The sequence below is a fragment of the Marinagarivorans algicola genome, assembly GCF_001292705.1.
Lineage (GTDB): Bacteria > Pseudomonadota > Gammaproteobacteria > Pseudomonadales > Cellvibrionaceae > Marinagarivorans > Marinagarivorans algicola.
In genome coordinates this window covers 1-43632 of sequence record NZ_LGAK01000046.1, presented here as the reverse complement: position 1 = coordinate 43632, position 43632 = coordinate 1, and the positions used below count along the sequence as shown (strand labels likewise).

Below are 43632 nucleotides of genomic sequence, written 5' to 3'. Positions count from 1 at the left end.
CCCTATTGATTTTAGGGTTGTCTATTTTCTTGATCTTCAAGCGACGATCCTCTGAAAATAATTATAAGTTGTTTTTTTGCCAATGTTTCATTGCAATGATTAAGCTTGCGACTACATAAATGGGCCACGTGTAGCCTTGTGTTAGAAACGTACCCGATACAGCAATACCTAAAATAGAGGCGAGATTAGCCTCTGATGCTGCCGTAATCACAGGTGGCGCACACCGCTGTATGGCAAAATTTGTACTATTGGTGGCATCAATGATAAGTTTGATAACCATGCCCACAAAGACAATTATACCGAGCAATCCCGATTCAGCCATGACGCCAAACCAGGTGCTGTGTACCGCATGATTAAGGCCGTCCCAGTGAGGGCTATAAAAGAAGTAGTTAGAAAAAAAATTCTTGAGCCCAACGCCTGTAATGGGATTAACAAGTGCCATCCCCCAAGCTGCCTGCCAAGCATAAATTCTACCCATTGCAGAGGCGTCTACGCCTTCTTCGGCGGCGCCACCAGAAGCGCGTCCCGATATGCCAGCCATCACAAAAAGCCCCATCACTGCAACAGCACCACCGCCAAAAAATATGAGCTTTGACTCAATACGCCGATAAGCCATTAAACCGAATACGGCTATCACACCGAGTAGCCCACCCCGACTTTGCGTTGCAATAACAGCGCTAAACAATGTGATTGTGCTAAGTGTACCTATGCATCGCGCTATTTTTCCGAGTCCTTTATTCAGCATTAAGCTGGCAGCAAAGCTGATAGGAAACATAAGTACAAGTGCTAAATCATTAGGATCACCTAAGATAGAGCCAAGTTCACGGCCAACAGTGACACGAGTGCCCTCGACTAAACCAATACCATTAGCTTTATTAAACAGTGCAACACTGGCAACGGCAACACCTGATAGTGTGAATAAATACAAACTTAATTTAAAATCGCTAGGTGTGCGTGTTAGCCAGGCAATAGCATAGGTCATGATAATGATTTTAATATAAGAGTCTTTAAAAGCTGTAATGGCAATATCTCGGCTAGTTGCAAAGAAGATACCGATAAAAACTAAAACAAAAAAAACAGTAACCCAGTCCAAACTTTTATCCCAAAATGGTTGTATTTTACCTGTGACCACAATATGCCACCCCAACGCAAATAGTGAGCCAAGAGCGAGTAATTGAGGGATTTTTAAAGGATTTAAAAAGGGAAAGGCTTCGTGTATTCGACAAAACGAAAAAATAACAAAACTCAGTACAATAACAAAAGGTAGGCGTAGTACGCCATAGATGGCGAGCGGTGCAAGCCCGGCAATAACAATAAGTATAGGATGAGGTAAAAGCCACCACGCACCTGTAAATAAACCGCATAATGCTAAGGCTACCCAAGGACTTAAATGTATCTTATGATGATTGCTAGGTAGAGGCTTGTGTCGATTCTTGAGGCTGATAATGTTTCTAATGCAACGATGTAAATATGTATTTTTTCCCATATTCTTAGTGTAGTCGAGCATGCGTTGTTGGTGTCTTTTTAAAATCTCTGTACGAAGCTAGCGAATATTAAACTGGTGTTTTAGAGGTTTTATGCGCCTAAAAGAAATAATGTTAGCCTGTAGAGCCATGCACAATAATATAATTGCGAGTACTAAAAAAATTCCGATGAGTGATATGCCAATGCTGATTATGTCATTAAGAGTGATCTGCGCAAAGCCATCATGCACAAGACTTTGGGTAACGAAATGAGTGCTACTTAGCACACATAACAGCGTTGAAGACAAGCAAAGTATTAGCCAGCGCTTGCTAATATGAAGGTATATACCTTGAAGATTCAGTACATACCTACCGCCCCAAATAATCAAAATAAGTCGTAAGCCTTGAGCAATAATAAGACCTATAATACAGCCTGCAACACCCGACAGCTTGGTGAACGATAAACACAATACCATCGCTATTACGGCGCTAGAGATATTGATTTTTAAGAGCAACCATGTATTTTTTTGGTTGAGAACACCTAGGTTGAGTACCTCGCTAGATTCTCGCAGTGCTAGCATAAAAGCAATAATAGCAACCCATTGCGCGGCAACAATATACTCATCAGGCATTAAGCTGGCAATTAATATCGGTCCGATACATGCAACAGCACAAGTAATGAGCGCGAGTAGTAAAATGGCACGCTCCAACATTTGGCCGCAGGCTACTGGCTGCTCGGCTAGCCAAGCAAAACGTTTGGGGCGCCACCACATGCCAAAAGGCTGCATGAGTAGTACTGTCGCAAGGGCAAATTTTGCTGCGACACAATAGAGTCCCAACTCGGTAAGCCCTGCCCAATGTGCAATAGCTATTTTATCGATGCCATTGAGGGCAAATAAACATAAGCCACTGCCTAGCAGTGGCAACCCATATTGATAAATGGCTTTAAGCTCTGGTAATTTAGGCTGTATACCTGTGCTTTTTAATTGAAGACATCCCAATATCAATGCTTGACTACAGGTTGCGATTAAGCTGGCTAGTAATACGCTGGTAATCGATGCATTATGATGTAAAAAGATAAATGTTAACATTGCCTGCAAAAATGTACGACCGATCACAACATAGAAAAAATGCGCAGGTTTATCTTGCATACGCAAATAAGCTAAGGGCAAGCTAATTGCACCCTCTAGGGCAACGCCGGCCCAAACCATTTGTAAATGATAGTGCTGTAAGACTCCGCCATGAAGCAACTGCTTACTGAGCGCGCTAGCAGCGGGAGCGAAGCATGTGCCCAAGAGTAATGCAGCTAAGCCAATAATTAACGACCAACCATAAAGTGATGCAACAATGGTACGCTGTTGCAAGCCATCCGTGTTTGACGCAAAACGAAATAGGCAATCTTCTAAGCCCATAGCCACAAACAAACTTGCGAGTATAGCGGCTGTGGTAAGTAGCTCTAATTGGCCTAAGGCGGCAGGGCTTAGGTAGCCAGCTATAAAAGGTAGCATGATAAGGGATAAGCCCTTCATTAAAACAATGGATAGGCCATAAAATACAATAGCTTTTTTTAAATCTGTGCGGAGTACTTGACTACGTTCTTGGTGTGACAAAATTTATTATCCTTTGGTGCGGGGATTCAATTTTGGAGGCGTATTGCCGAATGAGGCCTCCGACAGCGCCTGAACGATTGCGCGATAAGTATCTTTGGCTTTGTATTGTGAAGCGATATCTTGCGCACGCTGACCGGTTGATGTAATACAAAAAGTATGACGGCTAAGCAGCCATAGTATTCTGGCTAATGACTGAGGGTCGTTAGGTGTGTATTTAAAGCAGTTAACCCCATGGGTGAGCTGCATATCCCAATAAGCACCATCTTTAGGGATCACCGGACACAGTCGTGCAGCCATAGCCTCTAAAATACTCAAGCCAAAAGGTTCATGTTGGCTGGTCGAAACAAAAATATTGCATTGACTTCTAATTTCATCAAGGTTGTTAGGGTTCTCCCATACAGATATTTGATTATTATTTTGAGGTACTGGATGGCAGTCTAAAGCTGTATTTTTTGGCTTGATATAGCAAATTTTTGCTTGAATGTCAGTGTTTTTTAAATGACAGTTAATCGCTTTTTCAAGAATATCGATACCCTTCCATTTAAGCAATGAAGCAGCCCAAAAAACTCTTGAGGATGTACTGCTGGGCAGGCTGTTAGTATTACCCTGATCTTTGCAATCAATACGTATATCGTCGGCATTAATATTGAGTGTCGGTGTTGGCCATTGATGTTGAGGGAGTCCGTTTGTAAAAATAGCGCTTTTTTGATGAATGTTTGCGATATCTGATTCGGATTTATGTTGTATTAGATCCGTAATGTTTTGTTGACAGCTTGCTAAATAAAATATACGGCGGCTCATGCTTAAACCAAGCAAGGCTATTTTGCTACGTGATATTGGCCCTTGAATTAATTGGATAGCATATTTTCTAAATAGCTGACTTAATAATAGTGCCGAAATGTCAACGGCAGGACCAGAAATAACAGCTATTTTTTTTATTCTAAAATATCTTAAAAAAATAATAGAAAGCTGTATTCCGAGGAGTAATTGTTTACCATAAAATGGCAATCCGGATGATGCACGCTGTAATCGTTTTGGTAAATAAATAGAAATTATTTTATATGTTGATTTCCAACTGTCTGGGTCGCACGTGATAATGATAGGCCGGCTATTCGGACACTCTTCAATAATATGGCTCATAGCTACTTTAGAACCGCCTGTAAAACTCACAGGGTCATAGACAAGAAATTCAGATCTTGTATGGTCGGTTATTTTATTTTTATGTATCTCTTTCATTTTGCGCCGGCAGTTTTTTTATGCAGTGTATTGCGTGCTAATAATGTTCTATTCAATACCCATTTTTGTATTGCTTGACATACAAATAGCGATTTTTTAAGGCGAGTTAAAAAGGTATTGTTTTGATGAATATCGATTGCTTGTTCATACGCCTGAATAATGCCGTAGATATGTTTATGGCTATTAAAGGTCGTTAGCGCACGGTAGTAGCCCCGGCTGACGCGTACTTGCCAGTCTGTATGTTGCGAGAGTGATAAGAGTGCTTTTTGCAGGCTTAGGTGATTATTGGGTGTATATAGTAGCCCTGTTTTATACTGCTTTATTACGCTATTAATACCTTTAATGTTAGGGGCAATCACAGGTATTTTGGCTAAATTAGCTTCTGCCAATACCAATCCAAATACCTCATCGATGGCTGTACTGATAAGGGCGTCAGCATCACCGAGCATATAGCCAAAAGCATTGTCTTGATTACCTAAAAAAAATACATATTTGTTAATATTTAGTGCAACGCATTGCTCTTTGAGCGACTCTAACTCCTCTCCGTCACCAATAATCGCAACATAATAAGGTTTATGATGAGCTAATGATGATGAGGTGTTTAATGTGTGCAGGGTATCTAGTAAAAATCGATGACCTTTACGCTTGATCAAGGAGCCTACACTTAGCAGTAGTATGGCGTCTTGCTCAACGCCTAATGCTTTTTTGATGGATACGGGAGGTTGCTGTTGTAGTGCGAGAGCGTCAATGGCATTGGGTAAAATAATACGTGTTTGCTGAAGGTTGGTACCATCGCTGTCGAGCGCTCTAATTGCGGCATGACTCACACCCATAATAATATTACAAAAATGCAAACCCAGCGTTAGCCTATCTTTGAATGTTCCGTAGTGGGCATGTAGCTGCGTAATACACGGTGTGTTGGTCAATAGACCGGCTACTTGCATCCATTGGCAAGGCGCAGCACTATTAATATGAACAAGTGCTGGCTTGTATTGTTTAATGAGGTTAATACCCGTTTTAATTTGGGTATACCAAGCGCATAAGTCATATCGTTTTTTTTGATAGCCTAAAAGGATCTCCATCTTAGAGCAATGATACGGCACGCCATGGCTCTTTAGGGCTTCGGATAATGCTTGTGTATTGCACCAAACAATAGGGGAAAATCCTTGTTTTTTAAGTGCATGGCACAAATTTAAGAGGCAGTGCTCGCTACCTCTTAACCAGTTATCACCGTAGTGCACCAGTAATATTGTGCTACTGTCAGGAAGTGCATGTGTCGATTCTAAAAATTGATTAAACACGGTATATACCCGTTGCAGTATTCATATAGCAATCTAAAAATTTAGGTAGTGTCGAGTGAGTACTATATCGTTTGGCAATGGTGCGGTGAGCACTTTGTTGTATCTTGCGGTGCTGTGCAGCATTGAGTCTTTTCCAGTGCATAAGCATTTTAATAATGTCAGCGATAATTTCTTGTTCAGCATTATTATCTTTTGAGGTGCTAGCTTTTAGCAGCCAGCCATTATGATTATGTTGAATCAATGCAGGTATATCGCCCGCCGGTGTAGCGATAGCAGGTATGCCGTGACTCATAGCCTCTAGTGCCGCAAGAGGTAATCCCTCATATCTGGAGGGCATAAGTAATAAGCCGATGTTAGGCCAATGCTGTTCCATCGGCTGCGCGCCATGAAAAACAACATTTGCGCTTGCTTGCATCTTGTAGTGTTTGAATAGTGGTCCATCCCCATAGATATCAAACTGCGTACTGGGTAATGCTTGAGCGGCTTTAAGTAAGCGATCGGCGGCTTTCTCATGGCTGAGCCGGCCCACAAAAGCAATTTTTGTTCCTCGGCTTAAAGTTGCTTTGGGCTCAACAAAATTGTTTAGTACGTGTGTTTTTTGGGGTAAATTGCGGGCTATTTTATGGCTAACGGCAATGATTTCGTGCGCTAAAGGCGCTGTTAAGCGATCTAGCCATGCATAAATTGCCAAGCGCCCTCGGGTTGATTCGCCGGAGTGATAGCTACTGCACACACCAAAGTGCCCCAGCCTGCCGGCTAACCTACCAATAATTCCGGCCTTATAGCCATGGGTATGTAACACATCGGGTCGACGCTTACGCAGCCAGTTAATGGCTTTTAGCCAGGGTAGGTTGATATGTAAGACTGTAATCGCTTCTTGGTGTAACTTATCTTTGAGTGGGTGCTCGCCATAGTCATCTATAAAGATAACCACCGGCGTATGACCGCAATTTAAGAGCGCTTTACTTAATTCAAAAACATGGGCTTCAATACCGCCAAAACCTCTGGAGTCTAACAGTAAATCAATATGCATTTCAGCGACCTTTGGCAATAATCATGACAATTCCAAGCAGATCGTTCAGTAAACGCAAAGTCGATGCCAATAATGTAACTAACTGATAGCTAATGTTTTTATTTTTTCTACGTGCGTTTTTTTGCATTTTGCATTGCACTTTGGTGATGTGTTTTAGTCTTGTGGTATGCAGGCGATATAATGACGGAGCGATAGCGGCTATTATTTTCCCGGTGTTCGCCCTTACTGGTATCTGGGGCTGGGTAAAACACGATAAGCCAAGACTATAAAAAGGCCACTATTTAGCAGGCCGGCAGGCCTAATTTCATCGGGAGTGGGTGGATATCTGTTGGCGTTTCAAATACTCAGCTCCAATAGCGACCTCCCTAAATAGTTACATGTTAATCGATATATAAGGTGTATGAATGAGTCAATTTTCAAGATTAAGCACTAAAGAACAGGGGACTGTTGAAGTGATCTTATTAGGTTTTAGTCAGCATCAATTGCCGCGAATGTTAGATATACAAGATAAAGTGAATGGCGGTGATGTGTTAGATGAATATGATATTATTTTTTTAGAACAGACATTAGCTGAAATTCAGAGCGTTGCCCATTTTGCTGACACTCACCCCGAATTTCAAACACTGGTGGCCGAGGTGGCTGAACTTTACGAGCGTATTACGCTAAAAGCGACAACTCATACTGCTCAAAAAGGCACGTTATAGCCTATTATTCCGAAATAATTAACAGGTTAATATTTCAGCGGCTTCTATCAATTTAAGGGCTACCTCGCGATGAGTTCCGCAAAAGTCGGGCTCGGCTTTAAATTGGAGTCATTACGGTTATTGATATTGCGCGGCGTAACGGGTATTGACTTGCCTGTTGTCATGACTATAGCTACATCTAAGGCAATTGCCTCGAGTGGTAGGTAAGCGGCCACATGCTACCGAAGCTTCAGACCTTTATAAGAGGGACATCACTGACACCCAATGGATGGTTGTCGCTATTACAGCATTATTCGCGATCGACCTTATAAGCGGTTGCTTATATTTTATAGTGAGTGACGGTTTAAACAACGGTAGAGCGAAAGCATTCGCGACAGCGTGACGATTATGAATTATGAAGGGTTGATAGGCTTGATTTTTAGTTGTCGATTTGATCAAATAATGAACATGGCACGTTCTTGGCTTTATACCTAGTGATGACAAAAAAGCGGCAATTGTTTGCCACTTTTTGAAATATTGATTCATTATCTTAATTGATTCATTATCTTAACTAGCATCAGGAGATGTTTTATGGCCGTCGCACAAACCCAGGCTGCTTTAGTCATGCAAGAGCAGGCCGAGCAACTCACGTCGCATCAAGTTATTTCATTACTCATGGATGGAGCTATTGAGCGCGCCAGTGGCGTGATTATGGCTATCCATTCAGGGAATGATGAAAATCGACAAATATTAGCGGCTAAACTCAAAGCGATCATTAACGGCTTGCGCGAGAGTTTAGATTTTAAACTTGGGGGTACTGTCGCCGAGAACTTAGCGGCTTTATACGATTATATGATTGAGCGGCTTCATGCCACAGAAGGCGACCCCGCTGAACAGTTAGAGGCCGTTACTGAAACGAGGCGTTTAATTGCAGAAGTGAAAAGCGGTTGGGATAATATGGATCTGCAAGTACCCGATATGGCGCAAGGTGCGTAAGGCATTATCGGCCCAATCAACGAAAAAAGCCGAGCCTTATAGTCTCGACTTTTTTCGTTCGCTCACAATATCGCGTGACAAAACACTTTTATGCAGTGGCTGAGTTTATATGATAACTGCGTTTATATGGTACACAGCTTGATATTGATCAGCGCTGATGCAAAATCAAAATGCGACGTTATTTGTGTGTGATATTTATTCAGGATATAAAAAATTCTTAATTAATTCTTTACCGCCTTCACTCGCAAAAGATTCAGGGTGATATTGAATGCCGTAAATAGGGTATTGCTTATGGGCAATCGCCATGATTTCAATAGGCCCGCCAACTGCCAAGGCCTCATCGATATTGCCAAACTGGCCGACCAGTGCGGTAATAGTGAGCTCGTTAGGGAGGCTAGTAGGCTCTGCCATTAATGAATGGTAGCGCATAATCTCGATATGATTCGGGATGTGATTAAAAAGCCCAGATTGGTTGTGGGTGATAACACTGGTTTTGCCATGCACCGGTAAAGCATTCTTAACAATTTTACCCCCAAAGCAATGCACAATACCCTGCATGCCTAGGCATACTCCGAGTACGGGAATTGTTTTTCCTAGCGTTACTATCACCTCTGCGCAAACGCCAAAGTATGCTGGCTCATCAGGCGAGCCAGGCCCCGGTGAAATAATAATACGGTCAGGCTTTAAGGCACTGATTTCATCGACGGTTAAGGCGTTATTGCGTATCACTTGCAGCTCGAAAGATACCTTGTTTTGTGTGCGCTGTTCGGCGCTTAGGATTTCACCAACATATTGGTAGAGGTTGTAGGTAAAGGAGTCAAAGTTATCAATAATTAATACTTTCATTATTATTCTCCTTTAATAAATAATTTAAGTACATTGTTGGTGCCGGCGAATTTTCGTTGGATTTCTAGGTATTCGTCCTCGGCGTTAGAGTCATAGACATTACCGCCACATGTTTGTACGTAAGCGTATGATCCATTGGCAAAGACTGTGCGAATGGGTATGGCAAAGGTGCAGTCGCCATTAAAACCAAAGTGTCCAACGGCGCCACCATAAGGTCCCCGGCCCTCAGATTCTTGCTGATTAATAATGTGCATAGCTTCAATTTTGGGTGCGCCGGTTAACGTGCCTGCGGGGAAGTTGCTAGCCAATGCCGAAAACATATCGTGCTCATCAGCCATAATGCCTACAATCTCACTCGAAATATGCTGTACATGGCTGAAACGTTTGATATCCATAAGATTGCGCACCTTAACGGTGCCAAATTGCGCAACGCGCCCAATATCATTGCGATGTAAATCAACGAGCATGTTGTGTTCTGCAATCTCTTTGGGGTCGTTGAGTAGTCTTTTAGCGAGTTCACGATCTTCTTCGGGTGTGATGCCGCGCTTGGTGGTGCCCGCGAGCGGGTAGGTCTCCATTTCACCTTGGCGCAAGCGAAATAAAAGCTCAGGGCTGGCACCAATAATTTTTTGTTCGCCAAATTTCAAATAATACATTTGAGGTGAAGGATTTGACTCGCGTAGCGCTTGATAAATATTAATGGTGTCGCCATTGAGCTCGAAGAGTGTTTTGAAGCCAACTTCACATTGAAAAATTTTACCTTCAATAATATCACCTTTTATTTTAGCCACCGCTTCGGCATGCTGCTCACGGGTCATGGTATCACCAAGGCGCGTAATGCTGAGGTTGCCATCACCGCTGTAGGGCGTGTTAATGAGCGCTTCGATATCGCTCAGGCGGTTGTCTTGATAATAAAAGTACGACACTTCACCGGTCATTTTATCCAGAATTAAACCGTCTTCATACAGGCCAAATTTAAAAGCTTCAAAGTGCTCACTGTTTTGAATGCAAAGAGAGGGCTCAAAATAATTCATCGCGTCGTACCCTAAGAAGCCCGTTAGACCGCCAGAGTATTTACGCGAAATAATATTTTGCGGAATAAGCTCGCGTAATAAATCATAAGGATTATCGCTGATATGATTTTCGATGGTGCCGTCAGCGCTTTGAATACTCAAGGTATTTGCCTTGGCCCAAATCAGCTTAGTCGGTGCGAAGCCAATAATGGAGTAGCGTGAAATGTGACTGTCTTCGCCCAGCGATTCTAAATAAAAGCAGGTTGTATAGTGCTTTTCTATTTTTTTGAAAAGCTCAAAAAAATCATCGACACCTTGAATTTTGAGGTAGTGTGGTTTGCGAGGGATGGTATGTTTCATGAGTGATCCTTAAATTTACCGGCTTTGAGCTCGCGTGAACCACGCGTGACGGTGGCAATACCGACACCGAGCTGTTTGGCAATTTCACGCTGAGTGATACCGGCCTTTAAGAGGCGAGCGATTTCTAAGCGAGTGGCAATAGACAAAAGTTCTGAGGGGGTGAGTAAAGCCTCGAGTGCTTGGCTCATCTGCTCCGCATTAGCGGCAGCGCACAAATGCTCAACTAATTGGGCATGGCGCTGTTGCGCTTTTGTCGCTGCTGGTAGAGCCGAGTTTGACGTTGCTAGGGGCATGGCAGACCTGTAATGATGTATCTTCGTGCTAGTACATTATTGCATTGGGGTGCAAAGGTCAAGATCCAGATAATAAAAATGTCACTATCCAGAGATGGTTAAATCGGGCACTGATAAACCTAAACTGCGGTTTTTAGGATGAATCATTGTCTGGGCCACTCAAGTCATCTGCGACTTTGTTCTTCTGCAAAGTCCATCCCACGCATCCATGCTGCGACTGGGCGCAATGTAAGTGCTCCCGTCACGTAAGTACCCAGAAAAGCATTCATTAATACCCTATGAGGTGAATTTTTTCAGCTTGCCTGCCTACTGTATCGATCAATGGGGTCAGGCGTGTTGGTACGTAATGGAGTTGCGTCGCAGTTGAGGCTAAAAAGCTTCATAAGAAATACGTAGGTCAAATTACTTGGTTTATCATGACTTTAATGCGTTGATATACAGCGCGAGAGGGGCTTGAGGTTGTTCATAGCCAATAAAGAAATCAGCCCCGTTTTGTAGGTGCTTATAGGCTTCATCGGCACTGTCGCAGGCAATAATATGAGTAGTTGGGTAGTGTTGTCTTAGTAGAGGGTACAAATCCATAAAAGAGTCATCGGCATTGACAAATACAAAGCAACGCATGGGTATTTTTTCGGCGGTATTAAGGGCTGTTTTGGGTGTATTGAGGGTGTGGCAGTGAAAGCCTTGGGCCGTAATGTACTCGGCGAGCGAGTCGGTATCGGTTGAGCTAATGAGTGCAATATTATTATTATTTTGCTCGTTGGGCGTGATATCGGAAGAGTTAAATAAATGCCAAAAACAGAGTTTAAAGTCGGCCAGTGTTGCGGGCTTATTGAGCCAGTGCACATAAGGGTTGGCTGCGATTTCGGCAAACTCAGGTGAGGTGTGTGCGTTAGCAGGCCCCATAATGACTTGCGGGATTAATTTGCATTCAGACTGATTGAGCAGTGTGCGACTAAAGTCAGCACTGGCTTTAGGGTCTGCATGGGTATGAAAAACGATGGCATTAAAAGGCGTGTTATTGCTAATGGCTTTACGCAGCTCTGGTAGGGCGCGTTTTAATTGAGACTGCGTCGTCACTTGAATGCCTAATAGGCTAAGTTCTTGGCGCTTGTTATCTAATACTCGTGGATTTTCGTGGATTAATAATATGCGCTTGCCTTTAAATTCGGGGGCTTGCGAGCTGGGCTCGGTTGCTGTGGTGCGGCTGGGGTATTTGGCGCGATAGCACAGTTGCGTGCTTTGGTTGTTAGCACTGATATTGAGGTCGCCATCTTGGGCTTCAGCCAAGCCTATGGCCAAGGCGAGCTCAAGGTTCAGTTGAATGCCTGTCGCTTGCTGGGCATTAAAGAGTGTGCGTTGCCCGTTGGGTTGATGATTGACGAGTACGTGTAGCTCCCCGACTTTGCCGCGCTCTTGCACATAGTCAATATCGATAAATAAGGTGCCTTCATCAAGCTGCGTGATGGCTGATTTTATCATGCCTTGTATAATTTGGGTGAGACGTGCGGTATCGCCTTGCATTAAATGTGGGATGTTGTGCGAGAGCGATAGCTCTATGTCGATACGCTTATCGGCCGCTTCGCTTGCGAATTCGGCAATCACAAATTGTAACAGTGCACGCGCATTAAATATTTTCGCTTCAAAATCAATTTCTTTAATCAGTATTTTATAAAAGTCGCTCACGTTGGTATGCAGTTGTTTGAGGCGTGGGCGTTTTTCGCCAGCTTGAGGTACGTTACTATTAAATAGTGGCGCAATGCTCGCAACAGGATGTTCTTCTGGGCTGGGGGTGTCATCGTTTCTTGGTGCGCGCTTTGCTTTAAGCAGCTCTTCCAGTTCTTGCTTGAGTAACAGCATATAATCACGATGTAATTGAGCAGTGGCGCGAGTGTCGCGCTTTTCTTCTTCTAGAGATTCCGTTTTGCGTGCAAGCAATGCATTGGCTTCTAGGCGGTCCCAGTAGTTGTCGGCAATTTGTTCACATTGATGATGCAGCAGCCAAATAAAGAAAAATACAACAATGGCGTAAATCACCCCGGTTGTTTCGCCAGTAAATAGTAAACAAAAGGCGCCGGGTACTAGGCCGAGCGCTTGGTAAATCGTTAAAAACTGTTTGTAAGGTGCAAAGGCGTTGGCGGTCATTGAAAAGAATACAATGGTGTATAGCCATAGCAGGGGGCCCTCGTCGTGAATGCCAACAACGAGTGTTTCGATAGCAACAATCAGGCCCCACCAACCCGCCCCTAAAAGCGTTGCATAAAAGTAGCGGGTGCGCCAAAGATTGGGCGCGCGTGGATAAATGGCTTCAAAGCGGAAGAGTAAATATCCTCTGAGCAGGGTAGTGATGAGGAGGCCAATAGAGAGTGCAATGGCAATGCTGGGCTGTTGATCGGTAAAGGTGCCAACAGCCATGCATAGCATAAAAATCACAAAGTTTCCGATCAGGCCGCGGCGGCTATATTTGGCCATGCGCTCATCGGTTTCGCGAATGATTTGACGGTTTTTTTGTATTTTAAGGTGCGGCGTAAAAAAACGGAACATGTGAATGCCTTGCCAGAAGTAATGCGGGGATTCTACCCGAAAAGTGCCAGACCACAAAAGTTCAGCGACCGCAGCGAGTATGCAAATAACAATGGGCCTAAAAGGCCCATTGTTATTTGCATGTTTTAGCCCATGTAAAACCTATGGGCTAAAACCTTGATGGCTTAAAGCCTCGAGCACTAAAGCTTGCTAGTTAGCTCAGGGATTACATCAAACAGATCAGCGACGAGGCCATAATCAGCGACTTGAAAAATAGGCGCATCTTCATCTTTGTTGATGGCTACAATGATTTTAGACTCTTTCATGCCCGCCAAATGTTGAATGGCGCCCGAAATGCCAGCGGCAATATAAAGATCAGGTGCGACGATTTTGCCGGTCTGGCCCACTTGCATATCGTTGGGCACAAAGCCAGCATCTACAGCCGCGCGTGAGGCGCCAACCGCACCGTTGAGCTTGTCAGCTAGCTGGTATAAGAGCTCAAAGTTTTCGCCATTGCCTAGACCGCGCCCACCCGAAATTACGATGTTGGCTGCGGTGAGTTCTGGGCGATCAGATTTTGCTAATTCTTCACTCACAAACTCAGCCAAACCACTCGTGCTGCCAGCGTCGAGGTTGCGTGTTGAGGCGGTTCCGCCAGTGGCTGCAACGGGGTCAAACGAGGTGGTGCGCACCGTCATCACTTTGATGCTATCGCTGGACTCTACGGTTGCAATCACATTGCCAGCATAAATAGGGCGCTCAAAGGTATTGGCATCTAGAATATTTTGAATATCAGAGATGGCTTGCACATCTAAAAGTGCCGCAACGCGAGGCAATAGGTTTTTGCCCGTTGTTGTTGCAGGTGCTAAAACATGTGTGTAATCCCCAATGTTTGCTTGAATAATCGGTGCGATATCTTCGGGGAGTTGGTGTGCTAAATAGTCGCTGTCGGCGACAATCACTTCGGTTACACCGCTGGCCGCTTGTGCCTGGCTGACAACAGCGCCACAGTTGGCACCGGCAACAAACACGTCAATAGGTTGGTTGAGCTTGGCGGCTGCCGCTAGGGTGTTAAGTGTGGCAGGCTTGAGCTGTTGGTTGTCGTGCTCTGCAATAACGAGGGTTTTCATGCAATCACCTTAGCTTCGTTTTTAAGTTTTTCAATGAGAGTATCGATATCGGGCACTTTGATGCCGGCTTGGCGTTGTGCTGGCGGGGCTGTTTTAACGAGCTTAACGCGCGTAGCGCCATCAATACCTAGCTCATCAATAGTGAGGGTGTCTAGGGGTTTCTTTTTGGCCTTCATAATATGAGGCAGTTTGGCATAGCGTGGCTCATTGAGGCGTAAATCGGTTGTAATCACTGCTGGTAGTTTAAGCTTTAGCGTTTGTAAGCCGCCGTCGATTTCGCGAGTGACATGCGCTGCACCATCAACGATTTTAACTTCAGAGGCAAAAGTGCCTTGACCGACATTCCAAAGGGCGGCAAGCATTTGACCGGTTTGGTTGTTGTCGCCATCAATAGATTGTTTGCCAAGCAAGACAATTTCAGGTGACTCTTTATCGACCAGCGCTTTTAAGCACTTGGCGATGGCTAAGGGCTCTAGGTTGGTGGCCGCATCGACATGAATCGCGCGGTCGGCACCTAATGCCATGGCGGCACGCAATTGCTCGTGACACTTGGCATCACCGATCGATACAACGATCACTTCAGTGGCGACGCCTTGCTCTTTGAGGCGTACAGCCTCTTCAACAGCGATTTCGCAAAAAGGGTTGATAGACATCTTGGCGTTGGTAATATCGACATCGGTGCCATCACTTGTTGGGCGTACTTTTACGTTGTAATCGACAACGCGTTTGATCGGTACGAGTATTTTCATCCGCTGTAAACTCCTGTGTTTTAGAGAGGTTAAGTGCGCGTGTAGCGTTGCGAGCTTAACGGGTTAATGTAACCGTTGTTGTGGCGCATTATGTTTTATCAAGTATAGACATCAGAACCAAAGGCCAAAATGACAAATAACGTCAACCCCTAAGGCTCATTGCCCATCCTGCGCATTCATTGGCTGCGTGGTTGTGTCGTTGACTAGCGCACTTTCACTGGCGCGCATATACTCACGGTATCTTAATCAATGCGCAAGTTGTGCGTTGGCGTCCTTTAAACTCGCTAAATGAGGGTGTTATGTCATCTAACCCAACGAATCAAGACAATGAGCAGGTCCCTGAGCGCGAATCTATGCCCTACGATGTAGTGATCATAGGCGCAGGGCCGTCGGGCCTGAGTACTGCTTGTCGATTAAAGCAGCTCGATCCAGAGTTGAGTGTCTGTGTCCTTGAAAAAGGCTCTGAAGTCGGGGCGCATATTTTGTCCGGTGCCGTGATAGAGCCGCGCGCACTCGAAGAGCTATTTCCCAATTGGCAAGAGCTTGGCGCGCCATTATCAACGCCGGTCACCGAAGATAAAATATTGTTGCTTCAAAAAAACAGCGCCAAAGCAATACCCGCTTTTTTAGCGCCCAAAACATTGAATAACCACGGTAATTACATTGTTAGCTTGGGGAATGTTTGTCGCTTTTTGGCTGAGCAAGCTGAAGAGCTTGGTGTTGAAATTTTCCCAGGCTTTGCCGCCAGTGAAATTTTATACAATGAACAAGGCGCTGTAATGGGCGTGGCTACCGGCGATATGGGGATCGGTAAAAACGGTGAGCAAAAAAGCAGTTATGCCCAAGGCATGGAGCTGCATGCTAAATTTACCGTGTTTGCCGAGGGTTGTCGTGGCCACTTAGGTAAAGAGCTGATTAGTCGTTTTGAGCTCGATAAAGGTAAAGAGCCTCAGCATTATGGTTTAGGGATTAAAGAGCTTTGGCAAGTTGACCCGAGTAAAGCCAAGCAGGGTCTTGTGGTGCACACTGCTGGTTGGCCATTAAATGAGCACGGTGCTAATGGCGGTGGCTTTTTGTACCATCTAGAAGGCAATCAAGTCGTGGTAGGTTTGGTGACTGATCTGTCATACTCTAACCCTCACTTAAGCCCTTTCGATGAGTTTCAGCGCTACAAACATCACCCCGAAATTGCACAATACCTAGAAGGTGGTGAGCGCATAGCCTATGGCGCACGCGCGATTACTAAAGGCGGCTTACAGGCGCAGCCGACAATGCATTTTGCTGGGGGATTACTGGTCGGTGATGATGCCGGCACACTGAATTTTGCGAAAATCAAAGGCAGTCACACCGCAATGAAGTCGGGCCTTGTGGCGGCTGAAGTATTGCATAGCGCTCTCACGGCGCAAAAAGAGCATTGCGATCTTCCTGAATACGCCAGTGCTTATAAAGCGTCTTGGGCTTATGAAGAGCTGCATGCGCAACGCAACTTTGGTCCTGCGCAGCATAAATGGGGCAATATACTCGGTAGTGCTTATGCCTTTATCGATATTAATATTTTTGGCGGCAAGCTTCCTTGGACATTAAGCGACCCTATTCCAGATCACGCTACGCTGAAAAAAGCGAGTGAAGTGCCTGCAATTACTTACCCTAAGCCCGATGGTAAGTTGAGCTTTGACAAGTTATCTTCGGTGTTCTTATCGAATACCAATCATGAAGAGGATCAGCCGGGTCATTTGAAATTGGCTGATAGCAGTATTCCGATAGCGCGTAACTTGCCCGAGTTTGATGAGCCCGCTCAGCGTTATTGCCCGGCAGGGGTCTATGAAATTGTGGGTGAAGGCGCCGATAAATGTTTGCAAATTAATGCTCAAAACTGCGTGCATTGTAAAACATGTGACATCAAAGATCCGGCACAAAATATTACGTGGGTGGTCCCAGAAGGTGGCGGCGGTCCTAATTACCCTAATATGTAACAGAAAGCAGAGGTGAGCCCAGTTTTGCTGGGTGAGTCTGGCTGTACCTGTACATTGAGCATCGCGTATTACCGCGATGCTTTCTTAGGGGCGAGGTAATAATAGTTTGTCCAGTTAGACGTAGCGTCCTGTTTTCTCGGTAAGGCGCTCGAAGGGGCGCATGCCGGGCATGTAACGCTTTGAACAACGCAGGAGAGGAAGCAGAAAACAAGTATATCGGATAATGTATCTTTTCCTCGTCCCTTAACTCTTCGATTGCGTAACGGCTGTGACTGAGCCGTTACGATCAGCTTACTTAGCTTAATAGATTGCTAGCTTAATAAATCACTTGTTTACATTCTAATACTCAGCGCAAAATTTGACCCTGATACAACCTAGTTTAAGCCTTTATGTTGAAGCTCAAGCTGTGCCTGCATTGGCTGCGATACATACGGTGCCCCGTTAAGTTACGCAGCCTTATAGGCATCGTATACTTTTTGCAGCTCAGTGGCGGTGCGCAATCTTTTGACCGCTTCAAAAAATACTTTTGCTTCGGGGTAGGTGCGCTGCAAGTACATCAACCACTGCTTAAGGCGATTACCGGTGTACTTTGGCGGGCATTGTGCGACTGTTTTTTGGTGGTAGTGCCAGACTTTAGGTAAAATATGTTGCCAAGGCATAAATGTGTAGGGCTCGCCGTTCATATGTTGTTTGCCAGCAATGGCAAGGTCTGGGCGGGCCAGTAAGCCGCGCCCTAGCATAATATCGCTGCAACCTGACTCTCTTATGCACTGAGCGATATCTTCGGGTGTCCACATTTCACCATTGGCAATCACAGGAATATGAATCGCCTCGCGCACCTCGCCAATAGCGCCCCAGTAGGCAGGAGGTTTGTAGCCATCTACTTTTGAGCGACCATGAACAAACAGCTCTTGAATGCCGCCACTGGCTAAAGCTTGTGCTGTTTCGATATAACCTTCACGGGCATTGAACCCTAGGCGCATTTTTGCCGTAACAGGAATGTGGTGGGGCACGGCTTGGCGCACAGCGTAGGCAATATCGTGTAATAATTCAGGCTCTTGCAGCAAGCAGGCGCCGCCGCGGCTGCGGTTGACTGTTTTGGCTGGGCAGCCAAAATTAAGGTCTATACCAATGGCGCCTAATGCGGCTATTCGTGAGGCGTGGCTTGCCAGCATAGCCGGCTCACTGCCTAACAGCTGTACGCGTACGGGGGTGTTAATAGGATTGTCGATCTCTGGGCATAAACGGTGAAATACGGCGTCAGGTAGGTGACTATTGGACACCCGTACAAACTCGGTGACAGCCATATCAATACCGCCAAGTGCACTGTAAAGCGCGCGAATATTATGGTCGACAACGCCTTCCATAGGGGCTAAAAAAATACGCATACATACCCGTGGGGCGCTGTGAATAGAGTGCCAATTGTAACATGCAGCGCTTGTTTAATTGTAAAAATGACAAGTATTTGATTTGAAAAGTGCGTTGAGTCTGTGTCATTGTGCGCAGCGCAAGAGCCGTTTTATTGGCGATTGTCCTTATTCGGTGCGGCCTTTATTTTACAGTACGGGTTGAGCCTTAACGCCAATATTTGTCTTGATTTAGGGGTGAGGCAATAATAGTTTGTCCAATGAGACATAGGGTTCTGTTTTCTCGGCAAGGCGCTCGAAGGGGCATGTAACGCTTTGAGCAACGCAGCAGAGGAAGCAGAAAACAAGTATTATTGGATAATGTATTTTTTCCTCGTCCCTTAGTCGCTTATCGAGACATAGGATCACATTATAGGTGTCTTTAAGGGCTGCTTGCGACTAAAAGCTTCATTGATGCTGGCATTTTAGCGTTTAATTTTTGAGCGCTAGAGCAATGAAGTGTCGCGTTTGCCCGTATTTGAGGTAGAATGTGCCCGCTTTTTGCAAGGCCGCCTATTTTGATTGGGTCGCCATTGAGTGTTTTACGCAACCGTAAAACGAACAGTCATTAACAGTGTAATCGGGCTTAGGCCCATAACTGCGGAGTTGATCATGCAGCAATCAATTATGGCGCAAGGCGCTGACCTGATGCTTTTTGGCATGGGCGCGGTGTTTGTTTTTTTAACGCTTTTGGTGTTTTGTACTCGCTTTATGAGCTGGGCAGTTAATCGCTTTATTCCTGAGCCTGAGCAAGTCATTACACCGCTAGCGCCTTTGCCATCGGTGGTGAATACAGCCGACAGCATTGAACCTAAAGTTTTAGTGGCTATACACGGTGCTATTAGTCAGCATCGGGCGAAACAAGGTTTATAACAACGCTTCATTCATGACATGGCTATATACCCCCAAACAGTGCACTAACGGCTTGATAAGCGGCCGGTGACTTCTTAATACTTAAGTCACACTGCCTGTTGGCGTTACATCAATAATTTAATGCTGTTGTGCGATGCGCCTGAGCTTGTTAGGTCATTCCATTCGCCGTCGCACCCCAATTTGTAGAGATATCACTATGACCACCATTAAAAAACCACTAGGTATTACCGACGTTGTACTACGTGATGCACATCAGTCGTTATTTGCTACGCGCATGCGTTTAGACGATATGCTACCGATCGCCGAGAAACTGGATAAAGTTGGATTTTGGTCATTGGAGACTTGGGGTGGGGCGACGTTCGACAGCTGTATTCGCTATTTAGGCGAAGACCCGTGGGAGCGTATTCGCGTACTCAAAAAAGCCATGCCCAATACGCCGCAATCGATGTTGTTTCGCGGGCAGAATATTCTCGGTTATCGCCATTACGCTGACGATGTGGTGTATCAATTTGTTGAGCGTGCTGCAGCTAATGGTGTGGATGTATTTCGGGTTTTTGATGCGATGAATGATATGCGTAATATCGAAACCGCGCTCAAAGCCGTTAAGTCGACCGGCAAGCATGCACAGGGTACAATTTCTTACACCTTAAGCCCAGTACACACACTAGATACTTGGGTTGCACAAGGCAAAAAAATCGAAGATATGGGCGCAGACTCCATAGCGATTAAAGATATGGCGGGTTTATTAAAGCCTTACGAGGGTTACGAGCTGGTTAAGCGCCTAAAAGCCTCGTGTGATATTCCGGTTCATTTACATGCTCATGCGACCACAGGCCTAGCACATGCAACGATATTAAAGTGTGTCGAGGCGGGGATTGATAATGTTGATACGGCTATTTCATCAATGTCTATGACATATGGCCATAGCCCCACCGAAACACTCGTTGCTACTTTAGAAGGGACCGAGCGCGATACTGGTTTGGACCTAGCGTTATTACAAGAAATTGCACTGTATTTTCGTGAGGTTCGCAAAAAGTATGCAAAATTTGAAGGCGCACTCAAAGGCGTCGACGTACGCATTTTAACGGCACAGGTACCTGGCGGCATGCTAACTAACATGGAAGGCCAGCTCAAAGAGCAAGGCGCGGCTGACCGTTTAGATGAGGTGTTAGATGAAATCCCACGAGTGCGCGAAGACTTGGGCTTTTTACCATTGGTAACCCCAACCTCTCAGATTGTCGGCACTCAAGCGGTGATTAACGTTTTGAGCGGACAGCGCTACGCCAATATTACCAACGAAACACAAGGGGTATTACGCGGCGAATACGGGGCAACTCCTGCGGCGGTTAATAAAGAGTTACAAGCTCGAGTACTCGAGGGTGCAGAGCCCATTACTTGCCGTCCAGCTGACTTGCTTGAGCCTGAATTAGAGCGCTTAACCCAAGAGCTAAACGACGAAGCCAAAGCACGCGGTATCACATTAGCTGAAGGTGATCGGGCTGTTGATGACGTCTTAACTTATGCCTTATTTAACCAAATTGGTTTGAAGTTCCTAGAAAACCGCAACAACCCAAGCGCTTTTGAGCCAGTGCCGACAGGGACTGAAAGTGCTGTGGTGAAGACTGATAAGGGTGAAGAAATTTACACCGTAGATGTAGAGGGTCAAAGTTACACTGTAACGGTGAATAATGGCGGTGACTTAACTGGGATCGCTCCACTTGGCGGAGCCGCAGCGACAGTCAGTAGTGCAGTCGGTACCGCTAGCGGTACCCCCGTTAATGCACCGTTAGCGGGTAATATTTTTAGAGTGCTTGTTACACCAGGCCAGCAAGTCACCGAAGGTCAAACCTTGATTGTATTAGAGGCGATGAAAATGGAAACCGAAATTAGTGCACCCGCAGCCGGTGTTGTGGGGGCTGTGAATGTGAGAGATGGCGATGTTGTGACTGTTGGCGATACTCTGCTAACCATCGCTTGAGGTTTATAAAACTATGGAAAATTTATTAGGTTTGTGGTTTGAGTCTGGTGTCTATCAGATGACTCTAGGTCAGGCAGGTATGATTGCGATTTGCTTAGGCCTTTTATTTTTGGCTATTCGCAAAGGCTTTGAGCCTTTGCTGTTGGTGCCAATTGGTTTTGGCGGTGTATTAGCGAATATTCCGGGTGCAGGCTTAGCGTTTAGTGCAGCCGAAAACGCCATTTTGGCTGGTGATCCAGCCTTTTTGGCCGAGGTAGCCCGTATACTAGGTGCCGAAGCGGGAGCAACGGCTAAAGAGCTGGTGCATCTGTATGGCTCGTCGAGCTATGAAACCCATCATCATTTAACCGAAATTGCCGCCGCACAAGACTACCACGACGGTATGTTGTACAGCTTTTATACCGTGGCCATTGCCAGTGGTGTAGCACCTTTACTGATTTTTATGGGGGTGGGTGCCATGACCGACTTTGGTCCGTTATTGGCCAACCCTAAAACGTTGTTCTTAGGCGCAGCAGCACAGTTTGGTATTTTTGCAACAGTACTGGGTGCGGTGGGTTTAAGTGCGCTAGGTATTATGGATTTTTCTATTGCTGATGCGGCAGCGATTGGTATTATTGGCGGCGCTGATGGTCCCACCGCCATTTATGTGGCGAGCAAGTTGGCGCCTGATTTACTCGGTGCGATTGCAGTAGCGGCTTATTCGTATATGGCGTTGGTGCCCTTAATTCAGCCACCTATAATGAAAGCCTTGACCAATAGTGAAGAGCGCAAAATTGTCATGACGCAGTTACGCCCTGTGAGCAAGCGCGAAAAAATATTATTTCCGTTAGTACTATTGGTCTTGGTCGCGTTAATCTTACCTTCGGCTGCACCTTTGCTAGGTATGTTTTGCTTGGGTAACTTAATGCGCGAATGCGGTGTGGTTGATCGCTTAAGTGATACTGCGCAAAATGCCTTGATCAATATAGTGACTATCTTTTTAGGGTTATCGGTAGGCTCTAAGCTAGAAGCTGATAAATTTCTTGACCCTAAAACCTTGGGTATTTTGATTTTAGGAATTGTCGCTTTTGGTATTGGTACCGCGTGTGGTGTGCTAATGGCTAAGTTCATGAATAAAGTCAGCAACCATAAAATTAACCCATTGATTGGTTCGGCGGGGGTTTCGGCTGTACCTATGGCGGCACGTGTTTCAAATAAAGTAGGACTTGAGGCTAATAGTCAAAACTTTTTATTGATGCATGCTATGGGCCCTAATGTGGCGGGGGTTATTGGCTCTGCCGTTGCTGCTGGGGTGATGATATCGATAGTACAAGGCATGCTAGGCAGTTAAAAAATATAGAGCACTCAAAAACCTGCCCGTTGGCAGGTTTTTGCTATTGGTGGATGGCATTCAATTTAGCGTTTGCACAATATTAGCGCTTGCACAATAAATGTCCGGCTTGTTATGCGCCAGCAGATAAACATTACCCACTACCGCCTAAGGCGGCGGTCAGGTTAAAGTGTTATACAATACCTAGCACAAGGACTCGTTAAGCTTTCTATTCATTGATTGGAGCATTGATATGTTGAGACGTACGAAAATCGTAAGTACATTGGGCCCTGCGACAGATGAGCCTGGCGTACTCGAAAAGCTGATTTTAGCAGGGGTTAATGTTGTCCGGCTCAACTTTTCGCACGGTGGCCCCGATGATCACAAAAAACGCTGCGATATGGTCCGTGATTTAGCGGCTAAACATGGGCGTCACGTGGGCGTGCTGGGCGATTTGCAAGGCCCTAAAATACGTATTGCTCGCTTTGCTGATGGCCCTATAGAGTTAGCGCTTGGTGATGCATTTGTCTTAGATGCCGATTTAGATCGCGATGAAGGCAATCAGGCGCACGTTGGCATTGACTACAAAGCACTACCGCAAGATGTGAGTGAGAACGATTTACTCTTGCTTGATGACGGTCGTGTGGTATTAAAAGTTGATCGTGTAGTAGATAGTAAAGTCTTTTGTACCACGACCGTGGCGGGCAAATTATCTAATAACAAAGGGATTAATCGCCAAGGTGGCGGCTTAACCGCGCCAGCGCTGACTGACAAAGACCGTGAAGATATAAAAACAGCCGTCGATTTAGATGTTGATTTTTTGGCTGTGTCGTTCCCGCGCAGTGCTGAAGATATGCATTTAACGCGTGCATTAGTTGAGGAGGCCGGCGGCGATATCGCGCTAATTGCGAAAGTCGAGCGTGCCGAGGCGGTGGCTGATGATGCCGTACTTGATGGTATTATTTTGGCCAGTGATGCTGTGATGGTTGCGCGAGGTGATTTGGGGGTCGAAATTGGTGACGCTGCGTTAATTGGTGTGCAAAAGCATATTATTGAGCGCTCGCGCGCTTTAAATCGAGGTGTAATCACAGCAACGCAAATGATGGAGTCTATGATTAATAGCTCATTGCCTACTCGTGCTGAAGTATTTGATGTGGCCAATGCGGTGCTCGATGGAACAGATGCAGTGATGCTATCGGCGGAAACAGCGGCTGGGCAATTCCCGGTGGAAACCGTTGAGGCTATGGTGCGTATTATTTTGGGGGCTGAAAGCCACCCACGCGCTATCCAAGATGCTCATCGCGAAATACCTGAAACCATGGCGATTAACCAAGCTATCGCGCAAGCAGCAATGTTTACCGCGAATGCAATGCCTGGTGTGACGGCAATTATTACCATGACAGAGTCGGGTGCTACGCCTTTTTTAATGAGTCGCTTTGGGGCGCGATTGCCTATTTTTGCGATGTCACCGAAAGCCAAAACGCTACAAAAAGTCTCGCTATATCGCGGTGTATATCCGGTGCCCTTTGCGTTACATGATATCCCTTTTAACGAAACTAATAACCGTGCGGTCAATGAGCTACGTGCCCGAGGTGTTGTAAAAGATGGCGATTTAGTGATTATTTCCCAGGGGGATGTCCGGCAAAACGTGGGTGGTACCAATGCGATGAAAATTATAGAAATCGGTAAGCCTATCTTTTAATAGCGCTATGGCATCGACAACGATAGCGCGCTTAGGCGTGCTTTTTTTTTGCTTATTTTAACGTCACGACTCAGGCTAGCAAAACCTCATCTGACAGATTGTTAATGGATTATTTTGTGGGCATTTAAGCGCCGGCCTTGCAGTGAAAGCAAGGGTTAGAGGGAGATATGCACGAGTAGACTGTGCAGGGCCACAAAATCGAGGAACGCAAACAGATAACTCAAGTGGCTCAGTCAATGATTCAAAGATCCCCATACTGGGGATCTTTGGATCGTAACATGTTTAATAACTTTATTTATTTTTTGGTAGCTTTATATGTATTCTCTTGCGCGTGCAATTTTATTTAAACTAGATCCTGAAACCAGTCACCATGTTTCGTTAGATTGGCTAGGTGCTTTAGAGCGTTTAAAGCTGCTAGGCGGCTTTGCCTCTAAGCGCATTAATAACCCTGTGGAGGTGATGGGGCTGACCTTCCCTAACCCTGTAGGTTTGGCGGCGGGACTGGATAAAAATGGTGATTATTTTAATGCGTTAGGCAGCTTGGGCTTTGGCTTTGTAGAAATAGGTACGATCACGCCGCTTGCCCAAGCGGGTAACCCCAAACCGCGACTTTTTCGCTTAACCGAGCAACAAGCCATTATTAACCGCATGGGTTTTAATAATAAGGGCGTCAAGCACCTTGTTGAACAGGTTAAGAAAAAGCGTCGCTTCGAAGGCATTCTAGGCATTAATATTGGTAAAAATAAACTCACGCCTGACGAAAATGCATTAGATGATTATATTCATTGCCTAGATGCTGTGTACGATTATGCCGATTATATTACGGTGAATATTTCTTCACCGAATACGCCAGGTTTGCGCAGTTTGCAATTTGGCGACGCTTTAAATATTTTGCTGGCAGGTATTAAACGGCGGCAAGGTGAGTTAGCTCAAAGCCGTGATCGTTATGTGCCTATTGCGGTTAAAATAGCGCCAGATATGACCGACGAAGAGCTGACCGAAACGGCCAATACGCTATTGGCACAGGGCATTGATGCTGTAATTGCGACCAACACGACTATTAGTCGCGAAGGGGTAGAGGGCTCGGCTTTTGAGCAAGAGGCGGGCGGTTTAAGCGGTGTACCGGTACGTGATAAATCAACGCACGCTATTAAAGTCTTATCGCAAGTATTAGCCGGTAAAATGCCAATCATTGGCGTGGGCGGTATTAGCAGTGCCCACGATGCCGCCGAAAAAATAAAAGCCGGGGCCAGTTTGGTGCAATTGTACAGTGGGTTTATTTATCAAGGCCCAGCCTTGGTCAGAGAGGCGGCCAAAGGTTGCTTAGAGGCGCAAGTGGGGTAGCTAATCGCGTGGTCCGCTGGACTATTGCGATATCAAGGGTGAGCCGTATTGGTTTATGGCCGTATGAACGAGGGTTTGTGCGGCAGTGCTTTGAATACTGCCAATACTGAATTACTGAAGACGAGAGATACACTAAGCCTTAACCGAGAAACCGGAATCGTACTTATTGAGGCGGCTCTCGCTCACTTTTTCGGCGCGCAAATTAGGCATTCCGCCGACCAGTACAGCAGCTCCGACCTTGGTTTCACTGCCGAAATCATCAATCTGCGGCTGATTAAATAAAGTTTGTAGCAAATTACGGTATTCATAAGTGGTTAATAACTTAAGTCTCTATTGGCCATACAAAGCCGTAATTGGTAGCGGATGAGAATAGAGCGTACACCTGGCTCTGTACCAAAATAGGGAGATATAACATTAGGCATGACAAGACCAACACCGAGAAGCACAAAGCCATAGATAGCTTGATCAACTCAGTGAATATTTCATAATCGTATAGCTTCGGTATCTATCAAAAGTGATAAATAAAGTTGCTTTATACCGCAGTCAATTGATAATGCGCGTGCATTGAATAATGAAGTGGCCAGCATATAGCGTGGTCTATCTGTGGGTAGGGTATTAGGGTATAAGCATGCAGGCAAAATTTGGTCGGTTAAGTTTTTTAGTTTTTTTTGGCGCGATTGTGGCCAGTCGTGTGCTTATGCCTGGGCAAGTGTTGGCGCAAGATGCACCTTCGCCAGTCGAGCCGCCTAGTTGGGTGCCGGCCAGCCAGTTGCCTAAAACCCCCGAGTCTTTAATACCCGTTGAATTACAAGGCAGTGCTTCGCAAGTGTTACCGGCACCTTGGCTATTAAATGACCTTTTACCGAGTCAATCTAAAGATACGACAAAAGCTCAGTGGCGTGATGGGGAGGGTCAATCTAAAAATATTTTAGGATTTAGCGTGCCACCTAATACGGCAACGCGTATGGATTGGGTGCCTTCACAATCGTTTAGCGGCTTAGACGTGAAGACGCCGGTGCTGGTAGTTAATGGCGCTAAAACCGGACCTACACTGTGCTTGGCTGCTGCGGTGCATGGTGATGAAATAAACGGTATTGAGGTGATTCGCCAAGTGATGTTTGGGTTAGATCCGGCAGGTCTTACCGGTACAGTGATTGGGGTGCCGATTGTGAATTTAATGGCATTTGCGCGCAATTCACGCTATTTACCTGATCGGCGTGACTTGAATCGTTTCTTTCCTGGTAGTGCGAATGGCAGCTTAGCCTCACGCTTTGCTTATGCCTTTTTTAATGACATTATCCGCCATTGCGATGCCTTGGTTGACCTGCATACCGGCTCATTTCATCGCACCAATCTTACGCAAGTGCGGGCCGATTTAAGTGTGCCGAGCGTCTCTGCGTTAGCGCATGATTTCGGCAAAATTGTTGTGCTCAATACACCGGGCAACCCTAATTCTTTGCGAGCGGCGGCCGTCACTGCGGGCATTGCAGCTGTCACCGTCGAGGCTGGCGAGCCATTGCGTATGCAAAAGCACGTGGTCAATGAGGGGGTTGTTGCATTACTCACGCTACTCAAAAAGCGTAAAATGATTGACCATTCTGTTTTTTGGTTTGAACCTGAGCCGGCTTTTTATCAATCGTTTTGGGTCCGCGTGCAAAGCTCAGGCATTTTGTTTAGCCAAGTGAAGCTCGGTGCCCACGTTATGCGTGGCCAATTATTGGGCACCGTGACCAATCCCATTACTAATGAGCAAGCCACCATTACATCACCATATAACGGGCGTGTACTGGGCATGGCTTTAGATCAGTTTGTATTACCTGGTTTTGCTGCTTACCATATTGGTATTAGTAATCCGGGTGAACCCTCGATAACGATGCCGCTTGATACCGAAGGCTTCGAAGATTAGTGCTAAGGCAACTCTATGCTGGCGCGCCAGTAACAGCTGATAGCCCGCAGTAAAACGTGTAAACTGCGCGTTTGCCAAAGTAAGGGTGCGGTACTGTGGATAGGCTTAAAATTGTTGCTGATGAAAATATTCCGGCACTAGAGACTTTGTTTGGTCATTTGGGGCACATGATTAAATTGCCTGGTCGCACGATGAGCGCTGACGATTTAGCCGGCGCTGATGTTTTACTGGTGCGCTCGGTGACGCAGGTCGATTCGGCATTATTAGCGCGTAGCAACGTACGGTTTGTCGGGACTTGTACAATAGGAACTGACCATCTTGATAAAAATTTTTTAGAGCAATCGGGTATTGCTTGGTCGGCAGCTCCAGGCTGTAATGCAGGGGGCGTTGTGCAATATGCGCTCGCTGCCATGGCCACCTATAGTCCTGATTGGGCTACAAAAACAGTGGGTATTGTAGGCTGCGGCAATGTGGGTGGGCGGCTTTACCGCACCTTAAAGGCCTTGGGTGTTAGTGTAAAAGTGAGTGACCCGTTTAAAAGCGCAGCACATATTCCAGAGCTCACCACACTGCAAAATGTGTTAGCGGCCGATATTATTTGCATGCATACACCTTTAACGGTTGATGGCCCGCACCCGACGCAAAAGCTCATGAATACACATAATTTAAAGCAGTTGAATCCGAATGCGTTGCTCATAAATGCTGGGCGTGGCGAGGTGATTGACAATCTTGCGTTATTTGAGCATTTACAAAATACACCATCATTGAATGTCGTATTAGATGTATGGCAGGGTGAGCCCGATATTTTCACTCCGCTTATGAGTATGGTGAAATGCGGTACCCCTCATATTGCCGGATATAGTTTTGAAGGTAAATTAAATGGCTCGTTAATGATTTTTGAAGCTCTGGCGACAAGCCTTAACATGGACCCTCATGTTATTGCTACACGCATGGCGGAGGTTAAAAGTGCGGTACTGGGTGAGCCGGAGCCATTAACCGCAAGCAGTATTAATGAGGCGGTGCTAAAAACCTATAACCTACAAGCCGATAACGCACTGATTGCTGATGTGCTCAATGCTAAGCGTCCCATTAGCACCGCATTTGACCGGCTGCGTAAACACTATTGGCAGCGCCGCGAGCTAGCTCATTACTTTTGCCCTGAGGGTAAGGGCGATATACATGACTTTTTACAATTAGTGAATGGCGTTCAATAGCGACAACTTAATCCCAGTATTAAAACAGTATTCAATAGCGGTATGGGTATGACAAGTCATCAAAGCGACAGCAATCACTCAAGTGTATCAAACGACATAAAAAGCACGCTACGGATTGGGTTTTTGATTAACCCCTATGCGGGCATTGGCGGTCCTGCAGGGTTTAAGGGAAGTGATTTAATCGAGCTACAAAGCGCCGCCGCCCAAGGGAAAATACCCTTGCGGGCGCCTGCACGGGCACACACCTTTTGGCGCTTAATTGCGCAGGCACTCGAGGCTAGTGCGTTAACCTCCTTACCTTTGGGTATTGAGGTGATTTCGGCTCCTCAGCAAATGGGCGCTGATTGGCTCAGTCTTTGGGGGGTTGCGCACACAGTGGTCAGTGGGGCTGTTAACGTGCAAACCACGGCACAAGACACGCAAGTATTTGCTCAAGCCATACAGCGCCAAGGGGTCGATATTTTAGTGTTTGCCGGCGGCGACGGTACCGCAAGGGATATCTACCGTGCCGTGGGGAGTGAGCAATTGGTCTTGGGTATTCCCTCTGGTGTGAAAATGCACTCGGGTGTGTATGCAATTAACCCACAATGCGCGGCCGAGTTGATGATTCAATTGCTTAGCGGCGTACTCATGAGTACCAGCTTACAAGAGGTACGCGACATTGATGAAAATGAGTTTCGTCAAGGCCGCGTTAAAGCGCAATACTTTGGTGAAATGCCGGTGCCCGCAGCTGCCGAGTATGTACAGGCCGTCAAGCAAGGCGGCATGGAAAGCGAAGCTTTGGTGTTGTTTGATATTGCCGAGTATCTACGTGAACACTTTAGCCCCGATGCACTCATTGTTTGGGCGCCAGGATCAACCACGCTGGGTCTTTTAAAGGAGTGGGGTCATGAAGGGACCTTGCTCGGAGTGGATGTCCTTATGCCTTCGGGTGATTTAATCCGCGATGTGAATGCCCAGCAACTTAATGCTCTAGCGGCAGACCACACAGGTGTGATTGAGTTAGTCGTGACGGCTATTGGCGGTCAGGGCCATATTATTGGTCGCGGTAATCAGCAAATTACCCCCGAGCTACTTAAACGTATAGGCAAAGAGCACGTTAATGTCGTAGCGACAAAAACCAAGCTGCGCACACTTCATGGTCGGCCACTGCTATTAGATTCTGGTTGTGCTGAGCTCGATGAGCTGTGGGCGGGCCTTATTCCTGTCAATACCGGCTATGACGATGTGGTGTTATACCCTGTTGGCCGTTTACCGAAAGATACCTCCGATGACCAAAAATAATGCCATGATCCTAGACGACTTAGCCGTTTTTGAAACGCCTTGTCGCCGCTATTTTGACGCTCTCGCAGGCTCTACTACGACGTCCTTCATCAATAGTCGGCGTATATTCCATGGCCGCGGACAGTGTTTTGCCCGCTGGGAGTGGTGTACCGTCGATGTCTTTGCGCCTGTCGTATTGTTAACCGTTTTTGCGACCCCGCCGCCTGCGCAACTCGCTGCAGCAGTGGCGTGTATTAAGCAGTATTTACCCCAAGCGTTGCCATTTTTTGCCGTCCAGCGCCGCGACATGCATGGCGCGCCGTATTTTTGGGAGCAGGGTAATCGCGAAGATTTACCGCAAGTTGTTGCACAGCGCGGCAATCAGCAATATCGCTTGGATTTTAACCAGCAAAATTGCGGCTATTTTTTAGATATGGAGCCTGGCCGTGTTTGGCTAGAGGGCGTGGTTGCTGCAAAAGCCAAAACAGGTGACGCAAAAGTACTTAACTTATTTGCGTATACCTGTGCCTTTTCGGTTGTGGCGATTGATGCTGGCGCAAGTGATGTGGTGAATGTTGATTTAAGCCGTCGCTCGCTCACTGTTGGTCGTGAAAATCACCGCTTAAATAATCACGATACGCAAAAAGTAAAATTTTTAGGTGTCGATATTCTGAAGTCGTGGGGAAAAATTAAAAAAATGGGGCCTTACGATGCGGTTATTGTCGACCCGCCAAGTTTTCAAAAGGGGAGTTTTGTGGCCACCAAGGATTACCAAAAAGTGGTGCGCCGATTGCCCGAGTTGTTAAGCCCTGGCGGGCAGGTGCTGGCGTGTTTAAACGCCCCCGAGTTTAGCAGCGATTACCTCAAAGACTTATTTGCCGAGCAAGCCCCAGCATTGACCTTTATTGAGCGGCTAAAGCCCAGCGCCGATTTTCCTGATATTGATACTGAACAGCAATTGAAGTTACTGGTTTATCGGGCGTCAGAGTCATTAATCAACGCCTCATGAGTTGCGTGCTAGGCTTATTTCATATTGAGCCAAAGGGTATGGCAAAAAATAGAAAGTAAAATTACGATGAGCGTGTTCATGGCATATTCCTATGACTGTGATGATGCGTTTAATCTCAGTATAAGTCATGCTTAAGCACTCTTGGTTACCGCTGCTTTTCTCGATACTTCAAGCGTTCTCGATACTGCAGTCGTAGTATTTGTGGTAGCATTTAGGTAAAAGCGTCGCCGGTGATACGTTTTTTGAGTTGTGCCATGTCTTGAATAATGACATGTTTTTTATCGAGACAAATAATACCTAGTTTATGCAGTCGCCCCAACACGCGACTAACCGTCTCGATGGTTAAACCGAGGTGGTTAGCAATATCGGAGCGTGACATGGGCAAGTAAAATTCAGCAGCAGCTAAGCCCCTTTGGCTATTGCGCTGGGAGATGCTAAGCAGTAAAAAGGCCATTTTTTCTTCGGCACTGTTTTTACTGAGTAGGCTAATTAAAGCCTGATCTGATGCGATTTCTTTGCCCATCACTTGGAAAAATCGACGTTGCAGGCTAGGTAGTTTAAGGCTTAGCTCTTCTAAGCGGTGAAAGGGAATATCGCAGACCGAGCTGGTCTCTAAAGCAATGGCGGTGTTGGTATGAACGCTTGTGGCAATACCGTCCATACCGAGTATTTCGCCGGGTAAATAAAAGCCTGTAATTTGCTCGATACCATCAGCACTCACGCACACGGTTTTAAATGCGCCAGAGCGCACAGCAAATACCGATTTAAATTCGCTGCCGGCATAATACAGCGCATCGTTTTTTTGGAGTGGGCGTCCACGCTGAATAATTTGATCGAGTTGATTAATATCATTGCGCAATAAGCTGATAGGTAAGCATAAATCGCTCAATCGGCATTCGCTACAGTTGACTTGTGAACCGGTATTGCAGTGTGCTTTCATTCAAGCCTCGTTTAAGTGAGCTGCGTAAAGACTGGCAAGTGAGCGTCTTTAGGCGTGTTATTTAATGGAGTGAGTCGCATATTGTTTGCTCAATGCGCACACCCTTATCGAATCTGGCTTTGAGGCTTTAAGCATAATGGCCGGATGGATTCTGTACTTGTATTCAGAGTATAGAGGGTTAGACTTTGCAGCATCGGGCTTACAGTAACGCCAGTTAAGACTCTGAGGGGTACTCGCTTGTCATTGGAGCGGCCCGTCAAAGTAGGCGTTAGCCTATTATCGTGTATTGCTGCATCTTCAATGTTGACATATTACAGGGCTTATTGAGCTGACAAAAGACGTAGTTTTTATTCTTTGCGTTCAATGCGCGTTGAATGGTAAGGCAGAGGGTTGATTGTTTGTTCCTTTACGGATTGGTGCACGTATTAACGAGGGCGAAGTTGCTTGTGGTGACGTGACCGCACCAAGATTGATTTGACCCTATCAAGGTTTACTTTTTTACGCGACTGAGCGTATCACTATATTTTATTGGGAGTTGAAGTGGCAATTCAAACAGATATCGCGATTGTAGGGGGGGCACTGGCTGGCGCGACACTAGCGCTGGCATTAGCGAAGCACACGCAGTGGCGCATTACACTGATTACAGGCTCTGCATTACCATCAGCCAATCTGCGAGAAAGTGCTGAGGAGGATATTGCGAGCAGCCGCGTTGTAGCCCTGAACGAGACATCTTTGCGTTTTTTAACGCAATTGGGTATCAACCCGCTAGCGCAGCCACATACGCATTGCACTTACCGGGATATGCATGTGTGGGATGGCGAAGGGACCGGTGAGGTAAATTTTAGCGCATCAGATAACCATATGGAGCGATTAGGCGTCATTGCACAAAGCGAGGCGTTAGTGAGCGAATTATTACAAGGCGTTGCAGGGCAATCACGTATTCAAATGATCGCCAATAACCCTGTGGTTGCTTTCAGTGAGGGTAATGATGGCGTAAAAGTTATTGGTTTGAGCTCGGGGGAGCGGGTCAAGGCAAATTTGGTGGTCGCTGCCGATGGTGCGCACTCGTTTATACGAGATGCGGCCAATATTCCCGTTCAAAAAAAGCCCTACGGGCAAAGTGCGATCGTCGCGACCGTTGAGCTAGAGCGCGGGCATAACGCGGCAGCGTATCAGTGTTTTAGTAGTGATGGCCCCTTGGCTTTTTTGCCATTACCCTTCGTGGGTGATAAGCACTATTGTGCCATTGTATGGTCACAAGACAACAATAAGGCCCATGCGCTGTCGCAGCTAGATGATAGCGCATTGGCACTTGCGCTCGAACGAGGCATAGAAAAGCGGTTGGGGCGCGTGCTAGGTGTGTATCACCGAGCACTGATTCCTTTACTTGAACAGCATGCAGAGCAATATGGCACGAGAGGAGTTGTTTTAGTGGGCGATGCTGCACATACATTACACCCTTTAGCTGGGCAGGGTGTGAATTTAGGTTTTGCCGATGTGTCGGTGTTGGTCGACGAGCTGGGCCGCGCTGAACGCAGAGGTTTATCGGTACAGGCGCCTTGTGTTGTCACGCGCTATCAGCGCCGTCGAAAATTACATAATGCCGCGGCGATTAAAGCGATGGCGCTGTTTAAAATGTCTTTTGAACAGCGCAGCCCTTATTTTACATTATTGCGCAATACAGGAATGCACATATTTAACCAGAGCACACACTTAAAAAAACGTGCGATGGCGCTTGCTGCTGGAACGATGATATAACCCATTCAGAGATACCTAAACTGAGCGCATGAATCATAGGCTGGGCCACCCCAGCCATTGCCGCTTTATACCCCTGCGTTATCTAACCTGTTTTCCTCTATAGGGCTCGGAGCTTAAATGCCTAGGCGATAATCCATGAGCCCTCTTTCAGGTGAGGCGTGTCAACTTGGTTGAATAATGACAAGTTTTTGAACTTAAGCAGATGTACGTGCCAGAATGCGTATTATGGAGCTATTAATTATAGCTTTGCCCGCTCAAGTTGTGATTTTTTTGATAGCTTGAGTAAACTGCATGTCCTATTCTTTAGCGTGTTTAACGAATGTCTCACATAGTGTTTGGCACAAAAAGCCGTAAGCTAGCATACCACGCTAATGTCTTAATTTTTTACAGCGAGTCTACTGTTAAGTCATGGCTTTGCTTGTCAAATCGGATGTTTTATGTTGTTTGCTCTATCGGTTTTACCGACGCTTAAAAAGAAGTTTGTACGGGTATATTTTTCGATATTAACGGGGCTATTAGCAGGCAAAAGACGGCCTGCTCTTAAATGGCAGGCTCGCTATTCCCTTGAACGTTTGATTATATACAGTAGCTGTAGTGTAGTGCTGGCAAGCGCTTTGTACGCAGTGCCTATCCACGCACTACTCAATGCTGAAAATGACTCGCGCACTGTGCCTGCCGAAACCCCTATCTTGATTGATGTGCTGAGCAATGATGTCAGTGATGATGGTGCGCTGAAGATTATTCAGTTCAGCCAGCCTGCCAATGGCTCGGTCATGCAAGCTAGCGGCGGTTTAAGGTACCAACCCAATCAAAATTTTGTAGGCTATGATCGCTTTACCTATCGCATTCAAAATGCTTCGGGGGTGGCCTCAGCCACTGTGCTCATTTCGGTAGGTAATGTACCAGCACAAGCGACAATGGCGCCGCTGGCCATTGTCGCGATGGCGAGCGCGAGTGTGGCTACTCACCGCCGAGCACTGAATCAATTTGCGCGCCTAGGGGCGAGCTTTGCAGCACTCAACCGACACCAGATACCGTTGGCTGGTTTGGGTGCTGGCGATAGTTTAATGCCTGCTGGTGGTTTATTTGTAAGTGCCCATACCGATGCAAGTCAACAAAAGGAGACGGTGTATCAGCCCGCTTACCAAGGTGATTCGTCAGGTTTTACAGTGGGCGCCGATTTTTTAGCGGGGCGACGCTGGTTTTTGGGAGGGGCGATCGGTTATTCGCAAGGCAAAGCAGACTTTGATGTGCACAATACCACGCTACTTGAGCGCTTAGACAATACAGAAACCTCGCTTATTGGCATGATGAGCTATCAAGGAGACGTATTATTGGCGCAGGCACAACTGGGTATAAGCCGGCATGCTTTTGACTGGCGCGTAGGTGATGGTTTTGGGCGTAATAATGAGCCTAGCGGTTATTGGGGGCACACAAGTGGCGCAAGTCAATTTGCTTATGCCAGTGTGGATTATGCGTTTGCTGCACAGGGCTGGCAACTTATGCCGAGTGTGGGTGTGCTTTATGAGCGCTCGAGTATTCATGATTCGGCGGCAAGGGGGCAAGTGTTTAACGGTGGTACGAACAATCACTGGCAAGCGGTTGTGAGTCTGCATGTAGATTATGCCGCTACCTTTGCCTGGGGTGTTTTATTACCACAGCTGAGTATAGGGAGTGAGCGCATTATATCATCGCAGGCAACAGCTCATCATGCGCCTGATTTTGCGCGTCAACAAGCGATTTACGATGATCAAACCCAATTAACCTTAGAGGCTGGCCTTGCGTGGATTTTACCGCGTGGACTCTCAGGCTTTGTGATTTACCAGCGCCTTATGGCACACGCTTACTACCAAAATGATGGGCTGCAAGCGGGCTTGCGGTGGGAGTTTTAATGTGAGTGATTTCTCTCGATGTGTGCGTGTGGCGAGTGTCGTGTTGTGTGTATTGCTTTTGTGGGCTTGCGGCTCGGAGCATACCGTTGAGGCGCCAGTGGTCTCATCGGCACCGAATGGGGCATTGGTGGCTTTAAATCCGCCCCTTGAATATGCTGACAGCGGGATGGTGCTAGAGCTTAAGCCGGTAGTCTCCTCTCATGCGGAACTGGATAGTGTGACTTGGCAGCAAGCTTCTGGCCCCAAGGTGTATATTCAGCAGCCGAATACGCTTAATGCCAATGTTGTACTGCCCTTTGTGAGTGAGTCGCAAGAGGTTGTCTTGCATCTGACCGCGCGCGTTAAAGGTATGCATCAAACGTTCACGAAAACGATTACTGTATTACCACTGGCGCGACGTCTACACCCCGAGCCTTTTACTGTATTGGGCGGCAGCAGTGATAATAGCGATACCTCGGGTGAGCGGGTACTGGACGCCAATGTGTATTTGTCGAAACAGCCGATGCCCGCGGTGGTGCTCAGTGACCTTGTCTTTAGTTGGCGCTACAACACAGCCCGCGTTCAGCTGCTCAGCTCTACGGTGATTCATAAAAACGATGGCAGTGCTGATGGCGAGAGCAGTGGCGTTAGGTTAAAGCTATTGGTACCCCCGCAACAGCGTGAATCTTTTGCGGTATTGAATGTACAGTTTGCTGATGGTCATATTGATGCGGCAGTGCTGTTGTTACCTGCGGTAGTGGAGGCTTCATCGAGCCTTGCCGTGTCTGATAAAAGTACCAGCAGTCATGCTAAGAGTAGTACCAGTATTAATAGTCATAGCAGTAGCCGCTCGAGTCGTTTTTCGGTGTCATCGCATGCAGCCTCAAGCCATGGCTATCAAAGCTCCAATAGCAGTGCGGCCTCGAGTATCGGTATGGCAAGTTCATCGTCGCAGGTCAGTAGTGATTCGTCAGTGGCTTCAAGTGTTATTACGATGGCTTGTCGCGGCATCACGCTACAGGCGAGCGGGGTGACAGCGCCTGGTAATCCATTTGTGGATGCGAAGGCTTATATTGATGCTGATTATGTGAGACGCGTGCAATCAATCCGCGGTGATGCTGGGCCGTGGCAGGATGCTATCGATTTAATGACTCGGCAGTCGACTGGGATTTGGTTGGATCATCAGGCGAAGCTATGTGGCCCTACACGTGATGGTCGCATGAGCTTATTAGCACATCTACATAAAGCCGAGGCGCAGGCGCAAGCATTGGGGCAAGCAGTTGTAATGCCGTTGGTGCTATTTGACTTGCCCGGGCGAGATTGCAGCTCAGGTGCCGCGCCGGGTGATAATGCCCCCACCACCGAAGGTTTAGCGCGATATCAGCAAACAGTTGATATTATTCAAGCGCTCGCGTTTGCACACCCGCATGTACGTATGGTTATCGATATTGAGCCTGGTGCGCTGGCGATGACTGTCGATGCCAAAGAAAACGGTACCAACGTCTGCGAGGATGAAATTGCGTTATACCGTAAAGGCGTTGTTTATGCCTTGGCGTCGTTTGCTCAGGTGCCGAACCTTTATGCGTATATAGATGTGGCTCATGCTGCTTGGTTGGGCTGGCATATGGATAGCGCAGTGGCTGAGCTGGTGGCTTGGGTGAGCGAAGCGCACAATCGGGACGGCGTGCAAGGGGCTGTATTATCGGGCATAGGCACGAATGTTGCCGAGTATATTCCACTGACCGAGCCGTACATACTGGCTTCAGATACCAGTAATTCGCGCTTTTATAATTACAATACTTACCTCACGGCGCTGGATTATGCCGGTGACTTTACAGCGAGGTTAAAAGCACAGGGGCTGGAGGTTGGTGCTTTAATCGATACCGCACGCAATGGCTGGGGTGGTGCTTACCGCCCCTTGGCGTCAGGTTTTGGTGACAGCTACCGCTTAGATCAAAGGCGTTCGCGTGCTGACTGGTGTAATCATGCATTGGCGGGTATGGGTGAGCTTCCGCGTGCTACGCCGAGCGCCGAGCATGATTTTATTCATGCGTATACATGGCTTAAACCACCTGGCGAGTCTGACGGCGATGGCACCTTGATGGCCTGTGATCCGTTATTGACAGAGGCTTTACCCAATAGTCCTAACGCAAGCGAATGGTTTGAGGTGCATTTTTTACAATTGCTTCACAATGCGTGGCCTCAACAACTGGCTGTGTGGCCAAAGTCTGTCAGTGGGCATGATGTGAAGCCGCTGAATGTACAGTATCGCGTTGCAACAGTGCCGCCAGCACCAGCGACCTACGCCTTAACACCCTATGAAGCGGCTGCGAGTGATCAAGAAATAACACTGGCTGATATACACATTGTTGTGACCTTACCTAATGCCGATATAGAGCGCATTGAACTGTGGGCCGAAGGAAAAAAGCAAGCTGTTGATATTGTGATAGCGCAAGGTGAAGCTGTGATAACACTGGCGTCGCTGAGATTAAGCGCGCGGCGGCATAATTTAGTGGTGCGCCTAATAGATGGTGATGAGCAGGAATATCAAGGACAATTAAATTATGCCGCCGAGCCTATGACTGGTGGCTCGACATTACCTGATGTGCTGTTGGGGGGGGCGAGCAATCGCTCGTTGGATGGTGATAAGGGCAATGATGTACTCGTTGATACAAGTGAGGGCCATTGGTTGATGGGTGGTGAGGGGGATGATTGGTTGTTTGGTGACCGCCTTGACGGTGGCGAGGGCAATGACACGCTGGTGATTCGATCGGGCTTTAGCGCGCCAGAGGTGAAAGGTGGCGCTGGTGATGACGACTATGTGATTGCGCATTTATCGGACGTACTTTATTTACATGATGAGCAAGGCAGCAATAGGCTGTATTTACCCCATATTACATTCGCGCAAACACGTTGGCGGGCGGTGGTTGGGCCTGATGGCGAACCGGCTTTAGAGCTCGCTATTTTTGAGACGGCGACTCACTCTAGCCGAGTGGCGACGATTGTTCTTCAGGGTTTTTACCGTTCGGGTTCTCGCCCCTTTGTGTTGGTGTCTTTTGCTGAATCGGTTGCACTAACCCCTGATTTTTTCACGCCACCGAAATTGAAATAAACATATTTTGTGGATGTGATTATTTGTAACTTAGTGATGACCTATTGTAGTGCGTAAAGAGTCACGATAAAGCATTTTTATCGTGACGTATTTTTTCTCATACCAATAATATGTTTTATTTTTGTGCTTATGAGGGTGTGCTGTTTTTTTGCGGTGCATTTTTTAGGTAAGTAATGTTTTTTTAGGGGATATTGAATATTTTTTTGTAGAGCGCTAGTTGGCCTTTTATTTGCTCTTAGATGATATCGCTAAGCTTAATGGCTTATCTTTTTTATCATTAAGTGAATCATTTAGTCATCTATTGGGTGTGGTAGCCACACACACTACAAAGAGTAACCCTCATGATCGCAACGGACAAACCGCAAGCCAAAGGTTTTACATCAGAGCAGCAAGCCTACCTTGCTGGTATTCTTGAAAAGTTAAATTTGCATAAAGCATTTGACGGCGGGGCTAAAAAAGAAGCCCCTAAAACTTTATATGGCACACCCATTGAAGACCTGTGCAAAGAAGAGCTAGCTAAATACGACACTCATCCATTAGACCTATGGGATAAAATTGTTCAGCTCAATGATCGCAATCAAATTGCCGAAGGCATTGATCAATTTATGTTTCGCCACTTTGGCATTTTTAATGTGGAACCTAATAGCCCAGGTTACATGTGCCGCTTGCGTATTCCAGCGTGTAAAATGCGCGGTGATCAATTAGGTTTGCTCGGTGACTTGGCCGAAAATGTGGCCGGTGGTTATGCCCATTTAACCACGCGGGGCAACTTTCAATTGCGAGAAATTATGCCCAATCGCGTGTTGGATTTATTTGCTGGGCTCTATGATATGGGGTTGAGTTGCACAGGCTCAGGCGCTGATAGCGCACGCAATATTACCGCCACGCCAACGGCAGGGTTTGATGTGGCAGAGTTAATTGATTTGCATCAATACGGCATTAAGCTTGGGCATATTATTTTAAATAATCGCGACTTAAATGGTTTGCCCCGCAAGTTTAATATTGCCTTTGATAACGGGGGTTCCATCTCTTGTGTGAGTGATACTAACGATATTGGTTTTTTAGCCGTTAAAGTCAATGATAACCCCGTTGGCGTTGCCCCTGATGTGTACTGCCGTATTTTACTGGGCGGGATTACAGGCCATTTAGATTTTGCCCGTGATACCGGTATTGTGTGTAAGCCGGCCGACACGCCGGCCATTGCCGAGGCCATGTTACGCGTTTATATCGAGCATGCCGATCGCACCAACCGTAAAAAAGCACGCTTAAAATATGTATTAGATAAGCATGGCTTTGATTGGTTTATTGAGCGCACCCAACAAAAGCTGAATGCGCTGGGTAACGATGTGCAATTAATGCGCTTGAGCCAAGCATATGATGCGCCACGGGCCAAAATTAAGCGACAAGCACATATTGGTATACACGCGCAAAAGCAAGAGGGCCTTAATTATGTAGGCGTTGCCTTAGAGGTAGGCAAAATGATGCCCGAGCAAATGCGCGGCATTGCTAAAATAGCGCAAAAATATGGCCAAAATGATATTCGGCTCACGGTATGGCAAAACCTCATAATCCCACATATTGCCGATGCCGATACAGAGGCTGTTGTTGCCGAGATTGAAGCGCTAGGCTTGAGCGTTAACGCCTCATCATTTGCCGCTGGCGCCATTGCTTGCACTGGTAAGTGGGCCTGCAAATTTGCAGGGGCCTACACCAAGCAAGACGCAACGCGTTTGGTTAAATACTTAGAGTCAAAGTTTGTCCTCGATCAACCCATTAACATTCATCTTACCGGTTGCCATCACACCTGTGCGCAACATTATATTGGTGATATCGGCATGATTGGCGCTGCAACGGCCGATGGTTCAGAAGGCTACAACATTGTATTAGGTGGCGGCACCGATGACGACAGAGGCTTAGCGCAAGAGTTTTGCGGCCCTATTGCGGCGGCCGATATCGATCCCTTAGTCGAATATATGATCGAGCAATACCTGGCTTTGCGTGAGGGGGAGGAGTCGTTTTTAGCCTTTACTCGCCGCCACACCATTCAACAATTACAGGCATTATTGTTAAAAGCGTAATGGTTGTGTCATCAGCGTTGCTCGCAAAAAATACAGGTAACCCCTATGAGTGAAGAAACAAAAAACATGGCTGAAAAAAATATTGTTAACCAATTAGCCGCGGCTATTGGCGCCACGCATGCTAAAGCGCCCGCTGCTTTTTTAGATGAAACGGCGCCGTTTGAAGGTGAACAAAAAACATGGCTCAATGGCCTTTTGACGGGGCTTAATGCGATTGCTATGGCGGCACAAGGTGATACCGGTGATGTGCCTGGTACCGCCATGAGTATTTTGTACGGCTCACAATCAGGTAATGCTGAAGCACTGAGCAAAGGCTTGCGTAAGTTTGCAAAAACGCAAGGGTTTGATGCTGCGGTGAGTGAACTCGACGGGGTAGACCCACAAGATTTAGCGCAAATGAAGCACGTATTAATTATTTGTTCGACATTTGGCGAGGGTGAGCCGCCCGATAATGCACAGGCTTTTTATAACACGCTCATGTCTGACAACGCACCCCGTTTAAGTGCCGATGTGAATTTTAGTGTGTGTGGCTTGGGCGATTCAAGTTATGCTTTTTTTAACCAGTGCGCTAAAGATATTGATGCCCGGCTAGAGGCACTAGGCGCGACACGGGTGCATGCGCTTGCCTCTTGTGATGTCGCCTTTGAAGATGACTTTGCGCACTGGCAAAAAGCCGCATTTGCCAGTGAGGCTTTTATGCACGCAGCCGGTGCGGCCTCAGGTACTGTTGAGCCAGAGGTGGGGCCCAAGTTTGATAAAAACAGTCCTTTTTTAGCCACATTAATGGTGACTGAAAATTTGAGTGGCCCAAAATCGGCTAAGCGAGTTAACCATATTGAAATTTCTTTAGCCGGCGGTACCGACGAGCTCGATTACGCGGTTGGCGATGCGTTGGGCGTATGGCCAGTTAATTGCGCCAAAGAAGTACAAGCGCTTTTAGATACATTGCACTTCAGTGGTCGCGAGAGTGTGCAGCTAAAAGCGGGGCCGGCTTCTTTGCGTGCCGCGCTTTTAACACAGCTAGATATCACAACGGTCAATGCCAAAACACTAGAGACTTGGGGTGTTGAACCGTTAGGTCATGACGCTCAGGTAATTGATGTACTGCGTGCGGTCGATAAACCTCTAGCGGCACAAACATTCGTGGATGGCTTACGGCTATTACAGCCTCGCTTATACTCTATTGCCTCTAGCCCTAAAGCGCACCCCGGCGAAGTACATTTAACCGTAGGCCAGGTGCATTACACTTTACATAACACTGCGCGCAAAGGCGTAGCCTCCACGTTTTTGGGTGAGCGTTTAGGCGCGGGTAGCACGGTCGGTGTTTACTTGCAGCGCTCGGCACATTTTCATCTACCGGTCGACGATAATGCGCCGTTAATGATGATTGGCCCAGGCACAGGGATTGCTCCTTTTCGAGCCTTTTTAGAAGAGCGTGAAGCGCGCCAAGCGCCAGGCAAAAACTGGTTGTTTTTTGGCGATCAGCACGAACAACACGATTACCTCTATCGCAATCAAATTCAACACTGGCAAAACGCCGGTATACTCGATCGCTTAAGCTTGGCTTGGTCTCGTGATACGGCCGAAAAAGTTTATGTTCAAACCTTAATTATGGCGCAAGGTGCAGAGTTTTTTGCGTGGCTAGAGGCTGGTGGCTATGTGTATATTTGTGGCGATGCAACACGTATGGCCGCTGATGTCGATGCCGCCATTCGCGCGGTAATTGCTCAGCATGGGCATCGAGATCCCGCGGCTGTAGATGATTATATGAAGCGCCTTATCGCTGAACATCGCTACCAGCGGGATGTTTACTAGGCCGTTTTTTTACTGTGTTTTTAAGAGTGCCTGCAGAATGTTTTGCGCTTACAGTTTTGGGGTGAAGATTATAGCATTGTGAAGGGGTAGGGCTAACTGGATGGCAGGTGAGAACATGGACTGCGTACTCCGTTAGCATCTTGTTGAAGGACGTGCGTGTAAATTTGAGTGCCACTTAGATCGTGTGGCCAAGCTGCTCCATGCCGTTCTAATATCGGCACCGCTGGCGTAGTCGGTTTTTATAAAGACGCAAATCAGTTGTGTAATAAGGGCATTAAGGCCAGCCTTGTGAAAAACGTGTAACAAAATAGGTGAGTGTGGCGCCCTTGTGCTCTAGCGTTGAGAGATGTAGTGTTTACGCCTTTAAAATTAGGCTGGTCAGAGCGGGCGTTAGTATGGCCTAATTCTAGCTAATAAACTGTTATACGCTATTCATAACTTGCAACACTGCAGACAGTTATCATGAAGCTATAAGCCCGTAATCACTCAGCTCTTCGTATACATTACAGACTTTAATCGATTTCAGGCTTAAACCTAACCTATCAAAAACTCTTGAGAGCAGATGTTGGTTGGACTTTCGTCGTTTCCAGCTCGCTATCGATATGACTGTTTTCCCAGTCGTTTGTTTTTGATTTCTATCCTCAATCTTGAGTAGATTGAGAGTCGTTAATGATGCGTTGACCTGATTGTCGATGGCTTCTGAGCAGCGTGATTGGCAGTGTGTCAAACCGGTGTGCTGTTTAGCATCTCTGAATAAAAATTCAATTTGAAATCGAGCCTTGTAGTACGACAATAATGTCAGCGCCTCTAAATTTATATCTGTCGAGAATAATATCGCTCTTGTC

The 43632-nt window shown here is 46.6% G+C and carries 31 protein-coding genes; 17 read left to right on the top strand and 14 right to left on the bottom strand.

Annotated features, from left to right (window positions below):
* Positions 1-61: 61 nt before the first annotated feature.
* From AC438_RS13520 to AC438_RS13500, 5 genes are read right to left on the bottom strand one after another with little or no spacing between them, the layout of a single operon-like run.
* Positions 62-1486 (bottom strand): O-antigen ligase family protein, encoded by a 1425-nt coding sequence (locus AC438_RS13520; protein WP_082354168.1) that lies wholly within the window; start codon positions 1484-1486, stop codon positions 62-64.
* Between the two features lie 57 nt (positions 1487-1543).
* A complete protein-coding gene (locus AC438_RS13515) occupies positions 1544-3073 on the bottom strand; it encodes a lipopolysaccharide biosynthesis protein (RefSeq protein ID WP_053981798.1) in 1530 nt (509 codons plus the stop codon).
* Between the two features lie 6 nt (positions 3074-3079).
* On the bottom strand, positions 3080-4309 hold the full coding sequence (locus AC438_RS13510; RefSeq protein WP_053981797.1) for a glycosyltransferase: 1230 nt from the start codon (positions 4307-4309) through the stop codon (positions 3080-3082).
* Entirely contained in the window at positions 4306-5610 is a 1305-nt protein-coding gene (locus AC438_RS13505; protein WP_053981796.1) for a glycosyltransferase, read from the bottom strand. The genes AC438_RS13510 and AC438_RS13505 overlap by 4 nt, the downstream gene beginning before the upstream one ends.
* Positions 5603-6643 (bottom strand): glycosyltransferase family 4 protein, encoded by a 1041-nt coding sequence (locus AC438_RS13500; RefSeq protein WP_053981795.1) that lies wholly within the window; start codon positions 6641-6643, stop codon positions 5603-5605. Before AC438_RS13500 ends, AC438_RS13505 begins: the two co-directional genes overlap by 8 nt.
* A 404-nt stretch (positions 6644-7047) precedes the next feature.
* Here AC438_RS13500 and AC438_RS13495 point away from each other — a divergent pair, with 404 nt between their 5' ends.
* Positions 7048-7347 carry a hypothetical protein gene (locus AC438_RS13495; RefSeq protein WP_053981794.1) on the top strand — a complete coding sequence of 100 codons (300 nt, stop codon included), beginning with the start codon at positions 7048-7050 and terminating at the stop codon, positions 7345-7347.
* A 570-nt stretch (positions 7348-7917) separates the two neighbouring features.
* On the top strand, positions 7918-8322 hold the full coding sequence (locus AC438_RS13485) for a flagellar export chaperone FliS (RefSeq protein ID WP_053981792.1): 405 nt from the start codon (positions 7918-7920) through the stop codon (positions 8320-8322).
* A gap of 195 nt (positions 8323-8517) precedes the next feature.
* Here the strand turns inward: AC438_RS13485 and AC438_RS13480 are convergent, their stop codons facing one another.
* The 6 genes from AC438_RS13480 to AC438_RS13455 form a co-directional block, all read right to left on the bottom strand.
* Complete coding sequence (locus AC438_RS13480) at positions 8518-9168, bottom strand: anthranilate synthase component II (protein ID WP_053981791.1); 651 nt, start codon at positions 9166-9168, stop codon at positions 8518-8520.
* Positions 9169-9170: 2 nt separating this feature from the next.
* Positions 9171-10541, bottom strand: coding sequence for an anthranilate synthase component I family protein (locus tag AC438_RS13475; RefSeq protein ID WP_053981790.1), 1371 nt, complete (start codon positions 10539-10541; stop codon positions 9171-9173).
* Positions 10538-10834 (bottom strand): Trp family transcriptional regulator, encoded by a 297-nt coding sequence (locus AC438_RS16645; RefSeq protein ID WP_082354167.1) that lies wholly within the window; start codon positions 10832-10834, stop codon positions 10538-10540. Before AC438_RS16645 ends, AC438_RS13475 begins: the two co-directional genes overlap by 4 nt.
* A 414-nt stretch (positions 10835-11248) precedes the next feature.
* Positions 11249-13378: a hypothetical protein gene (locus tag AC438_RS13465; protein WP_053981789.1), complete on the bottom strand. Its 2130-nt coding sequence runs from the start codon at positions 13376-13378 to the stop codon at positions 11249-11251.
* Between the two features lie 179 nt (positions 13379-13557).
* Positions 13558-14487 carry an electron transfer flavoprotein subunit alpha/FixB family protein gene (locus AC438_RS13460; protein ID WP_053981788.1) on the bottom strand — a complete coding sequence of 310 codons (930 nt, stop codon included), beginning with the start codon at positions 14485-14487 and terminating at the stop codon, positions 13558-13560.
* Positions 14484-15236: an electron transfer flavoprotein subunit beta/FixA family protein gene (locus AC438_RS13455; protein ID WP_053981787.1), complete on the bottom strand. Its 753-nt coding sequence runs from the start codon at positions 15234-15236 to the stop codon at positions 14484-14486. The genes AC438_RS13460 and AC438_RS13455 overlap by 4 nt, the downstream gene beginning before the upstream one ends.
* Before the next feature lie 299 nt (positions 15237-15535).
* Here AC438_RS13455 and AC438_RS13450 point away from each other — a divergent pair, with 299 nt between their 5' ends.
* A complete protein-coding gene (locus tag AC438_RS13450) occupies positions 15536-17209 on the top strand; it encodes an electron transfer flavoprotein-ubiquinone oxidoreductase (protein ID WP_053981786.1) in 1674 nt (557 codons plus the stop codon).
* Between the two features lie 446 nt (positions 17210-17655).
* On the opposite strand, the gene AC438_RS13445 is transcribed toward AC438_RS13450, so the two are convergent.
* Complete coding sequence (locus AC438_RS13445) at positions 17656-18597, bottom strand: tRNA dihydrouridine synthase (RefSeq protein ID WP_053981785.1); 942 nt, start codon at positions 18595-18597, stop codon at positions 17656-17658.
* A 630-nt stretch (positions 18598-19227) separates the two neighbouring features.
* On the opposite strand from AC438_RS13445, the gene AC438_RS13440 reads away from it, so the two are divergent.
* The 9 genes from AC438_RS13440 to AC438_RS13395 all read left to right on the top strand — a co-directional run bounded on the left by AC438_RS13440 (position 19228) and on the right by AC438_RS13395 (position 31213).
* Positions 19228-19488 (top strand): OadG family protein, encoded by a 261-nt coding sequence (locus tag AC438_RS13440; RefSeq protein WP_053981784.1) that lies wholly within the window; start codon positions 19228-19230, stop codon positions 19486-19488.
* Positions 19489-19684: 196 nt separating this feature from the next.
* Positions 19685-21466 (top strand): sodium-extruding oxaloacetate decarboxylase subunit alpha, encoded by a 1782-nt coding sequence (gene oadA, locus AC438_RS13435; RefSeq protein ID WP_053981783.1) that lies wholly within the window; start codon positions 19685-19687, stop codon positions 21464-21466.
* 13 nt (positions 21467-21479) lie between these two features.
* The gene (locus tag AC438_RS13430; protein ID WP_053981782.1) at positions 21480-22796 is read left to right on the top strand and encodes a sodium ion-translocating decarboxylase subunit beta; all 1317 of its coding nucleotides are present in this window, start codon (positions 21480-21482) and stop codon (positions 22794-22796) included.
* Positions 22797-23028: 232 nt separating this feature from the next.
* Positions 23029-24477, top strand: a complete 1449-nt coding sequence (pyk, locus tag AC438_RS13425; RefSeq protein WP_053981781.1) for a pyruvate kinase — start codon at positions 23029-23031, stop codon at positions 24475-24477.
* A gap of 315 nt (positions 24478-24792) precedes the next feature.
* Positions 24793-25821 carry a quinone-dependent dihydroorotate dehydrogenase gene (locus AC438_RS13420; RefSeq protein WP_053981780.1) on the top strand — a complete coding sequence of 343 codons (1029 nt, stop codon included), beginning with the start codon at positions 24793-24795 and terminating at the stop codon, positions 25819-25821.
* A 628-nt stretch (positions 25822-26449) separates the two neighbouring features.
* Positions 26450-27727 carry a succinylglutamate desuccinylase/aspartoacylase family protein gene (locus AC438_RS13410; protein WP_053981778.1) on the top strand — a complete coding sequence of 426 codons (1278 nt, stop codon included), beginning with the start codon at positions 26450-26452 and terminating at the stop codon, positions 27725-27727.
* A gap of 95 nt (positions 27728-27822) precedes the next feature.
* Positions 27823-28941, top strand: a complete 1119-nt coding sequence (locus AC438_RS13405) for a 4-phosphoerythronate dehydrogenase (protein WP_053981777.1) — start codon at positions 27823-27825, stop codon at positions 28939-28941.
* Between the two features lie 48 nt (positions 28942-28989).
* Complete coding sequence (locus AC438_RS13400; protein WP_082354166.1) at positions 28990-30225, top strand: ATP-NAD kinase family protein; 1236 nt, start codon at positions 28990-28992, stop codon at positions 30223-30225.
* Positions 30212-31213, top strand: coding sequence for a class I SAM-dependent methyltransferase (locus AC438_RS13395; RefSeq protein WP_238376399.1), 1002 nt, complete (start codon positions 30212-30214; stop codon positions 31211-31213). Before AC438_RS13400 ends, AC438_RS13395 begins: the two co-directional genes overlap by 14 nt.
* A gap of 211 nt (positions 31214-31424) precedes the next feature.
* Here the strand turns inward: AC438_RS13395 and fnr are convergent, their stop codons facing one another.
* On the bottom strand, positions 31425-32153 hold the full coding sequence (gene fnr, locus AC438_RS13390; protein ID WP_053981776.1) for a fumarate/nitrate reduction transcriptional regulator Fnr: 729 nt from the start codon (positions 32151-32153) through the stop codon (positions 31425-31427).
* 540 nt (positions 32154-32693) lie between these two features.
* Between fnr and AC438_RS13385 the strand changes: the two genes are divergently transcribed.
* From AC438_RS13385 to AC438_RS13365, 5 genes are all read left to right on the top strand, one after another.
* The gene (locus AC438_RS13385) at positions 32694-33911 is read left to right on the top strand and encodes an FAD-dependent monooxygenase (RefSeq protein WP_053981775.1); all 1218 of its coding nucleotides are present in this window, start codon (positions 32694-32696) and stop codon (positions 33909-33911) included.
* A gap of 437 nt (positions 33912-34348) precedes the next feature.
* Complete coding sequence (locus tag AC438_RS13380; RefSeq protein WP_082354164.1) at positions 34349-35803, top strand: autotransporter domain-containing protein; 1455 nt, start codon at positions 34349-34351, stop codon at positions 35801-35803.
* Between the two features lies 1 nt (position 35804).
* Positions 35805-38894: a glycoside hydrolase family 6 protein gene (locus AC438_RS13375; RefSeq protein WP_162230748.1), complete on the top strand. Its 3090-nt coding sequence runs from the start codon at positions 35805-35807 to the stop codon at positions 38892-38894.
* 341 nt (positions 38895-39235) lie between these two features.
* The gene (locus AC438_RS13370; protein ID WP_053981772.1) at positions 39236-40972 is read left to right on the top strand and encodes a NirA family protein; all 1737 of its coding nucleotides are present in this window, start codon (positions 39236-39238) and stop codon (positions 40970-40972) included.
* A 45-nt stretch (positions 40973-41017) separates the two neighbouring features.
* Complete coding sequence (locus AC438_RS13365) at positions 41018-42787, top strand: diflavin oxidoreductase (RefSeq protein WP_053981771.1); 1770 nt, start codon at positions 41018-41020, stop codon at positions 42785-42787.
* 460 nt (positions 42788-43247) lie between these two features.
* Here the strand turns inward: AC438_RS13365 and AC438_RS13360 are convergent.
* Positions 43248-43632, bottom strand: a 385-nt coding sequence (locus AC438_RS13360; RefSeq protein WP_156317084.1) for a transposase, incomplete at its 5' end; no start/stop codon positions are given.

Excerpts from the sequence above, each read along its gene's own strand:
- AC438_RS13430 (WP_053981782.1), top strand. The coding sequence starts at position 21,480 with ATGGAAAATTTATTAGGTTTGTGGTTTGAGTCTGGTGTCTATCAGATG.
- AC438_RS16645 (WP_082354167.1), bottom strand. The coding sequence starts at position 10,834 with ATGCCCCTAGCAACGTCAAACTCGGCTCTACCAGCAGCGACAAAAGCG.
- AC438_RS13495 (WP_053981794.1), top strand. The coding sequence starts at position 7,048 with ATGAGTCAATTTTCAAGATTAAGCACTAAAGAACAGGGGACTGTTGAA.
- AC438_RS13455 (WP_053981787.1), bottom strand. The coding sequence starts at position 15,236 with ATGAAAATACTCGTACCGATCAAACGCGTTGTCGATTACAACGTAAAA.
- fnr (WP_053981776.1), bottom strand. The coding sequence starts at position 32,153 with ATGAAAGCACACTGCAATACCGGTTCACAAGTCAACTGTAGCGAATGC.
- AC438_RS13480 (WP_053981791.1), bottom strand. The coding sequence starts at position 9,168 with ATGAAAGTATTAATTATTGATAACTTTGACTCCTTTACCTACAACCTC.
- AC438_RS13370 (WP_053981772.1), top strand. The coding sequence starts at position 39,236 with ATGATCGCAACGGACAAACCGCAAGCCAAAGGTTTTACATCAGAGCAG.
- AC438_RS13365 (WP_053981771.1), top strand. The coding sequence starts at position 41,018 with ATGAGTGAAGAAACAAAAAACATGGCTGAAAAAAATATTGTTAACCAA.
- AC438_RS13460 (WP_053981788.1), bottom strand. The coding sequence starts at position 14,487 with ATGAAAACCCTCGTTATTGCAGAGCACGACAACCAACAGCTCAAGCCT.
- AC438_RS13450 (WP_053981786.1), top strand. The coding sequence starts at position 15,536 with ATGTCATCTAACCCAACGAATCAAGACAATGAGCAGGTCCCTGAGCGC.
- AC438_RS13520 (WP_082354168.1), bottom strand. The coding sequence starts at position 1,486 with ATGGGAAAAAATACATATTTACATCGTTGCATTAGAAACATTATCAGC.
- AC438_RS13475 (WP_053981790.1), bottom strand. The coding sequence starts at position 10,541 with ATGAAACATACCATCCCTCGCAAACCACACTACCTCAAAATTCAAGGT.
- AC438_RS13400 (WP_082354166.1), top strand. The coding sequence starts at position 28,990 with ATGACAAGTCATCAAAGCGACAGCAATCACTCAAGTGTATCAAACGAC.
- AC438_RS13420 (WP_053981780.1), top strand. The coding sequence starts at position 24,793 with ATGTATTCTCTTGCGCGTGCAATTTTATTTAAACTAGATCCTGAAACC.
- AC438_RS13395 (WP_238376399.1), top strand. The coding sequence starts at position 30,212 with ATGACCAAAAATAATGCCATGATCCTAGACGACTTAGCCGTTTTTGAA.
- AC438_RS13380 (WP_082354164.1), top strand. The coding sequence starts at position 34,349 with ATGTTGTTTGCTCTATCGGTTTTACCGACGCTTAAAAAGAAGTTTGTA.
- AC438_RS13445 (WP_053981785.1), bottom strand. The coding sequence starts at position 18,597 with ATGCGTATTTTTTTAGCCCCTATGGAAGGCGTTGTCGACCATAATATT.
- AC438_RS13410 (WP_053981778.1), top strand. The coding sequence starts at position 26,450 with ATGCAGGCAAAATTTGGTCGGTTAAGTTTTTTAGTTTTTTTTGGCGCG.
- AC438_RS13510 (WP_053981797.1), bottom strand. The coding sequence starts at position 4,309 with ATGAAAGAGATACATAAAAATAAAATAACCGACCATACAAGATCTGAA.
- oadA (WP_053981783.1), top strand. The coding sequence starts at position 19,685 with ATGACCACCATTAAAAAACCACTAGGTATTACCGACGTTGTACTACGT.
- AC438_RS13500 (WP_053981795.1), bottom strand. The coding sequence starts at position 6,643 with ATGCATATTGATTTACTGTTAGACTCCAGAGGTTTTGGCGGTATTGAA.
- AC438_RS13465 (WP_053981789.1), bottom strand. The coding sequence starts at position 13,378 with ATGTTCCGTTTTTTTACGCCGCACCTTAAAATACAAAAAAACCGTCAA.
- pyk (WP_053981781.1), top strand. The coding sequence starts at position 23,029 with ATGTTGAGACGTACGAAAATCGTAAGTACATTGGGCCCTGCGACAGAT.
- AC438_RS13440 (WP_053981784.1), top strand. The coding sequence starts at position 19,228 with ATGCAGCAATCAATTATGGCGCAAGGCGCTGACCTGATGCTTTTTGGC.
- AC438_RS13485 (WP_053981792.1), top strand. The coding sequence starts at position 7,918 with ATGGCCGTCGCACAAACCCAGGCTGCTTTAGTCATGCAAGAGCAGGCC.